The 56985-nt window shown below is 65.6% G+C and carries 49 protein-coding genes and 1 pseudogene (2 of these 50 only partly in view); 21 read left to right on the plus strand and 29 right to left on the minus strand.

The genetic code is table 11. The features are described from left to right. From PDM29_RS20280 to PDM29_RS20295, 4 genes are all read right to left on the minus strand, one after another. Positions 1-388, minus strand: partial view of an NADPH-dependent FMN reductase gene (locus PDM29_RS20280; protein WP_311191822.1) — the 5' portion only. It extends 170 nt beyond the left edge of the window; the window shows 388 of its 558 coding nt (coding positions 1-388); its start codon is at positions 386-388; its stop codon lies beyond the left edge, outside the window. 177 nt (positions 389-565) lie between these two features. Continuing rightward, the gene (gene asnB / locus PDM29_RS20285) at positions 566-2509 is read right to left on the minus strand and encodes an asparagine synthase (glutamine-hydrolyzing) (RefSeq protein WP_311191823.1); all 1944 of its coding nucleotides are present in this window, start codon (positions 2507-2509) and stop codon (positions 566-568) included. A gap of 3 nt (positions 2510-2512) precedes the next feature. Next, entirely contained in the window at positions 2513-4792 is a 2280-nt protein-coding gene (locus PDM29_RS20290) for a thiamine pyrophosphate-dependent enzyme (protein WP_311191824.1), read from the minus strand. A gap of 189 nt (positions 4793-4981) precedes the next feature. After that, complete coding sequence (locus PDM29_RS20295; RefSeq protein WP_311191825.1) at positions 4982-5797, minus strand: glycine zipper 2TM domain-containing protein; 816 nt, start codon at positions 5795-5797, stop codon at positions 4982-4984. A 161-nt stretch (positions 5798-5958) separates the two neighbouring features. Between PDM29_RS20295 and PDM29_RS20300 the strand changes: the two genes are divergently transcribed. Together PDM29_RS20300 and PDM29_RS20305 are read left to right on the plus strand one after the other, a co-directional pair. Further along, on the plus strand, positions 5959-6183 hold the full coding sequence (locus tag PDM29_RS20300) for a DUF6116 family protein (RefSeq protein ID WP_311191826.1): 225 nt from the start codon (positions 5959-5961) through the stop codon (positions 6181-6183). After that, the gene (locus PDM29_RS20305) at positions 6180-6953 is read left to right on the plus strand and encodes a TatD family hydrolase (RefSeq protein ID WP_311191827.1); all 774 of its coding nucleotides are present in this window, start codon (positions 6180-6182) and stop codon (positions 6951-6953) included. The genes PDM29_RS20300 and PDM29_RS20305 overlap by 4 nt, the downstream gene beginning before the upstream one ends. Positions 6954-7016: 63 nt before the next feature. Here the strand turns inward: PDM29_RS20305 and PDM29_RS20310 are convergent, their stop codons facing one another. Beyond that, positions 7017-7808, minus strand: a complete 792-nt coding sequence (locus PDM29_RS20310) for a tRNA threonylcarbamoyladenosine dehydratase (RefSeq protein ID WP_311191828.1) — start codon at positions 7806-7808, stop codon at positions 7017-7019. A gap of 149 nt (positions 7809-7957) precedes the next feature. Between PDM29_RS20310 and PDM29_RS20315 the strand changes: the two genes are divergently transcribed. Next, positions 7958-8452 carry a glycine zipper 2TM domain-containing protein gene (locus PDM29_RS20315; protein WP_311191829.1) on the plus strand — a complete coding sequence of 165 codons (495 nt, stop codon included), beginning with the start codon at positions 7958-7960 and terminating at the stop codon, positions 8450-8452. A gap of 76 nt (positions 8453-8528) precedes the next feature. Here the strand turns inward: PDM29_RS20315 and PDM29_RS20320 are convergent, their stop codons facing one another. Further along, entirely contained in the window at positions 8529-8738 is a 210-nt protein-coding gene (locus tag PDM29_RS20320) for a cold-shock protein (protein WP_311191830.1), read from the minus strand. 234 nt (positions 8739-8972) lie between these two features. On the opposite strand from PDM29_RS20320, the gene PDM29_RS20325 reads away from it, so the two are divergent. From PDM29_RS20325 to arsC, 3 genes are all read left to right on the plus strand, one after another. Next, positions 8973-9458 carry a DUF456 domain-containing protein gene (locus PDM29_RS20325; RefSeq protein WP_311191831.1) on the plus strand — a complete coding sequence of 162 codons (486 nt, stop codon included), beginning with the start codon at positions 8973-8975 and terminating at the stop codon, positions 9456-9458. Positions 9459-9625: 167 nt separating this feature from the next. Next, complete coding sequence (locus PDM29_RS20330; RefSeq protein ID WP_311191832.1) at positions 9626-10792, plus strand: phospholipase A; 1167 nt, start codon at positions 9626-9628, stop codon at positions 10790-10792. Beyond that, a complete protein-coding gene (arsC, locus tag PDM29_RS20335) occupies positions 10792-11133 on the plus strand; it encodes an arsenate reductase (glutaredoxin) (protein ID WP_311191833.1) in 342 nt (113 codons plus the stop codon). Before PDM29_RS20330 ends, arsC begins: the two co-directional genes overlap by 1 nt. 134 nt (positions 11134-11267) lie before the next feature. On the opposite strand, the gene PDM29_RS20340 is transcribed toward arsC, so the two are convergent. Next, on the minus strand, positions 11268-11903 hold the full coding sequence (locus PDM29_RS20340; protein WP_311191834.1) for a glutathione S-transferase family protein: 636 nt from the start codon (positions 11901-11903) through the stop codon (positions 11268-11270). A 148-nt stretch (positions 11904-12051) separates the two neighbouring features. Then, entirely contained in the window at positions 12052-13569 is a 1518-nt protein-coding gene (locus PDM29_RS20345) for a fumarate hydratase (protein ID WP_125359291.1), read from the minus strand. 181 nt (positions 13570-13750) lie between these two features. Between PDM29_RS20345 and PDM29_RS20350 the strand changes: the two genes are divergently transcribed. The 3 genes from PDM29_RS20350 to PDM29_RS20360 all read left to right on the plus strand — a co-directional run bounded on the left by PDM29_RS20350 (position 13751) and on the right by PDM29_RS20360 (position 17076). Beyond that, positions 13751-14194, plus strand: a complete 444-nt coding sequence (locus PDM29_RS20350) for a carboxymuconolactone decarboxylase family protein (RefSeq protein ID WP_311191835.1) — start codon at positions 13751-13753, stop codon at positions 14192-14194. Positions 14195-14362: 168 nt separating this feature from the next. Further along, positions 14363-16228 (plus strand): ABC transporter ATP-binding protein, encoded by a 1866-nt coding sequence (locus tag PDM29_RS20355; RefSeq protein WP_425508696.1) that lies wholly within the window; start codon positions 14363-14365, stop codon positions 16226-16228. Positions 16229-16296: 68 nt separating this feature from the next. Continuing rightward, on the plus strand, positions 16297-17076 hold the full coding sequence (locus tag PDM29_RS20360) for a ferredoxin--NADP reductase (RefSeq protein ID WP_282298522.1): 780 nt from the start codon (positions 16297-16299) through the stop codon (positions 17074-17076). Between the two features lie 109 nt (positions 17077-17185). Here PDM29_RS20360 and PDM29_RS20365 read toward each other — a convergent pair whose 3' ends face one another. Then, entirely contained in the window at positions 17186-17668 is a 483-nt protein-coding gene (locus PDM29_RS20365) for a glutathione peroxidase (RefSeq protein ID WP_311191837.1), read from the minus strand. A 194-nt stretch (positions 17669-17862) separates the two neighbouring features. On the opposite strand from PDM29_RS20365, the gene PDM29_RS20370 reads away from it, so the two are divergent. Beyond that, complete coding sequence (locus tag PDM29_RS20370; protein ID WP_311191838.1) at positions 17863-20028, plus strand: M3 family metallopeptidase; 2166 nt, start codon at positions 17863-17865, stop codon at positions 20026-20028. A 143-nt stretch (positions 20029-20171) separates the two neighbouring features. Here the strand turns inward: PDM29_RS20370 and PDM29_RS20375 are convergent, their stop codons facing one another. The 4 genes from PDM29_RS20375 to PDM29_RS20390 form a co-directional block, all read right to left on the minus strand. Beyond that, positions 20172-21722, minus strand: coding sequence for an MASE1 domain-containing protein (locus PDM29_RS20375; protein WP_311191839.1), 1551 nt, complete (start codon positions 21720-21722; stop codon positions 20172-20174). A gap of 305 nt (positions 21723-22027) precedes the next feature. Continuing rightward, positions 22028-23146: a cyclopropane fatty acyl phospholipid synthase gene (cfa, locus tag PDM29_RS20380; RefSeq protein WP_311191840.1), complete on the minus strand. Its 1119-nt coding sequence runs from the start codon at positions 23144-23146 to the stop codon at positions 22028-22030. A 13-nt stretch (positions 23147-23159) separates the two neighbouring features. Next, the gene (locus PDM29_RS20385) at positions 23160-24023 is read right to left on the minus strand and encodes a DUF3298 and DUF4163 domain-containing protein (RefSeq protein ID WP_311193845.1); all 864 of its coding nucleotides are present in this window, start codon (positions 24021-24023) and stop codon (positions 23160-23162) included. A 64-nt stretch (positions 24024-24087) separates the two neighbouring features. After that, positions 24088-24393 carry a GNAT family N-acetyltransferase gene (locus tag PDM29_RS20390; RefSeq protein ID WP_311191841.1) on the minus strand — a complete coding sequence of 102 codons (306 nt, stop codon included), beginning with the start codon at positions 24391-24393 and terminating at the stop codon, positions 24088-24090. Positions 24394-24648: 255 nt separating this feature from the next. Here PDM29_RS20390 and PDM29_RS20395 point away from each other — a divergent pair, with 255 nt between their 5' ends. Next, positions 24649-24825, plus strand: a complete 177-nt coding sequence (locus tag PDM29_RS20395) for a hypothetical protein (RefSeq protein ID WP_311191842.1) — start codon at positions 24649-24651, stop codon at positions 24823-24825. 126 nt (positions 24826-24951) lie between these two features. Here PDM29_RS20395 and PDM29_RS20400 read toward each other — a convergent pair whose 3' ends face one another. Further along, positions 24952-25578, minus strand: coding sequence for a rhomboid family intramembrane serine protease (locus tag PDM29_RS20400; protein WP_311191843.1), 627 nt, complete (start codon positions 25576-25578; stop codon positions 24952-24954). A gap of 8 nt (positions 25579-25586) precedes the next feature. Next, a complete protein-coding gene (locus PDM29_RS20405) occupies positions 25587-27149 on the minus strand; it encodes a POT-type proton-dependent oligopeptide transporter (RefSeq protein ID WP_311191844.1) in 1563 nt (520 codons plus the stop codon). Positions 27150-27351: 202 nt separating this feature from the next. Between PDM29_RS20405 and PDM29_RS20410 the strand changes: the two genes are divergently transcribed. After that, entirely contained in the window at positions 27352-28146 is a 795-nt protein-coding gene (locus tag PDM29_RS20410; RefSeq protein ID WP_311191845.1) for an endonuclease/exonuclease/phosphatase family protein, read from the plus strand. Positions 28147-28272: 126 nt separating this feature from the next. On the opposite strand, the gene PDM29_RS20415 is transcribed toward PDM29_RS20410, so the two are convergent. Beyond that, a complete protein-coding gene (locus tag PDM29_RS20415; protein ID WP_311191846.1) occupies positions 28273-28884 on the minus strand; it encodes a superoxide dismutase in 612 nt (203 codons plus the stop codon). Between the two features lie 192 nt (positions 28885-29076). On the opposite strand from PDM29_RS20415, the gene PDM29_RS20420 reads away from it, so the two are divergent. Continuing rightward, a complete protein-coding gene (locus PDM29_RS20420; RefSeq protein WP_311191847.1) occupies positions 29077-29529 on the plus strand; it encodes a guanyl-specific ribonuclease in 453 nt (150 codons plus the stop codon). After that, entirely contained in the window at positions 29526-29957 is a 432-nt protein-coding gene (locus PDM29_RS20425) for a barstar family protein (protein ID WP_311191848.1), read from the plus strand. Before PDM29_RS20420 ends, PDM29_RS20425 begins: the two co-directional genes overlap by 4 nt. 92 nt (positions 29958-30049) lie before the next feature. Here PDM29_RS20425 and PDM29_RS20430 read toward each other — a convergent pair whose 3' ends face one another. Beyond that, entirely contained in the window at positions 30050-31996 is a 1947-nt protein-coding gene (locus PDM29_RS20430) for a hypothetical protein (protein WP_311191849.1), read from the minus strand. A 9-nt stretch (positions 31997-32005) separates the two neighbouring features. After that, positions 32006-32605: an NfuA family Fe-S biogenesis protein gene (locus tag PDM29_RS20435; RefSeq protein ID WP_311191850.1), complete on the minus strand. Its 600-nt coding sequence runs from the start codon at positions 32603-32605 to the stop codon at positions 32006-32008. A gap of 91 nt (positions 32606-32696) precedes the next feature. On the opposite strand from PDM29_RS20435, the gene PDM29_RS20440 reads away from it, so the two are divergent. From PDM29_RS20440 to zupT, 3 genes are read left to right on the plus strand one after another with little or no spacing between them, the layout of a single operon-like run. Beyond that, positions 32697-33047 carry a 4a-hydroxytetrahydrobiopterin dehydratase gene (locus tag PDM29_RS20440; RefSeq protein ID WP_311191851.1) on the plus strand — a complete coding sequence of 117 codons (351 nt, stop codon included), beginning with the start codon at positions 32697-32699 and terminating at the stop codon, positions 33045-33047. 59 nt (positions 33048-33106) lie between these two features. Continuing rightward, positions 33107-33490, plus strand: a complete 384-nt coding sequence (locus PDM29_RS20445; protein WP_311193846.1) for an energy transducer TonB — start codon at positions 33107-33109, stop codon at positions 33488-33490. Positions 33491-33517: 27 nt separating this feature from the next. Then, entirely contained in the window at positions 33518-34327 is an 810-nt protein-coding gene (zupT, locus tag PDM29_RS20450) for a zinc transporter ZupT (protein WP_311191852.1), read from the plus strand. A 521-nt stretch (positions 34328-34848) separates the two neighbouring features. On the opposite strand, the gene PDM29_RS20455 is transcribed toward zupT, so the two are convergent. After that, complete coding sequence (locus tag PDM29_RS20455) at positions 34849-35826, minus strand: RluA family pseudouridine synthase (RefSeq protein ID WP_311191853.1); 978 nt, start codon at positions 35824-35826, stop codon at positions 34849-34851. A gap of 403 nt (positions 35827-36229) precedes the next feature. Here PDM29_RS20455 and rne point away from each other — a divergent pair, with 403 nt between their 5' ends. Continuing rightward, on the plus strand, positions 36230-39406 hold the full coding sequence (rne, locus tag PDM29_RS20460) for a ribonuclease E (RefSeq protein WP_311191854.1): 3177 nt from the start codon (positions 36230-36232) through the stop codon (positions 39404-39406). A gap of 235 nt (positions 39407-39641) precedes the next feature. On the opposite strand, the gene PDM29_RS20465 is transcribed toward rne, so the two are convergent. From PDM29_RS20465 to PDM29_RS20510, 10 genes are all read right to left on the minus strand, one after another. Next, positions 39642-40490 (minus strand): endonuclease/exonuclease/phosphatase family protein, encoded by an 849-nt coding sequence (locus PDM29_RS20465; protein WP_311191855.1) that lies wholly within the window; start codon positions 40488-40490, stop codon positions 39642-39644. Next, positions 40490-43624, minus strand: coding sequence for a discoidin domain-containing protein (locus PDM29_RS20470; RefSeq protein WP_311193847.1), 3135 nt, complete (start codon positions 43622-43624; stop codon positions 40490-40492). Before PDM29_RS20470 ends, PDM29_RS20465 begins: the two co-directional genes overlap by 1 nt. A gap of 47 nt (positions 43625-43671) precedes the next feature. Next, positions 43672-44508 carry a carbohydrate ABC transporter permease gene (locus PDM29_RS20475; protein ID WP_125361206.1) on the minus strand — a complete coding sequence of 279 codons (837 nt, stop codon included), beginning with the start codon at positions 44506-44508 and terminating at the stop codon, positions 43672-43674. Continuing rightward, on the minus strand, positions 44505-45341 hold the full coding sequence (locus PDM29_RS20480) for a carbohydrate ABC transporter permease (protein WP_311193848.1): 837 nt from the start codon (positions 45339-45341) through the stop codon (positions 44505-44507). The genes PDM29_RS20475 and PDM29_RS20480 overlap by 4 nt, the downstream gene beginning before the upstream one ends. Before the next feature lie 41 nt (positions 45342-45382). Next, complete coding sequence (locus PDM29_RS20485) at positions 45383-46672, minus strand: sugar ABC transporter substrate-binding protein (protein ID WP_311193849.1); 1290 nt, start codon at positions 46670-46672, stop codon at positions 45383-45385. A gap of 33 nt (positions 46673-46705) precedes the next feature. Beyond that, positions 46706-48319: a glucoamylase family protein gene (locus PDM29_RS20490; protein ID WP_311191856.1), complete on the minus strand. Its 1614-nt coding sequence runs from the start codon at positions 48317-48319 to the stop codon at positions 46706-46708. 201 nt (positions 48320-48520) lie between these two features. Beyond that, a complete protein-coding gene (locus tag PDM29_RS20495; RefSeq protein ID WP_311191857.1) occupies positions 48521-51580 on the minus strand; it encodes a TonB-dependent receptor in 3060 nt (1019 codons plus the stop codon). 126 nt (positions 51581-51706) lie between these two features. Continuing rightward, positions 51707-52750 carry a LacI family DNA-binding transcriptional regulator gene (locus PDM29_RS20500; RefSeq protein ID WP_311191858.1) on the minus strand — a complete coding sequence of 348 codons (1044 nt, stop codon included), beginning with the start codon at positions 52748-52750 and terminating at the stop codon, positions 51707-51709. Positions 52751-52898: 148 nt separating this feature from the next. Continuing rightward, entirely contained in the window at positions 52899-53174 is a 276-nt protein-coding gene (locus PDM29_RS20505; RefSeq protein ID WP_311191859.1) for a BolA family protein, read from the minus strand. Beyond that, positions 53171-53470 carry a YciI family protein gene (locus PDM29_RS20510; RefSeq protein WP_311191860.1) on the minus strand — a complete coding sequence of 100 codons (300 nt, stop codon included), beginning with the start codon at positions 53468-53470 and terminating at the stop codon, positions 53171-53173. The genes PDM29_RS20505 and PDM29_RS20510 overlap by 4 nt, the downstream gene beginning before the upstream one ends. Before the next feature lie 348 nt (positions 53471-53818). Here PDM29_RS20510 and PDM29_RS20515 point away from each other — a divergent pair, with 348 nt between their 5' ends. From PDM29_RS20515 to PDM29_RS20525, 3 genes and pseudogenes are all read left to right on the plus strand, one after another. Beyond that, the gene (locus PDM29_RS20515; protein ID WP_311191861.1) at positions 53819-54724 is read left to right on the plus strand and encodes a segregation and condensation protein A; all 906 of its coding nucleotides are present in this window, start codon (positions 53819-53821) and stop codon (positions 54722-54724) included. 13 nt (positions 54725-54737) lie between these two features. Next, positions 54738-55744, plus strand: a pseudogene (gene scpB, locus PDM29_RS20520) (SMC-Scp complex subunit ScpB). Next, positions 55737-56985 carry the 5' portion of a pseudouridine synthase gene (locus PDM29_RS20525; protein ID WP_311191862.1) on the plus strand. Its footprint extends 464 nt past the window's final position, so only the first 1249 of its 1713 coding nucleotides appear in the window; the start codon lies at positions 55737-55739; its stop codon lies off the right edge, out of view. Before scpB ends, PDM29_RS20525 begins: the two are co-directional and overlap by 8 nt.

The following is a 56985-nucleotide window of genomic DNA, read 5'->3' on the forward strand; positions in this document are numbered from 1 at the left end:
CGTTGCGCAGGTGCTGCTGGGCCAGTGCGGTGCCGATCACGCCGATGGAGGCACCCACCACCGCGGCCGGCTTGCCGGCGAAGGCGCTGTCGCCGTAGGGGCGCGACGCCAGGTCAATGGCGTTCTTCAGCACGCCCGGGATGGAGCGGTTGTATTCGGGGGTGACGAACAGGACCGCATCGGCGCTGCGGATCTGGCCTTTCAGGCGCACGCCCTCGGCCGGGTAGTGCTTGTCGAAGTCCTGGTTGTACAGCGGCAGGTTGCCGATCTGCACGTAGTCGAAGCTGGCTTTGTTGCCGGCGAGTTTTTCCAGGGCGTGGGCCAGGGCGAGGTTGTGCGAGCCGGTGCGCAGGCTGCCGACGAGGACGGCGATCTTGGGGGTGGCCATGGGGGTGGTCCGTTCTGAGGGAACGGTCAGCGTATGGGCGTGCCGGTGAAGGCCGCGATGACGCGCATGGCGCGTCACTACGGATCGAGCGACCAAGGGTCGTAGTGACACGCCATGCGTGTCAACGCCATGATCCTGCGCCCGTGAACGCGCCATGCGCGCCATCGCGGCACCGGGTCAACCGTGTGCTACGGCCGCCCGCACCTGCCTCCAATGCCCCTGCCAGGCCTGGAACATCAACACGTTCCACAGATGGGTGTGCCACTTGCGCTCGCCCTGCTGGAACTGCTGCCACAAAGGAGCGACCGCATTCACCTGGAAGACGCCCTCGCCCGCCAGCCGCGCCGGGTCCAGCAGGTCATCGGCCCAGCCGCGCAGGTCGCCCTTCAGCCACGCACTCACCGGCGCGCCAAAACCGCGCTTGGGCCGGTGCACCATGTCCTGCGGCACATAGCGGCCCAGCACCCGCTTGAGCAGGTACTTGCTGACCCCATCACGCTGCTTCAGATGCAGCGGCAGCGACCACGCGAACTCGGCCACCCGCCAGTCCAGCAACGGCGCACGCGCCTCCAGGCTGACCGCCATGCTGGTGCGGTCCACCTTGCACAGCAGGTCATCCGGCAGATAGGTGCTGAAGTCAGCCAGCATCATCGCGTCGGCCGGCGAACCGGCACCGTGCAGCGGATCGGCCAGGTCGTAGAAACTGCCCGCCCCCTTCGCTCCGATCACCGCAGCCACCGGGTCGCGCCAGCGCGAAATGCGGTTGCGGTACACATCGCCGATGCCACGTGCGCCGGTTTCGGCCAGCAACGCGGCCAGGCCGCCGGTGCGCGAGGCCTCGCCCTGGGTGTGCGCATGGGCGGCCATCCAGCGCCGCAGCGGGGCCGGTACGCGGCCGAGCAGATTCCAGTTGCGCAGCGCACGCTGATACCGGCTGTAGCCAAAGAACAGTTCGTCGCCACCATCGCCGGACAGCGCCACCGTCACCGAACCGCGGGCCAGCTTCGCCACCAGCGCGGTCGGCACCTGCGAGGCATCGGCGAACGGTTCGTCGAACATCGATGGCAGTTGCGGCACCACCGCCAGCGCATCCGCGCCACTGACATACAGTTCGGTGTGATCGGTGCCCAGATGCCCGGCCAGCGCCTTGGCCAACGGCGCTTCATCGTGGTCCGAGCCCTCGAAACCAATGCTGAAGCTGTGGATGGGCGTGGACGACTGCGCCTGCATCAGCGAGGCCACCACGGACGAGTCGGTGCCGCCGGACAGGAACACGCCCACCGGCACATCGGCCACCATGCGCAGCCCCACCGCGTCGCGCAGCAGGCCGTCGAGCTGGAACTCGGCATCGTCGTCGCTGCCGGCGAACGGCGCAGCCAGCGCGTGCTGCATGCGCTCACGCGCATTCCAGAACGGCAGCTGCTGCTGGTCCGGGCGATGCGCGGCAGCACCGGCCGCCACCGCCGCCGCATCCAGGCGCAGCACGCGCCCGGGCATCAGCTTGAAGCAACGCTCATGGATGCAGTGCGGGGCCGGAATGTAGTCCAGCCGCATCAGCAGGGTCAGTGCATCGCGATCAACGTCGTTGTCGAACTGCGGGTGCTGCCACAGCGCTTTCAGCTCGGAACCGAACACCAGCGTGTCGCCGGCCCAGCCGTAGTACAGCGGCTTCTTGCCGACCCGGTCGCGGGCCAGCCACAGGCACTGATCGGTACGGTCCCACAGCGCGATGGCGAACATGCCGTTGGCCCGCTGCAGGGTTTCGTCCACGCCCCAGGCCACAAACGCGGCCAGCAGCACTTCAGTGTCCGAATGGCCGCGGAAGCTGTGGCCCAGCGCTTCCAATTCTGCGCGCAGCGCGGCGAAGTTGTACACCTCACCGTTGTAGGCAAGCACATACCTCCCGTCGACCGACGCCATCGGCTGATGACCCAGCGGCGACAGGTCCAGGATGCTCAGCCGACGATGCGCCAGGGCGATGCCGGCGCTTGCATCGGCCCAGACCCCGCGATCATCCGGTCCGCGGTGCAGCAGGGCATCGCCCATCTGCCCCGCCCGGTGTTCCAGCGCGGCCTGTTCCGTTCCCGGGGCCGCCAACAGCATGCCTGCCAATCCACACATCAGTCAGTGTTCCTGCGCCAACACCCGCGCGGCGCTTACCAGTGCATTGTCGCTTGGAAGCACGCACATTGCTGCCCCTGCGAGCGGGGTATAGGTATCCGCCCCACTGACCCGCTGCAGCGGCAGGTGCCCCAGGCCGGCCTCGACCAGCGCGGTGATCACCCCCTCACCCACCCCCGCGCTGTGCCGGCCCTCGTCCACCACCAGCACCCGCCGTGCGTCGGCGGCCTGTGCCGCAATGAAACCGGCATTGAGCGGCACCAGCCAGCGCAGGTCCACCACCCGCACCTGCCAGCCGTGTTCCTGTTCGATGCGTGCGGCGGCGCGCAGGCTCATCGGCACGCCGTTGCCATAGGTAAAGATCACCAGGTCGCTGGCTTCAGGCTGATACACCCGGCCCTCGCCCAGCACCAGCGCCTGGTCCGGCGGCGGGTACGGGAACAGCCACTGGCCATCGCCCGGGGCATGCAGGTCCTTGGTCATGTACAACGCAATCGGCTCCAGGAACACCGCGACGCGGCCGTCCACCTGCGCCAGCGCGGCCAGGGTGCGCAGCATCATTGCCGCGTCATCACCGCGCGACGGGCAACCGACCACCAACCCGGGAATGTCGCGCAGCGCGGCAATCGAGTTGTCGTTGTGGAAGTGCCCGCCGAAGCCCTTCTGGTAGCCCAGCCCGGCAATGCGCACCAGCATCGGGTTGCGGTACTGGTTGTTGGAGAAGAACTGCAGCGAACAGGCCTCACCGCGCAGCTGGTCGGCCGCGTTGTGCAGATAGGCCAGGTACTGGATCTCCGGTATCGGCAGCATGCCCAGGTTCGCCAGCCCCTGCGCCATGCCCAGGATCATGGTTTCATCCAGCAGCGTGTTGAACACGCGGCGCGGGCCGAAAGCTTTCAACAGGCCCTTGCTGACCGTGTACACGCCCCCCTTCTGCGCCACGTCCTCACCGAACAGCAGCGCGGCGGGGTACTTGCACAGCAGGTCGTGCAGGGCCTGGTTGATCTGCACGGCGAGGTGACGTGGGGGCTGCAGTTCGGGCAGCGCCGCGGCGCCGCCGAACGCCTGCTCTCGCTCCTCGGGCGGTGCCGGGCGTGTTGCCTCGGCATGTACGGCGCCCGGGCTGTACGGTGCCAACGGCGCGATGATCTCCTCCAGCGTGTCCAGCTTGGGACGCGCGTCAGCCGCTTCGGCGGCGGCGAAGCAGCGCGCGCGGATCGCCTCGTAACGTTCCAGAATGCGGTCGGCGCTGAGCCAGCCTGACTGCAGCGCGATCTGCGCCGAGCGCAGCAGCGGGTCGGTGGCCTCGGCCGCGCACAGTTCCGCCAGCGGTCGCCACTCGATCTCGAAATCGGTCCCGGCATGGCCCATCAACCGCGTGGTGCGCAGATGCAGGAAGGTTGGCCGGCGGGTGTAGCGGCAGTGCTCCAGCGCGCGCTCGACCTGGGCGTGGCCGTCGGCCAGATCCAGGCCATCGGCGTGGAAGTAATCCAGGCCCGGGCGGTGGCGGAAGCTGTCGGCGATCCAACCGGTGGGGGTTTTCACCGAAATGCCGATACCGTTGTCCTCACACACGAACAGAATCGGCGCGGGTAACCGCTGGTAGGCCGCCCAGGCAGCGGTGTTGAACGCCGTCTGCGCGGTGGCGTGGTTGGCCGAGGCGTCGCCGAACGAGCAGATCACCACGCTGTCTTCGGGGATCGGCAGCGCGTGGCCGATGCGGCGTGCGCTTTCGATCGCCAGCGCGGTGCCCAGCGCCTTGGGCAGGTGCGAGGCGATGGTCGAGGTCTGCGGCAGCACCCACAGCGGCTTGCTACCCCAGACCTTGTGCCGGCCGCCGCTGGCGGGATCGTCGCGGCTGGCGGCGAATGACAGCGCCGAATCCATGACCGGATCCATACCCGGCAACTTGCGGAAGCGCTCGGCCATGAACGCGCCGGAGCGGTAGTGCAGGAACGCCGGATCGGTGTGCCGGGCCGCGCGCGCGACCAGCGCATTGCCTTCATGGCCGGACGAGCCGATGGTGTAGAAGACCTTGTTCTGCACCCGCAACACCCGCGCCATCAGGTCCAGGTGGCGGCTGATCAGCTGCGACTCGAACAGGGCGTCGAAACTGGCCGCGTCCAGCGTGCTGCCGGGCAGGATCGGTGCGTGTGGTGCCGGGCGGGGAGTCGGCTGCCCCTGCCAGTGGCGGACGAACTCGATGAAATTGGTGTCGCAGATTTCAGCGCGGTTGAGGCCCTTCATGCGGGCCGGAATCGGATCGGGAACCACGGCAAACATCCATCACCCTCCGTGACGTGTTGCGGACGTAGACGACCTTTCGCCGCATCAGGCCATAGGGGGTTCGGGTTTGCCAAGAGCAGGCGCAACAAAAAAGGCCGGGGGTTTTGGCCCCGGCCTATTCGGTTTCGATCATTGATTTCTGGTTGCCGTGTAGTGCCGGGCCATGCCCGGCAATCCGTCAAACCGTCAGTTCGATACCGCAGCCGTCTGGGTGACCAGCTGGCCATCCACCACCGGCAGGCGGTCGCTGGCCGGCTTGTTGTCCATCTTCACGGTCTTTTCGACGCCGTCATAGCGGTAGGTCACGTTGTAACCGGTGACCGCATCGGTGGTACCCATGGCAATGCGGGTGCCCGGCTTGCTGGCCATGCGCATGGTGCCGGTGGTGCCGTCTTCATTGCGGTAGGTCACGTTGTAACCGGTGACCTTGGTCGATTCCGAGGTGGCGGTTTCGGTGTGGCACTGGCGCTCGGTGCGGTTGACCACGCGACCACCGACGTGGCGCTTGTCGACCTGGTTGCCAATCACGCCACCAGCCACGGCACCGGCTGCGGTGGCGGCCTTCTTGCCGTTGCCGCCGCCGACCTGGTTGCCGAGCAGGCCGCCGATGACGGCACCGGCCACGGTGCCGCCGACATTGCCGTCGCGCTCAGGCAGACGCTCCTGCACCACCACGTCCTGGCAGACCTCATGCGGGGTCTGGGTGGTGGAGGTTTCGCGCACCGGCTCGGTGCCGATCACCGTGGCGTAGGCCTTTTCCTTCTTGGTCAACGGATCGACCTTGACCACGTCGGCATATTCCAGCCCGCGCGGCGCGTCCACCGGCACCGCGTCAGAGGCGGCACCGTCATTGGCCAGCGGCGTGGTGTCCAGGGTCGGTCGGGGCTGCGCGGCGGTCACCGGGTCCGCGGAGTTGCCGCTTTTCATGAAGGCAGCGGTGGCGATGCCACCGACCAGCAGGGCACCTGCAGCGACCAGAGCAGTAGTAGTTGTGCTTTTCATTTCCGACTCCCTGCGGACGATCCGCAACGTTCTTGGTGAGGATTCCAGCATGCAACACCTGAACGGAATCTCCACATGACGCTTACAGCCGCATCGCCCATTCAGGTTCTGTCGTTCTACGGCGCGTGATAGCGTTTACAGCATTACTGGAGGACTCCGCGATGCCCAATCCCCTGCTGCTTCCGATCGTCAACTGGGCGCGTCGGCTGCGCTACCCCACCCTGTTCAAGATCACCGCCGCGCTGTTCGCGCTGACCTTGTTCATTCCGGACCCGGTGCCCTTCGTGGACGAGATCCTGTTCGCGCTGGGCACCTTGCTGCTGGCCAACTGGAAGCGGCGCAGCGACGACCTGCCGCCCACCCTGCCGACGCCGCCGCGCGCGTGATCCTGTTCGACAGCCACTGCCATCTGGATGCGGATGAGTTCGATGCTGACCGCGCCGAGGTGATTGCCCGCGCGCAGGCGGCGGGCGTGCGTGCGCAGGTGCTGCCGGCGGTGACCGCTGCGAGCTGGCCCAAGCTGCGCGACACCTGCGAGCTGGACGACGGCTTGTACCCCGCGTATGGCCTGCATCCGATGTTTCTCGACCAGCACCGTCCGGGGCATCTTGAACAGCTGCGCGAGTGGATCGCCCGCGAACGACCGTGCGCGGTTGGCGAATGCGGGCTTGATTTCTTTGTGGAGGGGCTGGATGCCGAGCAGCAGCAGTTCTACTTCGTCGAACAGTTGAAGATCGCGCGCGACTTCGACCTGCCGGTGATCGTGCATGCGCGGCGCGCGGTGGATGCGGTGATTGCCGCGATCAAGCAGGTGGGTGGGCTGCGGGGCGTGGTGCACAGTTTTCCGGGCAGTCCCGAGCAGGCTGATCAGTTGCACAAGCTGGGCTTTCTGCTCGGCCTGGGTGGACCGATTACCTATGACCGTGCGCAGCGGCTGCGACGACTGGTGGCGCAGATGCCGTTGGAGCAACTGCTGCTGGAAACCGATGCACCGGATCAGCCGGATGCCGGGATTCGTGGGGAACGGAATGAGCCGGCACGGTTGGCGGTCATTCTGGAGACCGTGGCGGAGCTGCGCGGGGAGCCGGCGGAGGTGGTTGCGGCGCAGACCACGGCGAATGCGAAACAGCTGTTTGGGCTGGCTGACCGAATGTAGGGACACGCCATGCGTGTCCGCGCGGTGACGGGTTACGTTGGACACGCATGGCGTGTCCCTACGTCAGGCCCGCTTCTTCAGCAGCATCTCCAGCGCCTTGCCCACCGCCGCAAATGCGAACGCGCCGGTGATATGCGTGGCCGCGCCCAGCCCGGCACCGCAATCCAGCTTCAATGCCGCATCGGCCCCCAGCTGCGGTCGCAGCCCGCACACGCTGCCATCCGCCTGCGGGTACTTCACGTTCTCCAGCGAATAGATCGCCGGAACACCGAAATAGCGCGACGCGTTCTTGGGGAAGTTGAAGTCACTGCGCAACTTCTTGCGGATCAACGCCAGCATGGCGTCGTGTTCGGTGCGCGAGACGTCGCGCACCCGCACCAGGGTCGGATCGGTACGGCCGCCGGCCGCGCCGACGGTCAGGATCGGCAGCTTGCGCCGGCGGCACCAGGCAATGGTTTCCACTTTCACCCGGAAGCTGTCGCAGGCGTCAATGACCAGGTCAAAGCCACGGTCCAGCAGTTCTTCCATGTTGCCCACGGTGAGGAAGGCTGCCACCGGGTCCACGTCGATGTCCGGGTTGATCGCGCGGCAGCGCTCGGCCATCGCTTCGGCCTTGTTGCGACCGTACATGCCGGCCAGCGCCGGCAGCTGCCGGTTGGTGTTGGACACGCAGATGTCGTCGGCGTCGATCAGGGTCAGGTGCCCCACCGCCGTGCGTGCCAGCGCCTCCACCACCCATGAGCCGACCCCGCCCATGCCGACCACCGCCACCCGGCGGCGCGACAGCAGGTCCACGGTGCCTACCCCATACAACCGGTCGATGCCGGCAAAGCGCTCACGCAATACGTCGTTCATGGGCGGCATTTTAGACGTCCGGGTGCCCTGATTCATCTGCCAGCCACGAATCCGCGTCCGGATTGGCGTCCTGTTCACACTCGGCAGGACAGGATCGCCCCATGCGCACCAGACGCATGCAACCACCCGATCTGGCCAGGAGAACCCTCATGAAGATTCAACTCATTGCTGCCGCTGCCGTGGCCACCGTCGCACTGGCCGGCTGTGCCACCTCGCCGGGTTACGGCGGTGGCGGCTACAACAATGGCGGCTACAACAACGGTTATGGCAACAGCGGCGGCTACAACCAGTCGCGCTGCGCTGACTGCGGCATCGTTACCCGCATCAACACCGTGGCCTCCGGCCGCACCGCCCCCGCCGCCACCGGCGCGATCCTGGGCGGCATTGTCGGTGCCGTGGCTGGCCATGAGATCTCCGACCACACCGGCGGCAGCAAGGGCAACCAGAATGTCGCGGCCGCAGCCGGTGCCATCGGCGGTGCGCTGGCCGGCAACCAGATCCAGAAGAACGTCACCAGCGACACCTTCGACATCACCGTGCGCATGGATGACGGCCGCACCGTCGTGGTCAACCAGCGCGACCTGGGCGGTATTCGCGAGAATACCTATGTGCGCGTGGTCAATGGCCGGGTGATTCTGCGCTGAGTTTCAGGTCCCATCGCAGATAACGAAGAAGGCCCGCTTGCGCGGGCCTTCCTTTTGAAACAGGGGAAAAACCGTGTTACAGCGGCTCGACTGCGTCCGCCTGCAGGCCCTTCTGGCCCTGCACAACCGTGAAGGTGACCTTCTGGCCTTCCTTCAGGCTCTTGAAGCCCTGGCTCTGGATCGCGCGGAAATGCACGAACACATCTTCGCCGCTTTCGCGGCTGATGAAACCAAAACCCTTGGCATCGTTGAACCACTTCACGGTACCAGTTTCTTTATCAGCCATCTCACTTACTCCCTGGGGATCTTTGCTTAGTCGTTGGATACGCCTGTTACGGCGGCTGACAGCAAGGGGGGAAGCGAGGTGCGTAGATGCATCTGGACGGATCTAGCATCATCAGGCCACGATCCACGGTGACCTTGCCAAGCTCAGCGCCTGCAACTTAACCCGGGCAAAATCAAAAAGCAACATACCAAATTCGAATAAGTCAACCCTATTTCCAAAACCGTACGGTACAGAATGGACCCTTCATTCATATTTTACTTCCTCGCGGTCGTGCTGGTACTGGTGGGCATCGCCGGGATCATCCTGCCCGCTCTGCCCGGTATTCCCCTGGTATTTGCCGGTCTACTGGCGGCGGCCTGGACCGACGGCTTCCGCCATGTCGGCTGGGTACCGTTGACGGTGCTGGGGCTGCTGACCCTCACTTCGTTCGCGGTGGACATCCTGGCCACGGTGGTCGGGGCCAAGCGGGTGCAGGCCAGCAGCAAGGCGCTGTGGGGAACTTTCATCGGCAGCATCGTCGGGCTGTTCTTCATGCCGATCGGGCTGTTTGCCGGGCCTTTGCTGGGGGCGCTGGCCGGTGAGTACTGGCACACCCGCGAGCTGGGGCGGTCGACCAAGGTGGGGCTGGCGACCTGGATGGGGATCCTGCTGGGGGTGGCGTTGAAGCTGGCGATTGCGATCGCGATGCTGGGGATCTTTGCGTTCTCGTGGTTCTTCTAGGCCGCCTGCCTTGGCAGCAGGGGTCTGAGCCGTAGAGCCGGGCTTGCCCGGCTGCTGTTGGCGGGAAACATCAGGCGAAGGGCAGCCCGGCAAGCCCGGCTCTACGACGACATCGCCACATCTGGTGCAGAATGTGCCGGTTTCCAATTACCGTGCGGCCCGCCCCCATGACCACACCCAGCCCTCGCTCTGCCCTGTTCTGCGCTCTGGGCCTGGCCTGCGCCAGCTTCTCCGTCGCCGCACAGGAAGTCGCCCCGACCCCGGCTACGCCCGAAGCCTGCGCACTGGTTGGCTCCGACGCTGCCCGCCTGGCGTGCTACGACACCCTGTTCCGGCGAGGCGTACAGACCACCCAGGAGGCTGATGCCGCCGCCGTCGCCGCGCAGCAGGCGCGCCGCGAGGAACGCCAGGCCGCGCGCGAGGCGCAGGCCGACGCGCCCGCTGGCGAAAAGGTGAAGCATCGCCTGGGCGAACTGTTCAAGAACGATGGTCATGAGTCGGCACTGGCCAACGCCGGCAAAGGCTCGCTGCTGGACAGCCGCTGGGAACTGGCGCAGGACTCCAAGCTGGGCGCGTTCCAGCTGCGCGCCTACAAGCCGGTGTACCTGCTGCCGGCCTTCTGGACCAGCGACAAGAACCAGATGCCGCAATCGCCCAACCCGGACAACACGGTCACCACGCCGCAGCAGCTGGACAGCAACGAGCTGAAGTTCCAGCTCAGCTTCAAGACCAAGGTGTGGGAAAACGTGTTCGGCGACAACGGTGACCTGTGGGCCGGCTATACCCAGAGCTCGCGTTGGCAGGCTTACAACGCCGACAACTCGCGCCCCTTCCGCGAAACCAACTACGAGCCGGAAGTGATGATGATGTTCCGCACCGGCTATTCAATCGGTGGCTGGCGCGGACGCATGGCGGGTTTGAGCCTCACCCATCAGTCCAACGGTCGCGCCGACCCGCTGTCGCGCAGCTGGAACCGGGTCATCCTCAATGTCGGCCTGGACCGTGAGAACTGGGCACTGGTGCTGCGCCCGTGGTACCGCCTGCCGGAAGACCGCAAAGACGACAACAACCCGGACATCGAAGATTACATGGGCCGTGGCGACGCGGTGCTGACCTGGAACCGCAATGGCCATGAGGTCTCACTGCTGGCGCGGCATTCGCTGCGCGGCGGCGACCGCTCGCACGGCGCGCTGCAGCTGGATTACGGCTTCCCGATCAGCAACCTGCTGCGCGGGCACATCCAGGTCTTCGATGGCTATGGTGAAAGCATGATCGACTACAACCACAAGGCCACGTACGTGGGCGTGGGCGTCTCGCTGCTGGAGTGGTACTGATGACGGTAACGATCTGGCACAACCCGCGCTGCGGTAACTCGCGCGGGGCGTTGGAACATATCCGCGCGGCGGGGATCGAACCGGTGATCCGCGATTACCTGACCGATGTGCCGAGCGAGGCGGAGCTGCGCAAGGTGCTGAAGGATTCCGGATTGCAGGTGATCGAACTGGTGCGGCGCAAGGAATCGGTGTTTGACGAGCTGGGGTTGGAGGGGGCGGATGATGCAGCCCTGCTGGCTGCGATGCAGACGCACCCGATTCTGATCAACCGACCGGTGGTGATCACGCCGAAGGGGACCAACCTGTGCCGACCGCCGGAAAAGGTGCTGGCGTTGTTGTAAGCGTCGGACACGCATGGCGTGTCCCTACAAGGTCGCCCGACCATGGATCGTAGTGACACGCCATGCGTGTCAAAGCCATGATCCTGCGTTCGCGGACACGCCATGCGTGTCACCGTGGACCCAAACGAAGACCGTCACCGCCAATCAGTGATGTCCTCGCGCCGATACACCTCGGCAAATGCAGGACGCGCTTTCAGGTGATCCGCATACGCCTTCAACACAGGCCACGTATCCGTCGGCCGCGGCATGTTGCGCGACCAGCGCATCAGCATCACCAGCATGAAATCGACCACGCTGAGCTGCTCGCCCAGCACGTACGGGCCTGCACCCTCGATATGCTCGGCAAACTGCTGCCAGGCATTTTCAAGCTGCTGGCGGGCATGTTCGCGTACCGCTTCCACGTTTTCAGGCCCCGCCACTTCGTCGGCGTAAAACCACGCCCGATACGCCGGCTGCAGGGTATTGGCGCACCAGAACATCCAACGATAGGCCACACCGCGTGCTGGCGTTCCTGGTGCCGGCAGCAGGCCGGCCTGCGGATGGCGGTCGGCCAGGTACAGCGCGATGGCGGCGGCTTCGGTCAGGACCTGTCCGTCGATCAGCAGCGTGGGCACGCGGCCGGCTGGATTCAGGGCCAGGTAGTCGACCGCCTTCTGTTCGCGCGTGTCGAAATCGAGCAGGATCAGTTCGTGTTCGATCTGCAGTTCAAGCAGCAGCCAATGCACCACCAGCGAGGCGGTGCTGCGGGAGCCGTAGAGCGTGGTGGTCATGGGCGCCGTGCCGGTCGGGATGGGAGCCCGATTATGTGTCTACAACGCGCCCGCCGCGATAGGGGGCGTAGGGACACGCCATGCGTGTCCGCGGGGTTCCCGAGACCGCGAGGACACGCATGGCGTGTCCCTACGGACGGGGTGCGGTTTATGCTACGACGACCGGAATTCCTGCGATGCGGGCCTGCCACTCGCGCGGGCCGGTGGTGTGCACCGACTCGCCGGTGGAATCGACCGCCACGGTGACCGGCATGTCCTGCACGGTGAACTCGTAGATCGCTTCCATGCCCAGGTCGGCGAAGCCAACGACCTTGGCCGCCTTGATCGCCTTGGACACCAGGTAGGCCGAACCGCCCACCGCCATCAGGTAGGCCGACTTGTTGTCGCGGATCGCTTCAATCGCCGCCGGGCCGCGCTCGGCCTTGCCGACCATGCCCAGCAGGCCGGTCTGTTCCAGCACCTGGCGGGTGAACTTGTCCATCCGCGTGGCCGTGGTCGGACCGGCCGGGCCCACCACTTCGTCGCGCACCGGATCGACCGGGCCCACGTAGTAGATGAAACGACCCTTCAGGTCCACCGGCAGCGGCTCACCCTTGTTGAGCATGTCCACCATGCGCTTGTGCGCCGCGTCGCGGCCGGTCAGCAGCTTGCCGTTGAGCAGCAGGGTCTGGCCCGGCTTCCAGCTGGCCACGTCTTCCGGGGTGATCGTGTCCAGGTCCACGCGGGTGCCCTTGGACGCGTCGTAGGTGATCTGCGGCCAGTCTTCCAGCGACGGCGGATCCAGCATCACCGGGCCGCTGCCGTCCAGGGTGAAGTGCGCATGGCGGGTGGCCGCGCAGTTCGGAATCATCGCCACCGGCAGGTTCGCGGCGTGGGTCGGGAAGTCCTTGACCTTGATGTCCAGCACCGTGGTCAGGCCGCCCAGGCCCTGCGCGCCGATACCCAGCGCATTGACCTTGTCGTACAGCTCCAGGCGCAGTTCCTCGGCGCGGTTGGACGCGCCGCGCGCCTTCAGTTCGTTGATGTCGATCGGCTCCATCAGCGATTCCTTGGCCAGCAGCATCGCCTTTTCAGCCGTGCCGCCGATGCCGATGCCGAGCATGCCCGGCGGGCACCAGCCGGCACCCATGGTCGGCACGGTCTTCAGCACCCAGTCGACGATGGAGTCGGACGGGTTGAGCATGGCGAACTTGCTCTTGGCTTCCGAGCCGCCGCCCTTGGCCGCCACGATCACCTCGACGGTGTCGCCCGGCACGATCTTGACGTTGACCACGCCCGGGGTGTTGTCTTTGGTGTTGATACGCTTGCCGGCCGGATCGGCCAGCACCGAGGCGCGCAGCTTGTTGTCCGGGTGGTTGTAGGCACGGCGCACGCCTTCGTTGGCCATGTCTTCCACGCCCATGGTGGCGTCATCCCAGCGCACGTTCATACCGATTTCCAGGAACACGGTGACGATGCCGGTGTCCTGGCAGATCGGCCGGTGGCCTTCGGCGCACATGCGCGAGTTGATCAGGATCTGCGCCATCGCTTCCTTCGCCGCCGGCGACTCCTCGCGCTCGTAGGCGGCGGCAAGGCTCTTGATGTAGTCGACCGGGTGGTAGTACGAGATGTACTGCAGCGCGTCGGCGATGGACTGGATGAGGTCTTCCTGCTTGATCGATGTCACGTAATGCTCGCTTGCTCGGGGCTGGCGGGAGTAGCCGACCATTTTACCCCTCCGGCCAGACGGAGTTGGGAATGACTCCTGACAACGCCCGGACAGACCGTTGCGCGACTGTCACAGCCACCTGCCCTGCCCCGTCTACTACGATGAAGACGCCCGTTCTGGACGTCATGGAGTTCCTGCAATGTCTGCTTCCCCGCGTGTTCCGTATGCCCGCCTTGCCCACGAGTCCTTCAAAGCGCTGCTGGCCACCAGCAAGGCCGTGCATGACAGCTCCGTCGACCCGACCCTGATGGAACTGGTGTTCCTGCGTGTCTCCCAGATCAACGGCTGCGGCTACTGCATGGACATGCACGGCACCGCCCTGCGCAAAGGCGGGATCGAACCGCGCAAGCTGGATACACTGCCTGCCTGGCATGAGAGCCGGTTCTTTGATGATCGTGAGAAAGCCGCGCTGGGCTGGGCCGAGGCTTTGACCCGGTTGCCCAGCGGGGCTCCTTCGGATGCCGCATTCGACGCGCTGGCCCCGCATTTCGATGAGAAGGGCATCAGTGACCTGAGCATGGGCATTGCGGTGATCAATGCGTGGAACCGGCTGGGTGCGGGGCTGCTGCCGCCGCTGCCGTAAAGGCGTACCGACCAACGGTCGGTACCTACCGGGGACGCGAAAGGGCGTGTCGATCAACGGTCAGTACCTACCGGGGACGCGGACCGGTAGCGCCCGACCGTTGGTCGGGCGGCGGCGCAACGCGCCGGGGCGTTCCGCAACCGTCCGATCACGGCGCTCGCAGGCACAATGATCGCCATGCCTGCCCCTACCCCCAGCAAAAACCCCAGCCTGCGCGAGCGCTTCCAGGCGCTGCGCAACCTGCCGCCGTTCCTGCGCCAGATCTGGCAGGCCAGCCCCTGGCTGGCCACCGCCAGCCTCGGCCTGCGCGTGATCCGCGCGCTGCTGCCGGTGGCGATGCTGTATGTGGGCAAGCTGATCATCGATGCGGCCCTGCTGCTGAGCCGCCACGAAGCCGGCTTCCCTCCGTTCAGCGAAGCGCTGTCCAGCGGCCTGCTCAACCCCCTGCTGGTGCTGCTGGCGCTGGAGTTCGGCCTGGCCATCGCCTCGGACCTGCTCGGCCGCATCGTCAGCTACGCCGATACCCTGCTGTCGGAGCTGTTCACCAACGCCACCAGCGTGCGCCTGATGGAGCACGCCGCCGAGCTGGATCTGGAGGACTTCGAAGACCCCGACCTGCAGGACAAGCTGGACCGCGCCCGGCGCCAGACCATGGGCCGGATGAACCTGATGAGCCAGCTGTTCGGCCAGGTACAGGATGCGATCACCGTGGCCAGCCTGGCCGTCGGCCTGCTGGTGTACGCGCCGTGGCTGATCCTGCTGCTGGCGGTGGCACTGGTGCCGGCGTTCATCGGCGAATCCCACTTCAACGCGGCCGGCTACAGCCTCAATTTCCAATGGACCCCCGAGCGCCGCCAGCTCGACTACCTGCGCCAGATCGGGGCCAGCGTCGAAACCGCCAAGGAAGTGAAGATCTTCAACCTGCACCGGTTCCTGATCGACCGCTACCGCTTCCTGGCCGACAAGTTCTTCCAGGCCAACCGGCGGCTGGCGCGCAAACGCGCGTTCTGGGGCACGCTGCTGGCCGCACTGGGCACGCTGGGGTATTACACCGCCTATGCCTACATCGCCTGGCGCACCGTCCGCGGCGACTTCTCGATCGGCGACCTGACCTTCCTGGCCGGCAGCTTCCTGCGCCTGCGCCAGCTGCTGGAGGGTCTGCTGATCGGCTTCTCGCAGGTGGCCAGCCAGGCCTTGTACCTGGACGATCTGTTCTCGTTCTTCCAGATCCAGCCGGAAATCCACTCACGCACCGACGCGGTGCCGGTGCCGCAGCCGATCATCCTGGGCTTCGTCTTCGACAACGTGGGTTTCCGCTACCCCGAGGCGGAGCGCTGGGCGGTCCGTCACCTGAGCTTTGAGCTGCGCGCCGGCGAAGTGCTGGCCCTGGTCGGCGAGAACGGGGCCGGCAAGACCACCCTGGTGAAGCTGCTGGCGCGCCTGTACGACCCCGACGAGGGTCGCATCCTGCTGGACGGGCGCGACCTGCGCGACTACGACCTGGACGACCTGCGCGCCAACATGGGCGTGATTTTCCAGGACTTCGTCCGCTACAACCTGACTGCCGGCGAGAACATCGGCGTGGGGTTGGTCGGGGCGATGGACGACCACACCCGGATCCGCGACGCCGCCCGCCGTGGCATGGCGGACGAGGTGATTGCCGGGCTGCCCGACGGCTACGACCAGCTGATCGGACGGCGCTTCAAGCAGGGTGTGGACTTGTCCGGCGGCCAGTGGCAGAAGATCGCCATCGCCCGTGCCTACATGCGCGATGCCCAGGTGATGATTCTGGACGAGCCGACTGCCGCGCTGGATGCACGCGCCGAATTCGAGGTGTTCCAGCGCTTCAAGGAGCTGTCTGACAACCGAACGGCGGTGCTGATTTCACACCGGTTCTCGTCGGTGCGCATGGCAGACCGGATTCTGGTGCTGGCCGAGGGCCGGCTGGAGGCCAGTGGCACCCACGCTGAACTGATGGCCCAGGGCGGGCGCTATGCAGAGCTGTTCGAGCTGCAGGCGGCGGGGTATCGGTAACGGGTTCAATGAGAATTTATCTCATTTGAGCTAGAATACCGGCGACGAACCAGATCAGACCCACCCCCATGTCTTCCGCTTTTGGTGCCGAAACGGTGCTTGAAGTCCGTCACTGGACGGACGCCTACTTCAGCTTCACCACCACCCGTGACAGCGGTTTCCGCTTTGAAAACGGCCAATTCGTGATGATCGGCCTGGAAACCGAGGCGCGGCCGCTGCTGCGCGCGTATTCCATTGCCAGCGCGAACTGGGAAGAGAACCTGGAGTTCTTCAGCATCAAAGTGCAGGACGGTCCGCTGACCTCGCGCCTGCAGCACATCAAGCCCGGCGACAAGGTACTGGTGGGCAAGAAGCCGACCGGCACCCTGCTGATCAGCGACCTGCACCCGGGCAAGCACCTGTACCTGCTGGGCACCGGCACCGGCCTGGCCCCGTGGCTGTCGGTGATCAAGGACCCGGAAACCTACGAGCGCTTCGACAAGGTGATCCTCACTCACGGCGTGCGCTTCGAGAAGGACCTGGCCTACCGCGACCTGTTTGAAAAGGAACTGCGCGAGCACGAGTTCCTCGGCGAGATGATCGGCGACAAGCTGCTGTACTACCCCGCCGTCACCCGCGAACCGTTCCCCAACCAGGGCCGCCTGACCTCGCTGCTGGAAAGCGGTGAAATGCAGCGCACCCTGGGCCTGCCGGAACTGAGCCCGGAAAACGACCGCGCCATGATCTGCGGCAGCCCGCAGATGCTGGCCGACCTGCGCCAGGTGCTGGACGCGCGTGGTTTCCAGACCTCACCGCGCATTGGCACGCCGGGGCATTACGTGTTCGAGCGCGCGTTCGTCGAGAAATAATCGCGATCCGGGGTTTACGGTGACACGCATGGCGTGTCACTACGGGATCGACCATTTGTAGGGACGCGCCATGCGCGTCCATCGCGATGCCCGGCACCGCGACAACGGGTTACGCCAGCGCCTTCTCAATATCCCCACGCAGGCTTTCCGGCTTGTCGGTCGGCGCATAGCGTTCCAGCACCTGCCCATCGCGGCCAACCAGGAACTTGCTGAAGTTCCACTTGATGCCCTTGGTGCCGAGCAGGCCGGTCTTCTCGGCCTTCAGCCACTGCCACAGCGGATGCGCCTTGTCGCCGTTGACGTCGATCTTCTCCGACAGCGGGAAGTCCACTTCATAGGTCAGCGAGCAGAAGCTGCGGATCTCCTCGGCGTTCCCCGGCTCCTGGTGGTCGAACTGGTCACAGGGGAAACCCACCACCACCAGCCCGCGCGGGCCGTACTCCTTCCACAGGGCTTCCAGCCCCTCGTACTGCGGGGTGAAGCCGCATTTGCTGGCCACGTTCACCAGCAGCAGCACCTTGCCCTTGTACTGCTCCAGGGCCTGCGGCTGGCCAGCCAGGTCCACGAACGAGAAATCGAAGGCGGTGGTCATGGCATCTCTCCGGAAGGTCGTGTCCCCCATTGTAGAGCCACGCCCTGCGTGGCTGCGCCATGCCGGACACGGTCGCAGCCGCGCAGGGCGTGGCTCTACGGGGTTCCCCCCTATGTCGCACATGCCTTTTGACACAAGCCGCCCCGGTTTCTTCCGGGTTACCCTCGGGCACTTGTCTGACCGGAGATTTCCCCTTGACCACCCGTCTTGCCCTCGCTGTCGCCGTGACCCTCGGCCTGGCCCTGCCCGCCTACTCCGCTGTTGCCGCCACCCCGGCCGCCACTGCCGCCCAGCAGGCCAACCCGTTCTTCGCCGACAGCCCGCTGCCGCTGCACTTCCCGCAGTTCGACAAGATCAAGGACAGCGACTTCGCTCCCGCCTTCGACGCCGGCATGGCGCAGCAGCTGAAGGAAGTCGAAGCCATCGCCAACAACAAGGCCAAGCCGACCTTCGACAACACCATCATCGCCCTGGAAAAGAGCGGTGACACCCTGGACCGCGCCACCACCGTGTTCTTCTCGCTGGTCGGTGCCGATACCAACGACACCCGCAAGAAGCTGCAGGCCGATTACTCGGCCAGGTTCGCCGCGCACAGCGACGCCATCGCGCTGAACGGCAAGCTGTTCGCCCGCATCCAGGCGCTGTATGACACCCGCACCCAGCTGGGTCTGGACGCCGAAGGCGTGCGTCTGGTCGAGAAGTACTACGAAAGCTACGTCCGCGCCGGTGCCAAGCTCAACGACGCCGACAAGGCCAAGCTGAAGGAAATGAACGCCGAGCTGGCCAACCTGGGCACCAAGTTCAGCCAGAACGTGCAGAACGAAGTGAACGCCTCGGCCGTGGTGGTCGACGACGTCAAGCAGCTGGACGGCCTGTCCGCCGAGCAGATCGCCGCCGCTGCCGAAGCCGCCAAGGCACGCAAGCTGGACGGCAAGTACGTCATCGCCCTGCTCAACACCACCGGCCAGCCGCCGCTGACCAACCTGACCAACCGTGATCTGCGCAAGAAGATCTTCGACGCGTCGACCACCCGTGGCAGCCGCGGCGGTGAGTTCGACAACACCGCCCTAGTCTCGCGCATCATGACCCTGCGTGCGGAGAAGGCCAAGATGATGGGCTTCCCGAACTTCGCCGCGTACAACCTGACCAACCAGACCGCCAAGACCCCCGAAGCGGTCAACGCCATGCTGGGCCAGCTGGCCCCGGCCGCGGTGGCCAACGCCAAGCGCGAAGCCGCTGACCTGCAGGCGATGATCGACAAGGAACAGAAGGCTGCCGGCAAGCCGACCTTCAAGCTGGAAGCCTGGGATTGGGCGTTCTACAGCGAGAAGGTCCGCCAGGCCAAGTACAACTTCGACGAATCGCAGCTCAAGCCGTACTTCGAAATGAAGAACGTGCTGGAAAACGGCGTGTTCTTCGCCGCCAACCAGGAGTTCGGCCTGACCTTCAAGCAGCGCACCGACCTGCCGGTCTACCACGAAGACGTCACCGTGTATGACGTGTTCGATGCCGACGGCAGCCAGCTGGCGATCTTCATCTTCGACCCGTATGCGCGCGCCTCCAAGCGTGGCGGTGCGTGGATGAACTCGTACGTGTCGCAGTCCGAACTGACCGGCTTCAAGCCGGTGGTGGCCAACCACCTCAACATTCCCAAGCCGCCGGCCGGCCAGCCGACCCTGCTGACCTGGGACGAAGTGACCACCACCTTCCACGAATTCGGCCACGCCCTGCACGGCATGTTCTCGAACGTGAAGTACCCCTACTTCTCCGGCACCTCGGTGCCGCGTGACTTCGTCGAGTTCCCCTCGCAGGTCAACGAGATGTGGGCCGACAATCCGCTGATCCTGAAGAACTACGCCAAGCACTACCAGAACAGCACCGCCATGCCGCAGGAACTGCTGGACAAGGTGATTGCCGCAGCCAAGTTCAACCAGGGCTTCGCCACCACCGAATACCTGGGCGCCGCCATGCTGGACCAGCGCTGGCACCAGATCAGTGCCGACCAGGTACCGGCCGCCAAGGGCGTGATGGACTTCGAACGTGCCGCGCTGGAAAAGGACGGCATCTTCTTCGCCCCGGTGCCGCCGCGTTACCGCACCCCGTACTTCAGCCACATCATGGGCGGCTACTCGGCCGGCTACTACGCCTACATCTGGTCGGAAGTGCTGGACGCCAACACCCAGAAGTGGTTCCGCGACAACGGCGGCCTGAGCCGCAAGAATGGCGACCACTTCCGCCAGACCCTGCTGTCCAAGGGCGGCAGCGTGGACGCGATGCAGCTGTTCCGCGACTTCGCCGGCCACGAGCCGCAGATCGAGCCGCTGCTTGAGAAGCGTGGTCTGACTTCGGAAACGAAGTAACCCTCAAAACCGCCCGGTAACCCCGGGCGGTTTTTTGTTGGGGCGTAGGGACGCGCCATGCGCGTCCGCGCGATGCCCGAACGCCCATTACACTTCGCCGCAGCCGTAGAGCCACGCCCTGCGTGGCTGAAACCCCGCCCGGCTCATGGACGCGACAAGGAACCGACTTCATCCGCGTCCACCAACGACATCCGCACCCTGTTGCCTTGATACTCAATTCGCCCGCCATATGTTGCAATGATCGCTGCGACGCGCTGCATGTAAGCACCCCTAAACTGCGGGGTTAGATACGCGCTCGCGTCGAGCAATCCGATCACGATGACAACACCCCGCTTTCCGCCAAAGCAACCGCATCTAGCCCGCAGGCGCAACGGGCCGCGCTCCATATCCAGCATCAATGACACCGTCTCCGTGATCGCCCGATACGCCGCCAACTGAAGCGGCATGCTCAGCTGACAGGGATCGCCACTTAGCTGATGCTCGGCCACGCGATGACTGCTGCGCCACTCCTGACCGATTCCACCCACTTGAAGCGCCAGGTACAACCCAACATGCTCCAGCGAGGTCGGATAGATCAGGCTCGACTTATCACGCATTTCCCGCGAGCTGATGGTAGCGAACTGCCGCATGACTTTCGCCATTTCCGTGTACTTCCGTTCCTCAAGCCAATCCGACAGATCGCATACCGAACGATCTATGTCCTCGTAGATCTTTCTGATGCCGAGCACATGTCTTCTGAGCGTCATCTCCAACGCGTGCTGGGAGAATCGGAACGCCCGGTGGTCTCCGGTCGCCACCGGCAGTAGCTTCGCTGACGCCCCCTCATCGCGTCGAGCTACCAAGCCGAAGAGAACCAAAGTGGCCGCAACGAGGGCGACACCTACCTGATTCGTGAATGTCGATGGATCGAACGATCCCGGAAAGCCGGTGGTTGCAGTCGAAAGATGAACCGCGAAGTTGAGTGCAGGAACACCTATCGCGACGCCGCGCCAGCCATGCAGAAATGCAAGCCCGATAACAGGAAGAGCCATTAGCAGCTGTATCGGCACGTCCCCTAGGTACCGGTTGGGCGCGCACAAGGCAAACCCGGTCATCGAGGCCAAGGCCAGAACCATGATGAGCGTTGGCGCATGCAGCCAACTTCCCAATGTGCGTAGTGGGGCTGGCCGCAGCCAGAGCATTGCAAGGGGGACCACCGTCACAATCGCAAGAAACTCACCGATTGTGTATCGAACCCCGAGCACCCAGTAATCACCCTGTGGTGGTGCCGGCCAGAGAAGATGCGCAGCGGTGACGTTAAGAAAGTTGATAGCCATTGCGGAGATGAGCGAGATGGGGAGGAGGCTCGCGTAGTCACCGCTGCGCACTTCCCGGCGGCACATGTGAACCAATGAGGCAACCAGAGGAAACGGGTAACACGAAGCGATCAACGCCCACGTCAGACCATACCTCTCGACCATGGGTGCACGGACGCACGCGAAGTAGGCGTAGTCCCCCAGAAGCAGATACGGCCACATGCGTGGCCGACACACCAGGAGCGCTGCAATGCGGATACCAGCGGGCAGGAAGAATTGGTCAACGGACACCTGCCGCGAAGCCCAGCACGCCGCCGCGTACAGCACCGCAATCAGTAACCCTTCCGGCAGCTCCAGCAGCCGTGCTTGAAATCCCCGTACCAGCTTGCTGTCCGACATCCCTACCCTCCTTAGGTGGGCCGTTGTCGCAATCCGTCTGCGACGCCTGCCTGTTGCGAGGGCGGGAAAGTAGGGGGTGCGTTGCGGGGGAGCAATGCGATTTATGGGGATTGGAGCAAAGTTGAAACAGTTCCTATGTGGTGGTCAGGCGGGGTTTGGAGTTCGCGAGGTTCAAGCGTGTTGTGACGGGGCGTGGGGATGTCGTAACGGACACAGCAGTTCCGATTTGGGTCCATGCGTTAATGCGGTGATTGCCGTTATCGGCAGTCGTCTTGCGACCGACTCTACCGTTCCGACATTCATGTTTATCGGGGGGCTATGTAGCCGCCGGGGATGCCGTTCGGCGAGAGCACGAGCTGCCACAGTTGCGCGTGGCGGCAGCGGAAGCTGGCCATGGAACCCGCCAGATAGAAGCGCCACATGCGCTTGAAGCGTTCGTCGTAACGCTGCGGGTCCAGGCGTGGCCACGCGGCTTCCACATTTGCCCGCCAGGCTTGGAGGGTGCGGTCGTAATCCGCGCCGAAGCTGTGCCAGTCTTCCAGCACGAACAGGCCTTCATAGGCGTCGGTGATCTGCGCGGCCGAGGGCAGCATCGAATTGGGGAAGATGTAGCGTGCGATCCACGGGTCGGTGCGGTGGCGCGAGATGTTGCTGCCAATGGTGTGCAGCAGGAACAAGCCGTCGGGTTTCAGGCAGCGCCGTGCCGTCTCGAAGTACGTTCGATAATTCTTGTCGCCCACGTGCTCGAACATGCCCACCGACAGAATGGCGTCGAAGGATTCGTCCAGCTCGCGGTAGTCCTGCAGGCGAATCTCCACCGGCAAGCCGGCGCAGCGATGGCGCGCGAATTCGGCCTGCTCCTGCGAAATGGTGATGCCGACGCCGGACACGCCGTAACGCGTTGCCGCGTATTCCAGCGCCTCGCCCCAGCCGCAGCCGATGTCGAGCACGCGCTGGCCCGGGCGCAGCCGCAGCTTGCGGCAGATCAGGTCGAGCTTGGCGTCCTGAGCGCTGTCCAGGTCCAGCGCATCGGCCCAGTAGCCGCAGCTGTATACCAACCGACGACCGAGCATGGCCTGGTAGAGATCGTTGCCGAGGTCGTAGTGGCGCTTGCCCACTTCCAGGCCGCCGCTACCGGATTGCAGGTTGAACAAGCGCGCCTTGAGCGCATCAGCCAGCTCGCGCCAGCCGTGCACGCGTTCGTCCAGATGGGCCTGCATCAGGTGCAGCAGGAAGCCGTCCAGTGACACGGCATCCCACTGACCATCCATGTAGCTTTCACCCAGGCCGAGCGAGCCGTGGGCGATCACCCGCGAATAGAAGTGGTCGTCGTGGACATGGAGGTCATGCGGGCGGCTGCCGCCCACGATCACGTCCGCCTCGAGCAGCAGTTCGGCAACCCGATGCTGCAGCCCGACGTCCACGCACGCCTCCGCCTCAGCCCTTCGCGAACAGGCCGGCGTAGGCCGGTGCCACGTGCGGGGCCAGCAGGCTGGCCGGCACGTCCACGGTCTGGGTGCCGTCCGAATACGGCCCCACCTGGTACGGCGGGAACACGAAGCGCAGCGCGGTGATCTGGCCCTGCGGATCGGTCACCGGCTGGAACTGGCTGAAGTTGTCCGCGCTGGCCCCGGTGCCGTCGGCGATCATGCGGCTGGCGCTGCGCAGCGATTCCTGCAGCTGGCCCGGCTCCATGTCTTCGGCGCTCAGGCGGGTGGCCACGCGCTCGCGCAGCTGGTCAGCCACGTAGTCACTGACCGCCGCCCAGCCCTTGGTGTCGGGAATGAGCGTTTCTGCGGTGAGCAGCTTCTGCTGTTCCGGCAGCCACACGAAGCGGGCGACCAGCGGTTCGCCGTGGGCACCGCCGGTATAGCGGCTGCCGTCGGCGCTGATCACTACCAGCTGCCGCGTTTCCAGCAGCTTTTCAAAGCTCAGCGACAGCTCGTACGGCATGGTCGGGGTGTCGTTGCCGAGCCCGTCGACCGCCTGCTGCAGTTCGCCGCGTGCGGCGGTGGCATAGTCCGACAGCGCCTTGGCCAGGCCTGGGTACTGGCTCACGTCCTGCGGGTAGCTGATGCCGATGACGGCTTTGGGCGAGTTTTCGATCACATCGCGCAGTTCCACCGGGGCCTCCGGTGCCGCCGGTGCGTCGACATTTTCCGGAAGCGCGGCGGTCGGGTCCTGTGCCGGCGCATCCGCCGGTGCTTCCGCGTCGCGTTTGCAGCCTGCCAGCAGTACCACGCCCAGTGCCAGCACCCAGCCGCCGTAACCCAGTGCCCGGCGGTTTCCTGCGATCTTCATTGCAATCCCCTTGTTGAATCCACGCATGATGATCCTTCTTCCGTGAAGCACAACTCATCGTCGTTCAGCCGGCCAGCAGGTCCTGGTATTCGTCGTGATGCCGCTCGAGAAACGCCTCGGCATATTCGCAGGCGGGTATCACCTTGTAGCCCTGCTCGCGGGCGAAGCGCAGTGCGACCTTGGTGAGTTCACCGGCAATACCGCGCCCACCGATCTCCTCGGGCACGCCGGTATGGACGATGGTCATGCGCTTGCGTTTGAGCTGGTAGTCCAGCACCGCTTCATGCCCCCTGACCCGGGCCTTGAAACGTCGGTTCACGCGGTCGTGCTCCACCTCGTAAGCCAATCCGGGCGGGGTGACGGAAGCCATGGGCAAGGTCTCCTGCGGCGACTGCCGCGATAGTGCGGAGCCGCCCGCCACGGCCGCGTGAAGTCTGAATCGGGGCGGTTTTGGACGTTCTGCGTCACATCCGGGTCGCCCCGGGCGACCCGTAGTGCGACGCCATGCGTGGCTGCGCCCTAAAGTCTGGCCGTCTCAAGCCGATACAGGGAACTGACAGGTCGCAAAAGCTGGCACGAGCCTTGCGATATCTGCCTGCCCTCTCCGTGTCATAAGGAGTCGTACATGGACAACACCCCCGCACCTTCGCTGCCCGTCGACGCCGACAGCTCGCTGCTGGAAGGCCTGTTCCAGCTGGCGCTGAACGGCCAGACCCAGGGGTCGGAATTCGACCTGATCGACCACGAGGTGTACGCCCGGCTGCTCAGCGCCTACGGGGTCGACGGCCGCATTGCGGCCTGATATCTGGTGGGTCACGACCAACGGTCGTGACCTACCCGATCGGCATTCCCGGTCGGCATCCCCGATCGGCATTCCCGATCGGCATCCCCGGTAGGTCACGACCGTTGGTCGTGACCCGCCCAACCATCAACCGCCCATCAGGTTGAAGCGCGGGTTGCTCAGCTCGGCCAGGAAGTGCTGGAAGATCTCCGGGCGCATGGCCAGCAGGAACAGCACGCCGAAGGCGGCACCGGCCAGGTGCGCGCTGTGGTTGATGCGGTCACCGCCGCGGCGGTCCATCCAGATGCTGTAGCCCACGTAGAACGCGGCATAGATGATCGCCGGCGCGGGGATGAAGAACACGAAGATGATGCTCCACGGGCTGAGCAGGATGAAGGCGAACAGCACCGCCGACACCGCACCCGACGCGCCCAGGCTCATGTAATTCGGGTTCTTCTGGTTCTTCAGATAACTGGGCAGGATCGAGACCAGCAGCGCCCCCAGATAGAACGCCGGGTAGGTCAGGTAGCTGCCGGTCAGGCCCAGCATCACCCGTTCGATCTGCCCGCCGAAGAAGAACAGGGTGATCATGTTGAACGCCAGGTGCGCCAGATCCGCATGGATGAAGCCATACGTGATCAGGCGGTCGTACTGGCGCTTGCGGTCCACCGCCGGCGGCCACAGGATCAGGCGGTCGGCGAGTGCACGGTTTTTGAACGCCATCCACGACACCAGGACGGTGATGGCGATCAGCAGCAGGTTCACGGGGGTCATCGGAGTACTCAGGCAGCGCGGTAGTTATCGACCATACGATAACGCTTGGCATACCAACCGAAGGCCAACGCCGCGACAAAGGCGAAACCGGCGAAGAAGAACATCAGGAACGCCGCCTCGCTGAGGCCGGTACTGGCGATCTTGTGGGTCACCGTCTCATTGCGCACGGCGGCGTTGGACAGCAGCACCCACAGGTTGCCGATGGTGGTGGTCAGGTTCCAGAAGCTCATCACCACGCCCTTCATGGCCTGCGGGGCCTGGCTGTAGGCGAACTCCAGCCCGGTGGCCGAGACCAGCACCTCACCGAAGGTCAGCAGCGCGTACGGCAGCACCTGCCAGAAGATCGACATGGCGTCGCCGCCGTCCATCATCACCTGGATGCCGCCCACCACCACCCAGGCCAGGCCACTGAAGGCGATGCCGGCGGTCATGCGGCGCAGCGCGGTCGGCTCGAAGCCGAAGCGGCGCAGGGCCGGATACAGCACCAGGTTGTTGAACGGAATCAGGATCATCACCAGCAGCGGGTTCAGCGCCTGCATCTGCGAAGCGGTGAACCAGCTGGGCATGCTCATCTGCTGGCCCTGCAGCACCCAGGTGGATGCCTTCTGGTCAAACAGCGAGAAGAACGGGGTGGTCAGCGCGAAGATGACCAGCACGCGCAGCACCGAGCGCACGCCTTCCACGGCCTCCGCCGGGTGCACCGCACGGGCGCGGTCGAGCTGGATCCAGGTGCCGCCACCCACGCCGGCCAGCACCAGCACCAGCGCGATACACAGGCAGATCACGATGCCCAGGGTGCCGACCAGCCCCATCGAGGCCACTGCCAGCACCAGGCCCAGCACGGCCAAGGTGAGGCCAGGACGGCCCTTGCCCGGCACCTGCGCGGTCAGCGCGGTGCGCACCACGTTGCCGAACGAATTCGGATCTTTCGGCGGCAGCGGCACCAGCACATAGCGCTTGCGGCCCAGCCAGAACACGAAGGTGGCCACGAACATCAGGATGCCCGGAATGCCGAACGCCCACTGCGGGCCCAGGTTCTTCAACGCCAGCGGAATCAGCAGCGAGGCGAACAGCGAACCGAAGTTGATGATCCAGTAGAAGGCGTCGAACACCAGTTTGGCCAGATGCTTGTTGCTCTGATCGAACTGGTCGCCCATGAACGAGGCCACCAGCGGCTTGATCCCGCCCGCGCCCAGCGCGATCAGGCCCAGGCCCAGGAAGAAGCCTTCACGGCTGTTCTCGAACAGCGCCAGACACGCATGGCCGGCACAGTAGACCAGGCTGAACCACAGAATGGTGTGGTACTTGCCGAAGAACTTGTCCGCCAGCCAGCCGCCCAGCAGCGGGAAGAAGTACACGCCGATCATGAAGCTGTGCATGATGTCCTTGGCCTCGCCCGCCCGTCCTTCGGCGGTGATCTCCTGCAGCAGCAGCGAGGTGATCAGGAACTGCACCAGGATGTTGCGCATCCCATAGAAGCTGAACCGCTCGCAGGCCTCGTTGCCAATGATGTACGGAATCTGGCCTGGCATTTTTCCTTTGCCAGCGCTGGCGGCTGCATGCGTGCTCATTCGATGGGGCTGTCCTGCGTGTATAAAGGGTGAAAGGGTACCGGAAGGACCCCGGTGGCGCACGTTGCGGCCGGACGTGACAGGCGGCCCTTTCCATGGCAGGCCGCCCGAGGTCACGGCACCTCCACGGCATAAGCGTAAACTTATCGTTATGCCCCCCCTCCCCTCGCTTGGACCGGGACGCTGGCCCTGCTGGCTCCTGATGCTGCTGCTGGTTGCCCCGACCGCCCTGGCCCATGCCCGTCAGGGCGAGGCTGCGCCGCGCCTGCTGAAGGTGGCCACGCTGGAGCTTCCCGAGCAGGACGACAGCCAGTGGCAGCAACGCCGCGAGCAGGTGCTGCAGCTGCTGGAATCGTTACAGCCGGATGTGATCACCGTGCAGCGGGTGGCGCAGGACAAGAGTCGCAACAACCGCGCCTGCTGGCTGGCGGTACGCCTGCGTTACAGCTGCGATTTCGTCACCGCCGACCCGCCGAGCCAGCCTCTGCGCCAGGGCAGCGCCATGCTCAGCCGGCTGGAAGTGGTCGAAGACGGGGTGACCCTGCTGCACCCGCCAGGGCGCTACAGCGCGGCGGGGATGCTGCGGGTCAAGCAGGGCGAGGACCTGATCAACGTCTATGTAGCCCGGCTGTGGCCGGAGCCGGACGAAGCGGCCATCCGCCGCCACCAGACCAGCGACCTGATGACCTGGATCGGGGCCACCGCCGATGGCCTGCCCTCGCTGATTGCCGGGGCATTTGCCGCCAGCACGGACGAGCTGGTGAGCAGTTCGCCCGGGTTCCAGCCAGCACGGAAGAATCCGGGTGAGCGGGTCGAGCCGCCGTCGGTCGCGGGCAGCGCGACGCGTGCGCATGGGCTGGATGTGCTGTTCCAGGTGAAGCATTTCAGCGGGGTGAGCCTGGAGGCGGTGAAGCTGCTGCCGGCTGATGAAGCGGAGGGCCCGGCGGTTCGGCTGGGCGTGATGGCCACGTTGCAGTTGCAGGACGGCACCCTGTAGGGACAGGCCATGCCCGTCCGCACGTGGATGCCGACACCCCGCGCAGACGGGCATGGCCCGTCTCTACGCACGAAACAAAAACGGCCGGGCAATGCCCGGCCGTCTGGCGTCACACGTACCCTGCGATCAGGCGATCGCTTCCTGGTAGCGGCGCTCCACTTCGTTCCAGTCGATCACGTTGAAGAACGCACCGATGTATTCCGGACGACGGTTCTGGTACTTCAGGTAGTAGGCGTGCTCCCACACGTCCAGGCCGAGGATGGGCGTGTTGCCTTCCATCAGCGGGCTGTCCTGGTTGCCGCTGCTTTCGACCACGACCTTCTTGTCCGGGGTGACGCTCAGCCACGCCCAGCCGCTGCCGAAGCGGGTCAGCGCAGCCTTGGTGAAAGCATCCTTGAAGGCGTCGAAGCCGCCCAGCTGGGCGTCGATGGCCTTGGCCACGTCGCCGACCGGGTTGCCACCTGCGTTCGGGGCCATCACGGTCCAGAACAGCGAGTGGTTGGCGTGGCCGCCGCCGTTGTTGCGCACCGGACCCTGCAGGTTTTCCGGCAGCGACTTGAGCTTCTTGACCAGCTCTTCCACCGGCAGGTCGGCGTATTCGGTGCCTTCCAGCGCTGCATTGACGTTGTTGATGTAGGTCTGGTGATGCTTGGTGTGATGGATTTCCATCGTCGCCGCATCGATATGCGGTTCAAGCGCGTCGTAGGCGTAGGACAGCTTGGGGAGGGTGTAGGCCATGTGGTTCTCCTGGTAGCTCACTCACCCGGTGGAACCCGGGCGTTGCGTGACGATGATGGGGATGGTCACCCAGCTTACCAAGCCCTGCGTAAACAAATCTGAGTTCCAGGTGGCGCGCATGTTATGCAGCGGTGATGAGACCCTCACGCCACGCGTTACAGTAGCCCCGGTTTTCCCCCTGCCCCTCTGTCCATGCGCAAGCCTCTTCTTCTGCTGGTTGCCATCGTGTTGCTTGTCGGCGGTCTGTTCGCCATCAAGGAATCACAGCGGCCACCGCCGCCGCAGTTCGCCCCGTCGCTGACCGGCGGCGCAACCGCGGCTGACCCGACACCGTCTACGGCGGCCCGCGATCCGCTGCCGTCGTTTCTGCCGCCCGAGGCGCGCCAGACCATCGCCCTCATCCAGCGTGGCGGCCCCTACCCGCACCGTCAGGATGGCAGTGTGTTCGGCAACCGCGAACAGCGCCTGCCCGAGCGGCCGCGTGGCTACTACCGTGAGTTCACCGTGGAGACGCCCGGCGCTTCAAACCGGGGCGCGCGCCGCATTGTGACCGGTGGCAACCCGCCCACCGGCTGGTTCTACACCGATGATCACTATGAAACCTTCCGCAGTTTTGACGTCCCCCCGGCCGGGAGCTGGCAATGACCCATGATCCGTTCGACCTGGGGTTGCATGACCTCAACAATGCTGGCGTGTACGCCATTGGCAACGACGATGTCGGCCCCTTGTCTGCGGCGATGCGCGACGCCGGACTGAAAGTGCTGCGGGTGGATCTGGACGGCTGCGGCGACAAGCGCACCTTGCTGGCCCGTCTTGGTGCACAGCTGGATTTCCCGCAGGGGACCGGGGGCAACTGGGATGCGCTATCGGACAACCTGCGCGACCTGGGCTGGCTGAAATCACCGGGTGGGTATGCGCTGTTTCTGAGTGATGCCGATGGATTGCGCGAGGGGGGTGCGGCTGATTTCGAGACGCTGCTGGATCTGCTGGATGAGGCCAGCCAGAGCTGGGCGCAGCAGGATGTGCCGTTCTGGGCGTTCGTGGCGTTGAAGGATGTGCCGGCGGCGGATTGATTCCGCGCCACGACCAACGGTCGTGGCCTACCCGTGTCAGGCGCGCCAAACGCGAGGGGATCAGGTGGAAGGCGTGGACAACGGTTCCCGCGTCAGCGGGAGCCGTTGTCTTCCTGCAGCTCTTTTTTGAACGGGATATCCGGCGGCGGCCTTGCCACCGCCGGCTGGTCCTGCATGTTCGGGTCGGTCAGGCCACAGCCGCCGCCGAACTGCAGCACCGAAATCACGCAGGAAATCTTTGAACTGGTCCCGGGAATCGGAATCTCCATGGACTTGATGCCCCTGCGCACCCACTCGGCCAGCAGCGACTCATTCGGGGCCCAGTACTTGTCGAACGAGGTCGGGGTGTAGTCATACGGCGGCCGTTTGAGCCAGGTGCCGGACTGGGCGATGCGCTCGCGGCTCCAGCCATCGTTCTCGCCGCCGGGGGCGCCACGCTCGCTGTTGCCGCTGCCGTCCTGGTTCGGCACGCGCACGCTGCCGTCGGCGTTGAACAGCCCATCACCGGTGCGACCGGTACCCTGGTTGGCCTGGGCGGTGCTGCCTGGCGCGTTGCGCGAGGCTGCGCCCCAGTCATCGCCGCGTGCTGGCGTTGACCAGTCGCCCGGGTTGGGGGCCGGGCGTGCGGCGGGCGTGGACGAAGGCGACGGGGTCGCTGACGCGGCGCTGCGCGCGGGCGACGTGGACGTAGAGCCGGGCTCTGCCCGGCTGGCCGACGGCGACGGCGCGGACGTCAGCGGGGCAGAGCCCCGCTCTACAACAGCGGGTGTCGGCGTCGTTGAAGGCGCGGATGCGGGTGCCGGTGTTGGAGTCGCAGACGCAGTGGCGGCCGTTTCCGGCGAGGGACGGGGCGGCGCGTTGGGAATGGTGCGTTCACGCACTGCCACTTCCGGGCTGCGTGTCGGCAGCCGCACGCTGACCTCGCGCGACGGCAGCTGCGGAATGGTCACATCCACCACCGGCACGGACGGCACTTCGCGCTCGCGCACCTGCACCTCGCGTTGCGGCAGGGTCACTTCCACACGCGGCGTAGTAACTGGGATGGCGGGCGTCGGCGCGGTCACCACGGTGACTTCGCGCTCGCGCACGGTGATCTCACGCGGACGCAGCTGCGGTTCGATCGGACGCAGTTGCGGTGTAGCCGGTGTGACCTGCGGCGCTTCCACCGTGGTGACGGTGCGTTGACGCACCGTGACCTGCGGAGCTTCGCGTGGGACGACCCGGATTTCCGTGCGTGGCACAGTGGTGGGCGGCACCACGAAATCCGTGGTGGCCTCGGCCACGTCGGTGGCCTGGATCGGTTGTTCCACTGCGGGTGCCGGCGTGGGGGGCGTCGGCTGCGGTTCGGGCGCGGGGGTGGGTTCGGGTGGTGGGGTTGCGGCGACCGGGGTCGGCGGCGGCGGCGGGGGAACGGGCTCGCTCGGCGTATCGGCGGGCTGGGGTTGGCTGGCTTCGCTCAGCGGGGCAGAGCCCCGCTCTACATTCGAGCGGTCAGACACCGCGTTGGTCGGGCGCGCAGCGGCCGCAGTGTTCGGTTGCGCCGCCCCAGCGTTGCCCGGCTGTGCTGCCGCCGAATCGCCAGGTTGCCCGCCACCCTGCTCTGCCGGCGTGCCCTGCCCGATGAAGTCCACCCGCATGCGCCCGCCATCCCCGCCCTGCTCCGGCTCGACCGGCGGGCGGATCACCGCCACCCACACCAGCAGCAGCGCAAACATCACGTGCAGCAGCACACTGATCGCCGCCGAGGTCCAGCGCATCCAGCGCTGGTCGCGCGGGGCCGGGTCCCAGGTCTGCCACGCCAGCTGGCGCAATGCCTGCGGGAAGCTCAACGCGGGCAGCCGCCCCGGCGGACCGGGCAACGGACGCTTCATCAGCTGCGCGACCATCTCGGCGGCACGCGCCGAGTAAGGCAGCGGATTCAGCGCGCGCAGCCACAGGCCCCAGCCGTACGGCAGGCCCGTGGTCTTTTCCACAATGCGCTTGTCCGGCTGGCGTGCCAGCAGCCAAGCGAGAATGTCGTCAGCCCGGCGCAGAGGCACGCAGCGGAATCAGGCTGCCGTACCGCGGGGAATATACGGGGCGTGACCGCTGTCGTGGTCGGTCGCGTCACGCACGGCGGTGATCCCGGGCACGCGGCCCATCAGCGTTTTCTCGATGCCCTGCTTCAAGGTCACATCGGCCATGCCACAGCCCTGGCAGCCGCCGCCGAAGCGCAGCAGCACCACGCCGTCGGCCGAGACTTCCTGCACCGCCACGCGGCCACCGTGCGAGGCCAGCTGCGGGTTCACTTCGTTTTCCACCACCCAGTGCACGCGCTCGACCAGCGAGGCCGAATCGGCCGGGGCTTCGCCCTTGATCTTCGGAGCCTTGATGGTGAGCTGCTGGCTGCCGGCGCTGTTGTTGACGAAGTCGATTTCCGCGCCGTCCAGCCAGCCGACGCTGTCCGAGGCGACATACAGGGTGAAACCGTCGCAGTCCACCGCCCATTCGTCGCCGAGCAGGTCGGCCGGTTCGGCGAACTCCAGACGCGCGTCGGCGCGCGGGGTGCCGGCATCGACGGCGCTGAGGCGCACGCCCATGCCGGGCACGGCTTCGCGCTCGATGAGTTTGCGGAAATAGGTCTGGGCAGTGTCGGAGATCTGGATCATGCGGCTATTCTAGCGGCTTACATGTTATGCGCTCATTCGGTTTATACACTGTCCGGCGCATTGTTCAGGCATACAGATGGTGGAGGATTCCATGACCGACCTCATTCCCCTGGCCCAGGCCCGCTGCGTGCCGCGCCGGGGCAGTGACCACAAGCTGGGTCAGGCCCGCATCGCCGAGCTGCTGCCGCAGATTCCCGGCTGGGAGCTGGCCGAACAGGGCCAGGCGCTGACCCGCACGTTTACCTTCAAGAACTACTACCGGACCATGGCCTTCGTGAACGCGCTGGCCTATGTGGCCCATGCTGAGGACCATCATCCAGACCTAGGGGTGCACTACGACCGGGCGGTGGTGCGTTTCTCCACCCATGATGTGGGCGGCTTGAGCGAAAACGACTTCATCTGTGCAGCCAAGGCTTCGGCGCTTATCGAGGGACAATCGTGATGACTGGAATGATCAAGGCAGCCACGCAGGGCGTGGCTCTACGGGCTGCGGTTGCGGGCATGGTGGTGGCATTGGCGGGATGCTCGGGGTCTTCGGAGCCGGCGGCTCCGGTGGCGGCTCCGACGGAGGTGGCGGCAGTGAAGACCCCGCCGCCGCAGTACCCGATCGAACTGGCCTGCCAGGGCGTGGGTGGTACCAGCACGTTGAAGGTGGTCATCGGCACCGATGGCAAGCCCAGCGACGTGGCGCTGGCGACCAGCAGCGGTAATGGCACGCTCGATGAGCAGGCACGTACTGCGGTGCTGGGCTGGCAGTTCAAGGCGGCCACCCGGGCCGGCCAGCCGGTGTCGAGCACGATCCAGGTGCCGGTGACCTTCAACCCACCGCAGCCGAAGCCGGATGAGTGTTTTGCGATTGAGGAACGGCTGCGCCGCGGCGGTTGATGGGACGTAACAAGGACGCTTCGCTGCATGCCTGATTTTTCCGCTGAAAACGTAATCGTCGCCCTGCTGGTCACCTTGGCTGCGGGCCTGGCCACCGGCCTGGGCAGCCTGATGGTGCTGTTCTCGCGCCGCCCCAACCCGCGCCTGCTGGCGTTCGGGCTGGCCTTCGCCGGCGGCGCGATGGTGTTCGTGTCGCTGACCGAGATTCTCAACAAGGCGATCGACTCGTTCACCCTTGCTTATGACGCACGGCTGGGCTTCGCTTACGGCACGGCAGCGTTCCTCGGCGGGGTGCTGCTGATCGTGCTGATCGATCATCTGATTCCCAATCCGCACGACAGCCTGGACAAGCAGGACCCGATGTACCGCGACAACAACCGCGCCTACATCAAGCGCGTGGGTCTGTTGACCGCAGTGGCGATCACCGCGCACAACTTCCCGGAAGGGCTGGCCACGTTCTTTGCCACCCTGGAAAGCCCCTCGGTGGGCATGCCGCTGGCGTTCGCGATTGCGATCCACAACATTCCCGAAGGCATCGCGATTGCGGTGCCGGTGTACTTCGCCACCCAGAACAAGGGGTATGCGTTCCTGGCCAGCCTGGCCTCGGGCCTGGCCGAACCGGTGGGCGCGATCATCGGCTATGCCGCCCTGTCGAGCGTGCTGACCCATGCCACCTTTGGCTGGGTGTTCGGGCTGATTTCAGGCGTGATGGTGTTCCTGGCGCTGGATGAACTGCTGCCGGCGGCCAAGCGCTACGCCAAGGGTCACGAAACCGTGTACGGCCTGGTGGCCGGCATGGGCAGCCTGGCGATCAGCCTGGTGCTGTTCAAGTGGTGATGGCGGTTCGGTTCTCCGCGTCTATTTGATTGCACACGCTGCGTGACGCCGGGCGACGCCCGGCTGCTGTTGGATTTGGACGAACAGCCGGTGGTTATCGGTCCCCAGGCTTGGCGCCCCGCAAACCCATCCCGAGACGCCCCAGAGGGTTGGCCGGTGGCCATGGAAAATGCCAAATCAACGGCGGTCTCGATTCGAGGTCATGCGTTGCCGGATGTTGGAGGTTTCACGGCCGTCGTCTTTCGGCCGACGCTACCGGGCCCACATGCTTTTGATTTTTGATGGCCACCGACCCACTGTCGATGGCGGTTCGGGGTGGGCTGGAGGGGGCGTGAGCCGCATGGATGCGGCGATCGAGCTTACAGGGACGTACTTGCAGCGTCCCCCGCAACGCCCATTCCGAGCCGCCAAACCAGTGAACCGATGACCACCGGCTTTTCGCACAGATCCAACAGCAGCCGGGCAGAGCCCGGCGTCACGGAGCGCGTGCAATCGCAGCGGTGCGAATCAAGCGCTTAGGATCAGCCCAGGCGGTTCAGGGCTTCGGCCAGTTCTTCGGCCAGTGGGGCGTTGAGGACGTAGGGGGTCTTGCCGTTGTCCAGGGCGAACTCCAGCGAGGCGGCGTGCAGGAACAGGCGTTTCAGGCCGATCTGCTCACGAAGACGCTTGTTGACGTCCGGTTCGCCGTATTTGTCGTCACCGGCCACAGGGTGGCCGAGATGCTGGGCGTGTACGCGGATCTGGTGGGTGCGGCCGGTTTCGATCCGGACCTCGCAGTAGGAATGCCCGCCCCGGCGCTCCAGCACCTTGAAGTGGCTGATCGACTCCTTGCCGATCGCGTTCACCTGCACGTGGCGCTCGCCGCCCTGGCGCAGGCCCACGTGCAGCGGCGCGTCCACCGTCATCGTGCCGTCCGGCATGCGGCCCACCAGCAGGGTCAGGTAGCGCTTGCGGATGCCCGCGCCGTGGTCTTCACGCAGCAGCGCCTGCAGCTCGCTCAACGCCGAACGCTTCTTGGCCACGATCAGCAGACCCGAGGTGTCCCGGTCCAGACGGTGCACCAGCTCCAGGGTCTTGCCCGGGCGCAGGGCGCGCAGGGTCTCGATGGCCCCGAAACTGATTCCGCTGCCACCATGGCTCGCCACCCCGGACGGCTTGTTCAGCGCCAGCAGACGGTCGTCCTCGAAGACGATGGCCGCCTCCAGCCGCTTCATGAACGCGTCCGGCGGAGCGGCCTTGTCTCCCTCCTCGGTGAGACGGACCGGCGGCACCCGCACCTCGTCGCCTGCCTCCAGCTTGCGCTCGGCCTTGGCGCGGCCGCCGTTCACACGGACCTGGCCGCTGCGCACCAGCTTGTACACCAGGCTGCGCGGAGCGCCTTTCAGCTGGCCCAGCAGGAAGTTGTCCAGGCGTTGCCCGGCACGGTCGGCCGGAACTGTGATCATGCGCACGCTGGTCTTGGTGTCAGCGGACTTGGGGGACGGCTCGGAGACGGTCATTGGCCTTTTATTCTGTTACACTCGGCGGGCGAGATAAGGGATTGATTTCGTTGGAAGTTGTTCTGGGCCAGAAGCCCGGCTTCCTTCGATTCCGGCACAGTGCGCAGCCACCGCCCCCGGGGCGGCCATGTTAGCGGCTCACCGGCGGTCCCGGCCATCGCCGGATGCCTGACAAGCGTCTGCGCTGAAAAAATGACCCTGTGGCGCTCCAGCCTGGCTGACAGCTGCCTCCGGCCCGCAACACCCAAACCATAAAAATGTAGCGCTCCCGCGGCCTGCCGTGGTGTTGAAGCGCTGGAAGCCCAAGCCGCCCTCCCCGCGCATGCGCGATGGGCGAGCAAGCGTGACCAGAAGCGAAACCCCATGGCGTTCCGCGCGGTAGCAGCGCGCGAGGAACGCAACAATGAAGCGAATGCTGATCAATGCCACGCAGGCTGAAGAGCTGCGGGTAGCCATCGTGGATGGCCAGACGCTGTACGACATCGACATCGAACAGCCGTCCAAGGAACAGAAGAAGTCGAACATCTACAAGGGCCGCATCACCCGCCTGGAGCCCTCGCTGGAAGCAGCGTTTGTTGAATACGGCGGCGACCGTCACGGCTTCCTGCCGCTGAAGGAAATCTCCCGCGATTACTTCCAGGCCGGGGTCGACCACAACAAGGCGACCATCCGCGAACTGCTGCGCGAAGGCCAGGAAGTCGTTGTCCAGGTGGACAAGGAAGAGCGTGGCAACAAGGGCGCTGCCCTGACCACGTTCATCTCGCTGGCCGGCCGCTACATGGTGCTGATGCCGAACTCGCCCACCGCCGGTGGCGTGTCGCGTCGCATCGAGGGCGAAGACCGCGCCGCGCTGAAGGACGCGCTGGACAAGCTGAACATCCCCGACGACATGGGCGTGATCATCCGCACCGCCGGTGTCGGCCGTGATGCCGAAGAGCTGCAGTGGGACCTGGACTACCTGCTGCAGGTTTGGAAGGCCATCGCCGAAGCGGCGCTGACCAAGCCAGCACCGTTCCTGATCTACCAGGAATCGCGCCTGATCGTGCGCGCCCTGCGTGACTACCTGCGCGCCGATGTCGGCGAGATCCTGGTCGATACCGAAGAGCTGTACGAAACCGCGCGCGAATTCATGCAGCAGGTGATGCCGCAGACCCTGCGCAAGCTCAAGCATTACAAGGACGACATCCCGCTGTTCAACCGCTTCCAGATCGAATCGCAGATCGAAGGCGCGTATGAACGCAATGTCCGCCTGCCGTCCGGCGGCTCGATCGTGGTCGACCAGACCGAAGCGCTGACCGCCATCGACGTCAACTCCTCGCGCGCCACCAAGGGCAGCGACATCGAAGACACCGCCTTCCAGACCAACCTGGAAGCGGCCGAGGAAGTCGCCCGCCAGCTGCGCCTGCGCGACCTGGGCGGCCTGGTGGTGATCGACTTCATCGACATGTCGTCGAACAAGCACCAGCGCGAAGTGGAAAACCGCCTGCAGAACGCGCTCAAGTACGACCGCGCGCGCGTTCAGCTGGGCCGCATCTCGCGCTTCGGCCTGATGGAAATGAGCCGCCAGCGCCTGCGCCCGAGCCTGGGCGAATCCAGCCAGATCATCTGCCCGCGCTGTGACGGCCATGGCCGTATGCGCAGCGTGGAGTCGCTGTCGCTGTCGATCATCCGCGTGGCCGAAGAACACGCCATGAAGGAAAACACCGGGCAGGTGCTGGTCCAGGCCCCGGTGGAGATCGCCAACTACCTGCTCAACGAGAAGCGCAGCGCGCTGCGTGAAATCGAGCAGCGCCACGATGCGCCCATCGTGATCGTCGCCGACGAGCAGTTGCACACCCCGCATTACGAAGTGACCCGCCTGCGTGAAAACGAGCTGGGCGAAGAAAGCGGCAAGCCCAGCTACCAGCGCGGTACCCCGCGCAAGCTGCCGGTGCATGCGCTGACCAAGGCCCAGCTGAACATCCCGGCCGCCCCGGCCGTGACCAACGTCAAACACAGCGCCCCGGCTCCGGTCCGCGAAGTGGCCGAAGTGGAAGCCACGCCGGCTCCGGCTCCGGCCGCCCCGGCACCCGTGGCCGCGCCGGCCACCGGCGGCGTGGTTGGCTGGTTCAAGCGCATCTTTGGTGGTGAACCGGCTCCGGCCGCCGCTCCGGCTGCACCGGCACGCCCGGCCCAGGACGGCAACCGTAACGGTCGCAACAAGGACCGCAACGGCAAGGACCGTCGCCGCGACGAACGCGGTGGCAACGGCCAGGCCCAGGGCCAGGGTCGCAACAAGGACCGTCGCGATGAGCGCGGCGACCGTAGCGGCAAGGGCGAGCGTCGCGACGACCGTCGTCAGGACCAGGCGGCCAATGCCAACGCCGGCCAGGCCCAGCAGGGCCAGGGCAAGCCGCGCAATGAGCAGCAGCCAAAGCCGCGCAACGAACAGCAGCCGCAGCAGCAACAGCCGAAGCTGAAGCAGCCGCAGAAGCAGAACCAGAACGGCCAGAAGCCGCAGCAGAACGACGCTGACAAGCCGGCCCGTCAGCCGCAGGCCGAAGCGCCGAAGCCGGCCAACATCGGCACGCCGGTGGCGGATGCAGCGGTGTTGTCGGCCGCCGCTGTCGCGACTGCCGCTGCTACGACCCCGGCTTCCACCGTGCCCGCCCCGACCACCCCGGCTCCGGTCCCGACCCCGGCCGCGGAAGACACCGCGACCACCGTGGTGGAAGGCGCTGCGCAGGGCGATGCCCCGGCCTCGACCGAGGAAGGCACTGGCGAAGGCGCATCGCGCCGTCGTCGTGGCCGTCGCGGTGGTCGCCGTCGTCGTCGTGGCAATGGCGAGCAGGCTGCCGGTGCCGAAGGCCAGCTGGATGACAACGGGCTGGACGACGGTGACGACGACCAGGACGGTGACCAGGACGGCGTGCAGGATTCGGCTCCGGAAGCAGCACCCCGCGCCGCCGGCAACGGTCAGTCGCAGCCGGAGTTCGACTTCGATGACGAACCGGGCAGCGCTCCGGCCGCAGCTCCGGCTCCGGCTGCCCAGGCTCCGCGCCCGGCGGCACCGGTGGCAGCGGTTGCCGCTGCTGCCCCGCACGCTGTGGTCAGCAGCCCGGTGGTGACCGCCGGTCACGCCGAGACCAAGGCAGATGCCGCGCCGTCGTACAACGACCCGGTGCCGTTCGTGGAAAGCCCGGCCCCGGTGCAGGCACCGGTTGTGGCCGAAGCGCCGAAGCCGGTGGAAGCGCCGGTTGTGGTGGAGGCACCGAAGCCGGTGGAAACGCCGGTCGCTGTGGAAGCCCCGAAGCCGGTTGAGGCTCCGGTCGTCGCCGAAACGCCGAAGCCGGTGGAAGCGTCGCAGCCGACCGAAGCCGCTCGCCCGGTCCAGGCCAACCTGCTGGACTCGGTGGACGCAACGACGAACCCCGGTAGTGACACGCCACGCGTGTCTGCTCCGGTCGCCGCCGAACCGGCCGCAACCGACGCCGCCGCCCAGGCCGCAGTAGCCGAAGCCCGCGAGGACATCCCGACCGATGAACTTGCTCAGGCGGAAGCCGCTGCCAAGGTGGACGAGGACAAGGCTGACAAGGCCTGATTCCTGACCCACGCGGCAAAACAAACAGCGGCCGAAAGGCCGCTGTTTGTTTGTGGAGATTCCGACAACGCGCGGACACGTATGGCTGGCTTACGTGCGCAGGATCATGGCTTTGACACGCATGGCGTGTCACTACGATCCTTGGTCGCCCGGGTTTAGGGTCGCACGGTTTTGTTTGGTCGGGCGACCTGTAGGGACACGCCGTGCATGTCCTCGGGGTGCGGGCCGCGTGCGATTACAGCCCCGGCGCGAACTGCAGCCGCGTCCACACGCCGTAGTGGTCCGACGCCCAGCGCCCTTCCGCGTACGGCTCGTCGAACAACAACCTGGCCTCACGCGCCACCAGCTGATCCTGCTGGAAAAACACATGGTCGATCCGGCGCGGTGCATCGAAGTAATGCCGGTTCAAGGTGCTCACCTGCGCCAGCTCGTTGTTCACATGCACGCTGCCATAGCTGTCGCCATAGCGCTGCCGCAACGGGCTCAGATCGCCCGCATCCACCTGCGCATTGAAATCCCCGGCAATCACCACCGGCGCGCCGCCATCGGTGCGCGCCACGAACGCCAGCAGGTCGGCGATCTGCTCGCCGCGAATGCGCTTGCCGTCCTCATCCGAACGTTCGTTCAAGTGCGTGGCGTACACATTCACTGCCTGCCCGTCGACGTCGATGCGCAGGTGACCGACGGTGCGGTAATCACGCAACGGAGCCAGCAGATGCTCATTGCGTGCCAGCACCGGCCGGCGCGTCAGCAGCGCATTGCCGTAACGCTTGAAGCGCCCCGGCGGGTCGGTCGAAACAAACAGGTACTCATAGCCCAGCTTGCGCGCCAGCCACGCAGCCTGGTTGCGCACGTGCGGCTTCTGGATCACCTCCTGCAGCGCGATCACGTCGGGCTGCAGGCGCTCCAGTTCGCGCTGGATTACCCGCCGCCGTTCCGGCCAGTCTTCGCGGTCGTGGTGCAGGTTGAAGGTCACCACGCTCATGCTGGCCGCAGCCGTCTCGGCCGCCGAAGCGGCACCGGCCCAGGCCAGGGCAAGCCCCAGCAGCCACGCCTGCGGCAGCCATCCTCCTGCGCGCCGCATTAGGGAGCCTTGCGCTCTGCGCGCCGTGCCGCCGCCGGAATCTGCACTTCCACCGTGGCCGGCACATGCGGAATACGCAGCTCACCGTTCACCCACTGCGCCGGCTCACCATTGATGGTCGCCTCGCCGGGTTCACCGGTGAACGGCCACGGCAGCACCAACCCGCCCTGCGGTGCCAGCAGGCCCGGTTGCACCTGCAGCGTCAGCACCTTGTCGGTGCGGCTGAGCGCATAGCTCAGTTGCCCATGCGGGGTGCGCAGGCCCTTGATCGCCACGCCCTTCCCTTCCAGCCAGCGGGTCGGCACGCCGGCCGCCAGCACCAGGCTGTCGTCCACGTCGCGGCTGTAGGCGAACATGTCCAGCGCCGAGCGCACGAAGTCCGAGGCCACCCACGCATGCGGCAGATCGCCGACGAAGAACGGCTTGCGCGGGGTGCGCGAGACCACTTCGGCCCACTGGTTCCAGGCCTGCGGCGCGCGGTCCTTGAAGAAGAAGTCAGTCGCCTGCCAGGCGCGATCACGCCAGCCCAGGCGCACGAACGCGGCCACGTTGCGCCACTCGTACGGGGTGTAGTCCTTCCACTCGCGCTTGCCGTCACGGCGCTGCTCGAACTGGGTCCAGTAACGCTGGAAGGTGTTGTCCAGGTAAGGCTGCGGCAGACGCCCCTGCTCGCCACCCGGGGCCAGCGCGATCGTGGTCGAGGTGGCGTCGAAGTCGCCCAGCTCGGCCGAACCCGGCAGGTAATCGATGTCGTGCTGGGCCACCGCCGCGCGCAGCGAGGCATCGAGGTCGGCGCGGAATTCATCGCGCGAGGCGCTGATCTGCATCGCTTCCAGCTTGCCAAGCGCCGCGGCGATATCGGCCGCATCCTTGTAGCCACGCAGCGCCCAGAAGTTGTCCCAGTACGAATGCATCGGCTTGGCCGAATAGCCCTCGTGGCTGATCGACACCGGCATCATGCCGTAGAAGGCCGGATTACGCGCGCGGTTTTCCTCGGTGCGCTCGCTCAGGCGCAGCTGCTCCATGTACTGGTACGCGCCCTGCACATGCGGCCACATCAGTTCCAGGAAGGTGGTGTCGCCGGTGTAACGCCAGTACTCGGCAATGTTGAAGATCAGCTCGCCGTGACTGTCGTTCTCCGGCACCGGGTCGCTGCCGCGCGCATCCACGCAGCACGGCACCTTGCCGTTCTCGAACTGGTACGGCGCGTACCAGTTCACGTATTCGCGCACCGCATCGCTGCGGCCCAGCCGCAGCAGCCCTTCGGAAATCATCGCGCCATCGCGGATCCAGCTGCGCGAATACGAGCGCGTCCCCGGCTGCAGGCTGGGCCCCACCCGCGAGATCAACATGTGTGCCAGCGCGGTGCGCAACGTGTCAGCGAGCGGCTTGCCGGCCGCCGGCACCTGCAGGGTCACCTGGTCCAGCTTGGTGCGCCACATCGCGGCCACCTGCTGCTGCGCCTTGCCGGCGTCGAAGCCCTTGGGCGTGCTCCAGTTGCCGGTCTGCGGCAGTACCAGCGCCACCTCGCGGGTCTCGCCCGGCTGCAACGTCCAGCGGTACAGCAGCGCGCCGCTGGCCAGCCCGGTGACATCACGCACTTCGGTGGTGGTGGGCACGTTCCCGCTGGCCAGGTGTGCCACCTCCAGCTTGCTGTCGAAGGCAGTGGCAAAGCTGGCATCGGCCGGCTGCAGCGGGAACACCCGCGGCTTGCCGTTCACTTCCACCTGGGAAGGTTCGAAGTCGAGCGTTTCGATCCGACTGAAGCCGCCCACGGTATTTAGGAACTGGCGCGGCGGATTCACCTGCCACGGCCGCACGGCCAGGGCCAGGGTGTACTCGTGCGCCACCTTGTCCGGGTTGTGCAGGCTGTAGCGCCCCACCAGCTGGGCGTTGTCCGGCGTGCCCTGCACGAAGCCGGTGACCTTCAGGCCGGCCTTGGGATGCGTCCAGTCGACGCTGGCAATCGGCAGGTAATCGTCCTGCAGCGATTGTTTGGATTCCACATCCGCCCAGCTCAGCACCTTCTTGTCGACCACCACGAACGGCTCGACGCTGAAGCTGGCCTTGGCCACTTCCAGCGCCCCGTCTTCACCGATCAGTGCCTGCTCCTTGCCGCCATCCAGACCCAGCAGGGTCCAGTACGGCTGTTCGCCGCTGAAGCCACGCGGCACCGACCCGCGCGGCAGATCCGCGCCGACCGATTCAATGAACTCATTCGGGGTGCCGGCGAAATCCAGCGGCTTGATCGCAATGTCACGGATGCCGTAACGCCAGCTGCGCCCGCCCTGCAGGTCGAAGCGCAGGTAGCGCGCTTCGGTGTCCGGCAGCGCCAGCCAGTCGCGGTCGCCGCCACCGCCGGCGGTGATCTCGCGCAGCGTTTTCCAGTCGCGGCCGTCCTGCGAGGCGCGCACCACATACCGCGTGGCCTCCAGGCCCGGCACCCACTGGATCACCGCGCCGCCAAACTCGCGCACCTTGTGCAGGTCCAGGCTGATGGTCTGTTCGGGTACGCCACCGCTGATCCACACAGTGTCCGGTTTGCCGTCCACCAGCCGGCCCTGCAGCGCGGTGGCGGTGTCGGCGATCACCGAGGCGGTCAGTGCCGAGGTATCCACCGGCGGCAGCGGCTGCAGGGTCAGCCGGTCGAAGCACACCGTGCCGCGCCCGCCGACCTTGCTGTAAATGGTGAACTCCACCGACTTGCTGTTGCTAAGCGTGGTCTCGGCCGAAGGCCCCCAGGCCTTGTCGATCTGGCGCTTGCGGTACTGCACGCCGGTCCAGGTTTTGGGGAAGCTGTAGCCCGGGCGGTTCACCCACCAGACGTTGTCGCCACTGGCGTCGATCAGTTTGACCTGCAGGTCGTTGCCGGGCGAGTCGCCGCGGATCTGGAAGCCCACCTGGTAGTTGTCCGGCCAGTTGATCGGCAGCTCGCGCCGGATGCCGACATAGCCGGACACCTCGTGGAAGTTGTAGTCCAGGCACAGCGCGCGGCCACCGCCATTGCCGGCCACGCTGCGCAGCGAACCGCTGACCTGGTCGGAGACCACCAGCCGCCAAGCCGACATGTCGTCGAAGTTGTCCAGCACCTTGACCGCGGCCGGAGCCGCCGGAGGTGCTGCCAGCGCCGCCATCGACACCACCGCACCCAGAACCAGACCCACCCCAACGACGGCACGTTTCACCCTTTGACACTCCCCAGCAGCAGACCTTGGATGTAATAGCGCTGCAGCACCAGGAACAGTGCCAGCACCGGAACCACCGTGACCACCGCGCCGGCCATCATCATTTCCACGTCCATGATGTGTTCGCGCGACAGCGTGGCCAGGGCAACCGGCAAAGTGTAGTGCTCCTGGTCGGTCAACACGATCAACGGCCACATGAAATCGTTCCAGGCCCCCATGAAGGTGAAGATCGACAGGGTCACCAGCACCGGCTTGAGCATCGGCAGGACGATCTGGAAGAAGATCCGCAGCTCCCCTGCCCCGTCAATGCGGGCGGCTTCCAGCAGTTCGTCCGGAATCGAGCGCGCGTACTGGCGCACCAGGAAGATGCCGAACACGCTGGCCAGCGCCGGCACCACCACCCCGCCGTAGCTGTTCACCAGCCCCAGCTGCTTCATCAGCAGGAACAGCGGCAGCATCGCCACCTGCGCCGGAATCACCAGCGCCGCCAGCAGCAGCTGGAACAGGCGCTCGCGGCCGACGAAGCGCAGCTTGGCGAACGCATAGCCGGCCATGGTGTTGAGCAGCAGCGAACCCAGGGTGATCGCCAGCGACACGCCCAGGCTGTTGATGAAGTTGTTGCCCATGCCGGTGCGGGCGAACAGCTCGTGGTAGTTGTTCGTGGTCACCGACGACGGCAGCAGCGGCGGCGGAAAATGCGCCGCCTCACCGGTCGGCATGAACGACACCGACACCATCCACAGCAGCGGGGCCAGGCTGATGGCGGCCAGCACTGCCAATCCGCCATTCACCCACCACGCGTGCCAGCGCGACTGGCCGATTTCACGACTCATACCAACTGCCTCTTGCGGCCGAAACGCAGCATCACGGTGGTGACGGCCAGGATGATCAGGAACAGCAGGAACGCCACCGCCGATGCACGGCCGAGGTTCCACCACTTGAAGCCTTCTTCAAACATGAAGTACAGCACGCTCACGGTGCTCTGCAGTGGGTCGCCACGGGTCATCACGTAGGGCTCGGCGAACAGCTGGAAGTAGCCGGACACGGTAATCACGCCGACCACCAGCAGCACCGGCCCCAGCATCGGCAGGGTGATGTGCAGGAACTGCTTCCAGCGCGAGGCCCCGTCAATGCGTGCGGCCTCGTACAGGTCATGTGGAATCGCCTGCAGGCCGGCCAGGAAGATCACCATGTTGTAGCCGAAGTTCTTCCACACCGCGAACAGCATGATGGTCGGCATGGCCCAGTTCGGGTCGCCCAGCCAGTCAATCGGGTCGATGCCGAGGTGGCCCAGCCCGTAGTTCACCAGCCCGTAGCTGGTGTGGAACAGGTAACGCCAGATCACCGCCACCGCCACCAGCGTGGTCACCACCGGGGCGAACAGCGCGGTGCGGAACAGCGCCTTGAAACGCGCCGCCGGGGCATTGAGCAGCATCGCCGCGCCCAGCGACACCGCAATCGACATCGGCACGCCGACGATCACGAAGTACGTGGTGTTCCACAACGACTTCCAGAACATCGGGGTCTGCAGCAGGTCGATGTAGTTGCCCAGCCCGACGAAGCGCAGGTTGCCTCCATCGGCCAAGGCGTACAGGTCAAAGTCGGTGATGCTCAGCGCCAACGCCGAGGCGACCGGCAGGCCGAAGAACACGCCGATCACCACCATGGCCGGGCCGGCGAACAGCCAGCCAATCAAGGAACGCTGCTTCACGGCTGCACCTCCGCCGTTGCGTCGGCCTTCGTCTGTTGTTGCTGCTCGAACATCCAGCGGCGCTTGGCCAGCACCTTGTCGACGCGGTCGTCGAGCTCGGTCACTGCCTTGTCCTGGTCCATGCCGCCACGCACCACCTTCTCGGTGACGATGCGCATTTCCTGCACGATCCGCTCCCACTCCAGCACCTTCGGCGTGGCGCGCACGCGTTCGAGCTGGTCACGGAACGGCTGCGCCAGCGGGTCGTTGGCCAGCGACGGGTGTTCCCAGGTGCTGCGACGCGGCGGCAGGTCGCCGATGATGGAATGGAAACGCTGCTGGATATCCGGGCGCGACAGGAACTCGATCAGCTTCCACGACGCTTCCTTCTGCTGCGACGAGCGGAAGATCACCAGGCTGGTGCCGCCGGCAATGCCCGCACCCAGGCCGTCCGGACCGGGCAGCGCGGCAGTGCCCCACTTCCCTTCCAGTTCCTTGGGCTGCAGCTTTTTGAACTCACGGATATTCCACGGCCCGGACAGATAGAACACGTTGAAGCCACGGAAGAACTCGTCCCACACATTGCTGATCTGGGTCTCGGACATGCGCGGGGCCCAGCCCTGCGCGAACATGTTCTCGTAGAAGGCCAGCGTACGGCGGAAGCCCGGGCTGCGGAAATTGCCCCGGGTATCGTGGTCGCGCAGCAGCGGGTCGGGCTGCTGCAGGGCGAACGACAGCTGCTGCTCGAACTCGTTGATCGGCATCAGCACCGCATAGCGGTTCGGGCCCTGCATCTTCTTGATGTCCGCCATCATCTGGTTCCATTCGTCCCAGGTTTTCGGCGGGTGGTCATGGCCGGCCTTGGCCAGCAGGTCCTTGCGGTAATACAGCAGGCGGGTATCCACGTACCACGGCACGCCAACCAGTTCGTCGTGGATGACATTGGTGTCCCAGATGCCCTGGAAGTAGTCGGCCGGGTCCACCACCTTCGACTGCGCCACGTACGGCTGCAGCGGGGTCAGCGTATTGAGTTCGGCAAACTCGGGAATCCAGGTGTTGCCGAGCTGGCACACGTCCGGCAGGCCATCAGCGGCGAACGCAGTCAGCAGCTTCTCGTGCGCGGCGGTCCACGGAATGTTCTGCACATCGACGTGGATGCCCGGGTTCTCCGCTTCAAACTCGCGGATCAGCCCACTCACCACCTCGGCCTCGCGGCCCATCGCCCAGAAGCGCACGGTGACGCCTTCCGGCTCCTTGCGGCAGGCATTCAACAGCAGGCTGCCGATCACCAGCAGCAATAAAGTCACCCAACGGCGGGGACGCAAAATCACGGGCACTGCTTACTTTCCTTGCGGCTGGCTGCGGTTGTTGTTGGCATTGTTCTTCTGTTCCTGCGCCGCGGCGGCGCGCGATTCGGCAATGCCGATCGAACGGGCGGCGGCGGCCTTCTCGTCTTTCTGCAGTTCCAGCGGCATCTCCTCGCCTTCCGGGGTCAGCCAGCCACCGCTGAAGCCGGCCCGTTCCAGACCGCGCCGGATATGCGGGTTGGTCTTCATCACGTCCCATACGAAATCGTTGCGGTAGTTGGCGATCATGGTCAGGATCGGGCCCTGGTCGATGCCGATGTAGTCACTGGCCACCCAGCCGCGATCCGGCACCATGCGCCCGGTCTTGATCGGAATGTCGAAGGTGAAGCTGGGGTTGAACGAGTCCAGGAAGCCATAGCTGGAATACAGGTAATCGCCGTAGCGCTTGTGCATCTCCAGCGTGGCCGGGATCACCTCTTCCGGCGCGAACACCACCGACGAAATCGCGGCGGTCGGGGCGATGGTGCCGTCGTCGAAGTTCTCACGCAGGCCTGCGCCGCGCGAGGAGTAATGGCGGAACTGGCGCTGTTCGCCACGGAACTCCTGGGTGGTGTTCTGCGGACCGTCGCTGGCGGTCAGGCCCCACACGTTCTCGCCGTACTCCTTCCAGTTCATCGGGTTGGCAATGGCGTACTCGCGCTGCGCCAATGCCGCCGAACGGCTGTTGAGGAAGTAGGTGCTGCCACGCTCGCGCATGTAGGCGTCCTGGATGTCGCGGAAGTCGATCCAGACGTGGGTGTACTGGTGGCCGAACAACGGGCCGAACGACAGGTATTCCTGCCCCTGGAACACGCCCCAGTCGTTGTCATAGGTGCGGGTCCACACCGTCCACGCGTCAGGGCTGACCGGGTGCGTGGGCGAACCCAGCGCCAGGATGTAGACCATCATGGCTTCGTTGTAGCCCATCCAGTCGTGGTCGATGAACCCGCTCTCCGGGAACCAGCCCATCGAGATCAACGGCGAGCGCTGCTGCAGCCATGGCCAGTCCACGCGCTTGTACAGCGTATCGGCGATGGCGCGGATTTCTTTTTCGCGCGGATCGTCACCGGTGTAGTACGACTGCGCGAACAGCACGCCCATCATCAGCAGCGCGGTGTCCACGCTCGACAGTTCCACCCAGCTGTCGTAGCGGTGGCCGGTCTGCATGTCCAGGAAGTGATAGTAGAAGCCCTTGTAGCCGCCCTTACCGGTGCGCTGCGGCCCGGTGGACAGGTCACGGAAGAACTTCAGTGTGGTCAGGGTGCGGTCCACCGCCTGGGTGCGGCTGACCCAGCCGTTTTCCACGCCAATCGGGTACGCGGTCAGCGCGTAGCCCACCGCCGCGATGCTGGCGAACGGGCGCGAGGGATAGCGGTCCGGGCTGAGCCCGTTGACCTCGTTGGTGGTGTCCCAGAAGAACTGGAAGGTGCGGCGTTCGATATCGTCGAACAGCGGCGGCAGTTCCGGCTTCATCGGGCGTGGGGGGGCGTCGGCTTCGATCAGGATCACCGGCGGCTTGGGTTTGGCGGGCGTGGGTTCTGCCTGCGGCTTGCAGCCTGCCACGGCCACTGCCAGCACTGCCATTGCCAATACGCGCGTTGCCTTCATCGTGCCTGCCCTCCTCGAAAATGCGGTTTCCACGTCAGCATACCGGCCCGTGGAGTGAAATCGTTTACAGGTGAAACCCTTTAAAAACCGGTTCACCCCCAGGTGGTGGGGGGACCGGTTTTCCCGGAATGACGCGCATGGCGCGTCACTACGGATATTGCACTGCGTAGTGACGCGCCATGCGCGTCACCACGGAGTCCATCAGAAGCGGAAGCCCACTTCGGCCTTCACCTGGCGCGGCGTACCGACGATGTCGCCGGTTTCGTTGTAGCTGGCCAGCAGCTTCCCATTCGACTTGGTGTAGTTGAAGTTCGAGAAGTTGTCGAAGTTGAACACGTTGATGATGTCGATACGCGCATACAGCTCGGTATCGCCCGGCATCTTGAACGTCTTCGTCGCCTGCAGGTCGACCGAACGGTAGCCCCAGATCTTGCCACCGACCAGGAACTTGCCGTTGCCCTGCGCAACTGCCGCACCCGGGGTCGGCAGGTCATAGCCGCTGGCCTGGGTGACCGGGTACCAGTCGTTGACGGCGGTCGGGGTGGCCAGGGTGATCTTGCCACCGAAGGTGATGTCCCAGAAGCCGGCATACGAACCGGTCAGCACGATGCGGTGACGCGGCGCGCCGTTGGAACGGATGGTCGGGTAATCGCCGATCACGCCGCGGTCAAACGCGTAATGCTCGTTGATGTCGCGGTTGTGGCGGGCGGTGGTCCAGGTGTAGGCGATCGAGGTGCCCCAGCCGCTTTCCTTGGTGAACGGCTTCTGCGCCGACAGCAGCACCTGGGTCGCGCGGGTCTTGATGCCCTGCTGGCCGATGATCAGGCTGCCGAAGCCCGGCACGTTGCAGCTCCACGCCTGGCCCAGGCCCGGCGAGGTGCCGCCGCACAGGCGCGGGTCGTCGAAGAACTGGCCGGTCGGGTAACGGTTGCCCAGGGTGAAGGCGAAGCCGTCATAGGTCAGCGTACGTGCGATGGTGGCGTCGGTGAGCCAGTCGCCGATCTGGTTGCTCATGCCCAGGCTGAACTGATCCGCGTACGGAGCCTTCAGGTTGTTGTTGAGCAGATCCACTTCCAGGCCAGCGTTGCTGGTGCTGCCCAGCAGTGCCTGCAGGCCCTGGATGTTGTCCATCAGCGCCGGGTTCCAGTCGAAGCAGGCCGGCTGGCCGTTCAAGCAGGCACCGGTGGCCGGGTTGCGGAAGTACACGGTCGGCTGCGGCAGGGCCAGCTTGGTGGTTTCCAGCTGCAGGTAGTCAAACAGGTCGCGGTCATAGGAACGACCGGCACCACCGTGGATCACGTGCATCTCGTCGGCATTGATGTCATACGAGAAGCCCAGGCGCGGCTGCCAGGCGTCCTTGAACGCCTTGCGGTTGCTGCCGGTGCTGATGTAGTCGTTGATGTTCAGGCCGCTCAGTGCCAGCGTCTGCGCATAGGTCTGGCCAGCCGCAGCGCGCGGATCCTGCGAGTACAGCGCCGCCACCACTTCCGGCGGGGTCACGAAGTCCAGGTAGCTCGGGTTCTTTTCGTAGTCCCAGCGCAGGCCGAGGTTCAGCTGCAGGTGGTCGTTGACCTGCCAGTCGTCCTGGATGAACAGACCGATCTGCTTGACCTTCGAACGCACTTCACCAGACACGCCGGAAACGCCGGTGACCGGCTTCACGAACTGCGCCTTGTACGGAATGTCGGACGGGAAGTCCGGGTCGCCCAGGGTGTAGGAGTACTGCGGATTGATCTGCGCCGCGTCGGACGCGTACAGATCGATTTCCTTGTACTTCGCACCCATCTTGATGGTGTGGTCGCCAGCGAACTCGATGCCGTTGAGGGTCAGGTTGTCTTCAATCGACCAGCCCTTCTGGCCCTTCACCTGCGCGTCCAGTGCCGAAGCGCCGCCGACCTTGACCAGGATGCGCTCGTCGGTGCCGTCCGGTGCGGTGTAGGTGATGCCCGGGCCGATGGTCAGCGGGTACGGGTTGTTGAACGAGTCTTCGTGGGTGACCATCAGCTCGTTGTAGAAACGCTCACCGCTGTGGTTCCAGCGCAGCGCGTAACGACGGTCGGTATTGATGGTTTCCTTGCCGGCCGACGGCGCGGTCTGGCCGCTGAACTGCTGCTGGGTTTCGTCGCGGTCCTGGAAGGTCAGCTCGATGCGGTCGTAGTCGGTCGGCTCGAAGTCGATCTTGGCGAAGATCAGGTCCTGCTCGAACGGCTGGCTGGCCGGGCCCAGGCCGGCGGCAGCGTCGGCCGGTAACAGGCCGACGCGGTCGGTGACCGAGCCTTCCGGCGCGATGGTCACCGGCAGGTCGAAGCGCTTGGCTTCGTAGGTGACGAAGAAGTGCGCCTTGTCCTGGATGATCGGGCCGCCCAGCGCGAAGCCGTATTCCTTCTCGGCCGAGACCTGCTTGCTCTTGCCTTCCTGGCGCTCGGCCGGGGTCATGGCGCGCATGTCTTCGTCGGTGTAGCGGTAGAACGCCTCACCCTTGAATTCGTTGGTACCGGACTTGGTCGCCGCGGTCACGGCCGCGCTGGAGACCTGGCCGTACTCGGCCTTGTAGTTGCCGCTGATCACCTTGTATTCGCCGATGGCCAGCTGCGGGAACGGATTGCCCGCGCTGCCGGACTGGCCGGCCACGCCGCCGCCCTTGACGTAGCTCTTCTGGCCCACGCCGTCGATGTACACGTTGGTACCGTCGGCATTGGTTGCACCGCCGCGCAGCGAGGTGTTGCCCTTCGCATCACGGGTGAAGATCATGCCCGGCACCGCGTCGGCGAATTCCAGGAAGTTGCGCGACACCTGCGGCGTGGTCTGGATCTGCTGCAGGCTGACGGTCTTGCCCACTTCGGAAGTACGCACTTCCTGCAGCAGGGTCGGCGCAACCACGTTCACCGTGTCCAGGTTGGTCGCATTGGCGGTGGAGCCGTTGGCCGGTGCGCCGCTGAAATTCAGGGTTGCGGTCGATGCAACCGTCACCGTCACCTTCTGGGTCTGGCCATTGGCCACCACGTCGTAGGTGCCCGGGTCCAGGCCCATCAGCGAGTAGCTGCCATCAGCGCGCGTGGTGGCGCGGCGGACGGTACCGGTGGCCGTGTTGGTGGCGGTCACTTCGGTGCCGGCTTCGGCCGAGGCAACCTGGCCACGCAGCGACGAGGTGGCCGACTGCGCCATCAGGCTCGGGGCTGCGCCCAGCATCAGGCAGCTGACCAGTGCGCTCGTCAGCAGGCGACGTGCCGGCTGGCGGGTGCGGTGATTGGAATACGTCATGCGAAAATCTCCGGGTGGTGGTGGCCGTCGTTGCGGCCGCCTTTCGTTTTTTATGACTACGTGGACTTCCGAAACAGCTTGTAACGGTTACGACGGTTTAAACGTGTCACGACCAACGGTCGTGACCTACCGCGTTGCGACCGAGGTCGCAACGCTTGAATCGCGCACGATAAGACGAGGCACAAGCGTGTGCTTGTCCCCTGCCGTTTCCGTGTTGTTGCCATCCATCAACTGCAGCAGACGCGTCATCGCCTTATCGCCAAGCTCAGCGATACTCACCTGCATCGTTGTCAACGAAGGGTGAACGAAGCGCGCCAATGGAATGTCATCGAAGCCTGCAAGCGCCACGTCGGCCGGCACGCGCACGCCCGCTTGAGCGAAGGCATACAGGCAACCGAGCGCCATCATGTCGTTGGCCGCGAACACTGCATCGGGCAGTGCACCGGCCGCCAACAACTCCTGCCCGGCGCGATGGCCAGAGGCTTCATCGAAGTCGCCGGGCAGCTCGATGCCTTCCGCGCCATTGCCGAATTCGGCAATCGCATCACGGAAGCCGCGCAGGCGTTCGCGCGCATCGAAATTCAGATCCGGGCCGGCAATGAAGGCGATGCGACGGTGGCCCGCGTCGAGCAGATGGCGGGTCATCGCCACTGCACCGGCATGGTCGTCGATGCTCAGCACCGGGTGGTCCTCGCCGGGCAGATAGGTGTTGATCAACACCGTGGGCAACGACTGCGGCAGGTTGTCGGTGAGGAAATCCGGGCTTTCCGCATACGGGGAAAGAACCAGCAGTCCGTCGACGCGGCCGCGCATGGCACGCAGGGCGGCGCCCTGCTGCTCCTGGTCGCCATGGTAGCTGGACACCAGCAGGTGCTGGCGACGGGCCCGGGCCACCTGGTCGATGCCGCGCATCAGTTCAGAGAAGAATTCGCCGTACAGGTCCGGCAGCACCACCCCGACCGTGTTGGTGCGGCGGCTGCTCAGGCTGCGGGCGGCCGCATGCGGGGTGTAGCGCAGGCGCGCAGCCACCTCCAGCACCAGCTTGCGCACCGGCTCGGCGACGTTTTCATGCCCGTTGAGTGCGCGCGAAACCGTGGCCACAGAGACACGGGCTTCCCGCGCGACATCCTTGATGGTGATCGCTGCCTTGTTCACTTCGCCGCCCTCCACGGCTTAGAGATCTGGGCTTGGCGCGGAATGTAAGCGTTTTCAAACCCCGATGTAAACACTACGTTAGGTGAATGTCGCATGGTCGTAACCTCGGCGTGTCTTGTGGGGGACGTCCTGGGACTTGCCAGGACAAGGCAGGACAAGGGTTTCAGGGTTTTGTGACCGGCGTCTCGGCGCGAATGGACAGCGCGTGGATATCGGTGTCCATCATCGTGCCCAGCGCGGCATACACCGCCCGGTGGCGCGCCAGCGGCAACTTGCCCTCGAAGGCCGCGCTGACGATATGCACATTGAAATGCCCGCGCCCGTCCCTGGCCCCGGCATGGCCGGCGTGGCGGTGGCTGTCGTCCTCGATCTCCAGCAGTTCCGGGGCCAGGGCCGCCTGCAGCGCGGCGCGGATGCGCTCCACCCGCTCGGCATTCATGGCAACACCTTGCGGAACGGGCGTACTTCGGTGCGCACATAGACGCCAGCGTCCACGTACGGGTCGGCCGCGGCCCAGTCCTGGGCGGCCTCAAGCGAGGCGAACTCGGCAATCACCACGCTGCCGCTGAACCCGGCCGGGCCCGGGTCTTCGCTGTCGATCGCCGGGCATGGGCCGGCCAGCACCAGGCGGCCTTCGTCACGCAGGGCGGTCAGCCGGGCCAGGTGGGCCGGGCGCGCGGCCAGCCGGGCGGCCAGCACGTCGGTACCGTCATAGCCTTCAATCACATACAACACAGGCAGCTCCAGGGGGTGAACTTAACAAACGGCTGAATTCTACCCGCCCCGACTGGACACTGCCGTGGATAGCGCTTACTCTTCACGTCATTGCACGTGGCTGGACGCAGCAGCCCCGTCGGTTCCGGCCAGTTCGCCCACCGACGACCGACCCGCTGCCCCACACCAGCACACGTAGACGACCTCCTTAGTAGTTCAGTCGCTGCCCCCTGCGGCGCGCCTTGCTGTTTGTAGTGTGGAAACCACGCCGGTCCTGGCGTGCCATGCCGCTTCCGTTGCTGCTGTCCGGCCTGTCCGGTGGCGGACGGGTGCGGCGAACGGTCCGATGCAATCCAGACATCACGCTTGATGACTTCCGAACTCGCGTCCGACGCGAACCCGCAAACCCGGCCGACCGCCCCGCAGCAGCAGGAAATGCCGCTGGCCGTGGTGCATGGGCAGCCGGTTCTGCAGATTCCGCAGGACCTGTACATCCCACCGGATGCACTGGAAGTCATCCTGGATGCCTTCGAAGGCCCGCTGGACCTGCTGCTGTACCTGATCCGCCGGCAGAACCTGGACATCCTGGACATCCCCGTCGCCGAGATCACCCGGCAGTACGTGGAATACATCAATGTGATGCAGGAGCTGCGCTTCGAGCTGGCCGCCGAGTATCTGGTGATGGCGGCGATCCTGGCTGAAGTGAAGTCGCGCATGCTGCTGCCGCGCCCGCCCAGCGCCGAAGGCGAGGAAGCCGACCCGCGTGCGGAACTGGTGCGCCGGCTGCAGGAGTACGAACGTTTCAAGCAGGCTGCCGAGGATATCGACGCCCTGCCCCGCCAGGACCGCGACACCAGCCTGGCCCATGCCTTCGTCCCCGACCGTGCTGCAGTGAAACTGCCGCCGCCGGTGGACCTGAAGGAGATGCTGATGGCCCTGCACGACGTGCTCAAGCGCGCCGAGCTGTTCACCGGCCACGCCATCAAGCGCGAGGCGCTGAGTGTGCGCCAGCGCATGGGCGACGTGCTGGGCCGTCTGGAAGACGGCAAGTTCTACCGCTTTGAAACGCTGTTCACCGCCGAGGAAGGCAAGCTCGGCGTGCTGGTGACCTTCCTGGCTCTGCTGGAACTGGCCAAGGAGCAGCTGCTGGACATCGTGCAGGAAGCCCCGCTGGCCCCGATCTACGTCAAGTCGCTGGCCCTGGGCAACACCAACGAACCGCTGCAGTTCAACAGCGAGTTCGACGACAACGACGCCGCCAACGAAACCGAGTGAGTCCCGATTCCGCATGGATCAACCGCTGATCAACCGCATTGTCGAAGGCGCGCTGCTGGCATCCAGCCAGCCGCTTACCCTCGCCCAGCTGCAGGGTCTGTTCCCGGAAGAGGAACCGGCACCGCCGGGCAGCATCGAGCGCGCACTGGAAATCCTGCGCGACGGCTGCGCCGACCGTGGCGTGGAACTGGTTGAGGTTGCCTCCGGCTTCCGCTTCCAGGTCACCAATGAAGTGCACGGCTACATCACCCGGCTGTGGACCGAACGCAAGACCCGTTACACCCGCGCCACCCTGGAAACCCTGGCCTTGATCGCCTACCGCCAGCCGATCACCCGCGGCGAGATCGAGCAGGTGCGTGGCGTGGCGGTCAGCAGCAACATCATCCAGGCGCTGGAAGAGCGCGAGTGGATCCGCGTGGTCGGCCACCGCGACGTGCCCGGCAAGCCGGCACTGTTCGGCACCACCAAGGGCTTCCTGGACTACTTCGGGCTGAAGCGCCTGGACGAACTGCCGCCGCTGTCGGAACTGCGCGACCTGGGCGAACTGGAACCGCAGCTGCCGCTGGACAGCGACGGCCAGCCGGCCGGGAAGATCGCCGCAGGCGTGGCTTCGGGTGATGAAGGCGATGGCGACATCGAAGACACCGCCGCCAACGACGCCGATGGCGACGCCCCCGATGACGACGGTGACACCGACCATTCCGACGCGTCGGATGCCCCCGCCGCACCGGACGCCGCCGACACAGGCGACACCCGCCGCATGAACCGCCTGGACCGCTTCTCCGCCCGACTGGCGCAAAGCGACGAAGAAACCGACAATACGCACGACCGCGAATCCAACGCGTCGCCGTCACTCCCCGACGACGACGTCGAACCCGATACCGCGCCGGGAACACGCGCGGCGCATCCGAACGAAACCGAAAACAACGCCGTCGCGACGACGACCGTGGCTGTTGACGAAGCCGATCCCGAACCAGAGGCCGACGAAACGTCGCCGGCCGGAGCCAAGTAAATGAGTGACACCCCTCGCAAGCCGTCGTTGAACAAGCTTTCGCTCAAGCGCGAAACCGCTACCGAACAGCCCAAGCTCGAAGAGCGCCTGCACAAGGTGCTGGCCCAGGCCGGCCTCGGCTCGCGCCGCGCGCTGGAACAGCGCATCGCGGACGGCCTGGTCAAGGTCAACGGCGAAGTCGCCCAGACCGGCCAGTCGATCAAGAGCGGCGACAAGGTTGAACTGGACGGCCGTGGCTTTGTTGCCACCGCGCTGACCGAAACCTCGCGCGTGCTGGCCTACAACAAGCCCGAAGGCGAAGTGACCACCCGCGAAGATCCCGAAGGCCGCCCGACCGTGTTCGAAGCGCTGCCGGCCCTGAAGGGCGCGCGCTGGATCGCCATCGGCCGCCTCGACATCAACACCACCGGCCTGCTGCTGGCCACCACCGACGGTGAACTGGCCAACGCCATGATGCACCCGTCGTACGAGGTGGAACGCGAGTACGTGGTGCGCGTGCGCGCCCCGGAAGGCCAGGAAAAGGTGCCTGACAACATCGTCGACCGCCTTGCCCGTGGCGTCGCGCTGGATGACGGCCCGGCCAAGTTCGACGAGATCGAACGCATTGGCGGCACCGATTCGCACGACTGGTTCCGCGTCGTGGTGAAGGAAGGCCGCAACCGCGAAGTGCGCCGCCTGTGGGAATCGCAGGGCTGCCAGGTCAGCCGCCTGAAGCGCACCCGCTACGGCAAGATCAGCCTGCCGCGCGAACTGCTGCGCGGCCAGTCGCAGGAACTCACCGCCAAGCAGGTCGAGCAGCTGCGCGCCGAACTGAAGCTGGAAGAAGGCGCGCCGTCGGCGCTGACCCTGCAGCCGGTGATCGGCCAGCGCCGCGCTGCCAAGACCACCGTGCGCGTGTCGCGCGAGGGTGGCCGTGGCAATGCCTACGTCAACGGCAACAACGTGGCCGATGAAGGCCGCGAACTGCGCCGCTTCGACAACGTGCGCGAAGACCGCGGCCGCGGCCGCGGCGGCAAGGGCGGCGGCTTCAAGGGCGGCCTGACCGTCAGCGGCGAAGCCGCAGCCAAGCAGTCGCAGCGTCCGTTCAAGCAGCGCCAGGACAAGAACAGCCGCGCGCTGCCGGAAGGCAACCCGGCCGCGTTCCGCAGCTGGTACGTGCCCGATGGCGTCAGCACCGGCCCCAGCAACCACCGCAATGCCGGTCCGGGCGCAGCCCGTGGCCCCGGCGCACGCGGTCCGGGTGCAGGCG

The sequence above is a fragment of the Stenotrophomonas oahuensis genome, assembly GCF_031834595.1.
GTDB lineage: Bacteria > Pseudomonadota > Gammaproteobacteria > Xanthomonadales > Xanthomonadaceae > Stenotrophomonas > Stenotrophomonas oahuensis.

Excerpts from the sequence above, each read along its gene's own strand:
- arsC (WP_311191833.1), top strand. The coding sequence starts at position 10,792 with ATGACGGTAACGATCTGGCACAACCCGCGCTGCGGTAACTCGCGCGGG.
- PDM29_RS20440 (WP_311191851.1), top strand. The coding sequence starts at position 32,697 with ATGACCGACCTCATTCCCCTGGCCCAGGCCCGCTGCGTGCCGCGCCGG.
- PDM29_RS20515 (WP_311191861.1), top strand. The coding sequence starts at position 53,819 with ATGACTTCCGAACTCGCGTCCGACGCGAACCCGCAAACCCGGCCGACC.
- PDM29_RS20325 (WP_311191831.1), top strand. The coding sequence starts at position 8,973 with ATGGACCCTTCATTCATATTTTACTTCCTCGCGGTCGTGCTGGTACTG.
- PDM29_RS20490 (WP_311191856.1), bottom strand. The coding sequence starts at position 48,319 with ATGAAGGCAACGCGCGTATTGGCAATGGCAGTGCTGGCAGTGGCCGTG.
- PDM29_RS20435 (WP_311191850.1), bottom strand. The coding sequence starts at position 32,605 with ATGATCCAGATCTCCGACACTGCCCAGACCTATTTCCGCAAACTCATC.
- PDM29_RS20480 (WP_311193848.1), bottom strand. The coding sequence starts at position 45,341 with ATGGTGGTGATCGGCGTGTTCTTCGGCCTGCCGGTCGCCTCGGCGTTG.
- PDM29_RS20445 (WP_311193846.1), top strand. The coding sequence starts at position 33,107 with ATGGTGGTGGCATTGGCGGGATGCTCGGGGTCTTCGGAGCCGGCGGCT.
- PDM29_RS20475 (WP_125361206.1), bottom strand. The coding sequence starts at position 44,508 with ATGAGTCGTGAAATCGGCCAGTCGCGCTGGCACGCGTGGTGGGTGAAT.
- PDM29_RS20310 (WP_311191828.1), bottom strand. The coding sequence starts at position 7,808 with ATGAACGACGTATTGCGTGAGCGCTTTGCCGGCATCGACCGGTTGTAT.
- asnB (WP_311191823.1), bottom strand. The coding sequence starts at position 2,509 with ATGTGTGGATTGGCAGGCATGCTGTTGGCGGCCCCGGGAACGGAACAG.
- PDM29_RS20375 (WP_311191839.1), bottom strand. The coding sequence starts at position 21,722 with ATGTCGGACAGCAAGCTGGTACGGGGATTTCAAGCACGGCTGCTGGAG.
- PDM29_RS20505 (WP_311191859.1), bottom strand. The coding sequence starts at position 53,174 with ATGAATGCCGAGCGGGTGGAGCGCATCCGCGCCGCGCTGCAGGCGGCC.
- PDM29_RS20415 (WP_311191846.1), bottom strand. The coding sequence starts at position 28,884 with ATGGCCTACACCCTCCCCAAGCTGTCCTACGCCTACGACGCGCTTGAA.
- PDM29_RS20350 (WP_311191835.1), top strand. The coding sequence starts at position 13,751 with ATGTCTGCTTCCCCGCGTGTTCCGTATGCCCGCCTTGCCCACGAGTCC.
- PDM29_RS20300 (WP_311191826.1), top strand. The coding sequence starts at position 5,959 with ATGCCCAATCCCCTGCTGCTTCCGATCGTCAACTGGGCGCGTCGGCTG.
- rne (WP_311191854.1), top strand. The coding sequence starts at position 36,230 with ATGAAGCGAATGCTGATCAATGCCACGCAGGCTGAAGAGCTGCGGGTA.
- zupT (WP_311191852.1), top strand. The coding sequence starts at position 33,518 with ATGCCTGATTTTTCCGCTGAAAACGTAATCGTCGCCCTGCTGGTCACC.
- PDM29_RS20360 (WP_282298522.1), top strand. The coding sequence starts at position 16,297 with ATGTCTTCCGCTTTTGGTGCCGAAACGGTGCTTGAAGTCCGTCACTGG.
- PDM29_RS20395 (WP_311191842.1), top strand. The coding sequence starts at position 24,649 with ATGGACAACACCCCCGCACCTTCGCTGCCCGTCGACGCCGACAGCTCG.
- PDM29_RS20400 (WP_311191843.1), bottom strand. The coding sequence starts at position 25,578 with ATGACCCCCGTGAACCTGCTGCTGATCGCCATCACCGTCCTGGTGTCG.
- PDM29_RS20455 (WP_311191853.1), bottom strand. The coding sequence starts at position 35,826 with ATGACCGTCTCCGAGCCGTCCCCCAAGTCCGCTGACACCAAGACCAGC.
- PDM29_RS20470 (WP_311193847.1), bottom strand. The coding sequence starts at position 43,624 with ATGGCGGCGCTGGCAGCACCTCCGGCGGCTCCGGCCGCGGTCAAGGTG.
- PDM29_RS20385 (WP_311193845.1), bottom strand. The coding sequence starts at position 24,023 with ATGAAGATCGCAGGAAACCGCCGGGCACTGGGTTACGGCGGCTGGGTG.
- PDM29_RS20315 (WP_311191829.1), top strand. The coding sequence starts at position 7,958 with ATGAAGATTCAACTCATTGCTGCCGCTGCCGTGGCCACCGTCGCACTG.
- PDM29_RS20410 (WP_311191845.1), top strand. The coding sequence starts at position 27,352 with ATGCTGCTGCTGGTTGCCCCGACCGCCCTGGCCCATGCCCGTCAGGGC.
- PDM29_RS20405 (WP_311191844.1), bottom strand. The coding sequence starts at position 27,149 with ATGAGCACGCATGCAGCCGCCAGCGCTGGCAAAGGAAAAATGCCAGGC.
- PDM29_RS20290 (WP_311191824.1), bottom strand. The coding sequence starts at position 4,792 with ATGTTTGCCGTGGTTCCCGATCCGATTCCGGCCCGCATGAAGGGCCTC.
- PDM29_RS20425 (WP_311191848.1), top strand. The coding sequence starts at position 29,526 with ATGACCCATGATCCGTTCGACCTGGGGTTGCATGACCTCAACAATGCT.
- PDM29_RS20295 (WP_311191825.1), bottom strand. The coding sequence starts at position 5,797 with ATGAAAAGCACAACTACTACTGCTCTGGTCGCTGCAGGTGCCCTGCTG.
- PDM29_RS20330 (WP_311191832.1), top strand. The coding sequence starts at position 9,626 with ATGACCACACCCAGCCCTCGCTCTGCCCTGTTCTGCGCTCTGGGCCTG.
- PDM29_RS20390 (WP_311191841.1), bottom strand. The coding sequence starts at position 24,393 with ATGGCTTCCGTCACCCCGCCCGGATTGGCTTACGAGGTGGAGCACGAC.
- PDM29_RS20320 (WP_311191830.1), bottom strand. The coding sequence starts at position 8,738 with ATGGCTGATAAAGAAACTGGTACCGTGAAGTGGTTCAACGATGCCAAG.
- PDM29_RS20365 (WP_311191837.1), bottom strand. The coding sequence starts at position 17,668 with ATGACCACCGCCTTCGATTTCTCGTTCGTGGACCTGGCTGGCCAGCCG.
- PDM29_RS20495 (WP_311191857.1), bottom strand. The coding sequence starts at position 51,580 with ATGACGTATTCCAATCACCGCACCCGCCAGCCGGCACGTCGCCTGCTG.
- PDM29_RS20420 (WP_311191847.1), top strand. The coding sequence starts at position 29,077 with ATGCGCAAGCCTCTTCTTCTGCTGGTTGCCATCGTGTTGCTTGTCGGC.
- PDM29_RS20340 (WP_311191834.1), bottom strand. The coding sequence starts at position 11,903 with ATGACCACCACGCTCTACGGCTCCCGCAGCACCGCCTCGCTGGTGGTG.
- PDM29_RS20465 (WP_311191855.1), bottom strand. The coding sequence starts at position 40,490 with ATGCGGCGCGCAGGAGGATGGCTGCCGCAGGCGTGGCTGCTGGGGCTT.
- PDM29_RS20355 (WP_425508696.1), top strand. The coding sequence starts at position 14,363 with ATGATCGCCATGCCTGCCCCTACCCCCAGCAAAAACCCCAGCCTGCGC.